We start from the raw sequence: 57,671 nt of genomic DNA, 5'->3' as shown, positions 1-57,671 counted from the left end.
ACGGGTGTTGCCACTGTAGAAACCGTGCTGTTCTTCCAACTGAATCGCCAGCACATCCCCGATGCCGAGTCGGCTGGCCACTGCTTCGACCAGAAACGCTGCCGAAGCGGAGATCACCAGGATGCGGTCACCCGCCTTGCGGTGCTGAGCGACCTGGCGCATGGCATCGCTGTAGATCAGCGGCTCGATCACATCTTCAACGAAGGGCTCGACAACATGAGCCACTTCTTCAGCCGTACGGCCCACCAGCGGCGTCAGGCTGAAGGCCATGTAGTCTTCCATCGCCAGCGTGCCGAAGGCGTATTCGGCCATCAGCTCGGCGTCCTTGCGTAGAAAGGATTCCCCGTCCACCCAGCCAATTTTGGCCATTTCGTGCGCCCATAGGCTGGCGCAATCACCATCGATCAAGGTTTCGTCCAGGTCAAAAATTGCCAGTGCCATCAAGCCACCTCGTGAATTGCCGAAGCGTCGATGGTAAGGCTTACCTGGCGGCCGTGGGGATAGAGATCGGCGGCAGAGCGGTTTAGCACGTCCACCATCAGGTCGACGTCGCGCGCTTCGACGCGGTAGCGGATCACATTGCCCAGCAGGCTGTGGCTCTTGATGACCGCCGCGATCCCCTCGTTGCTTCCTGATGAATTGACCAGCGCAATGGCTTCCGGTCGGATCGCCACTTTCGAATGGACAGGGCGTTGCAACAATCGTGAGGCGACGTCGGCGGCGAGCAGGTTGTAGTTGCCGATAAAGCCAGCGGCGAAGGCACTCACGGGCGCGGTGTACAGGGTCTCGGCATCGGCGCTCTGGACGATGCGTCCGGCGTTCATCAGGAGGATGCGATCAGACAGCGTCAGTGCTTCTTCCTGATCATGGGTTACGAAGATCGTGGTCAGCCCCAACTCCTGCTGGATCGCACGGATCTGTTCACGCAGGTGCTTGCGGATACGCGCATCCAACGCCGACAGGGGTTCGTCCAGCAGCAGCAGGCGAGGGCGGGTGACCAGCGAGCGTGCGAGGGCCACCCGCTGGCATTGCCCGCCGGAGAGCTGGCTCGGGTAGCGGCGGGCGAAGTCGCCTAGCTCGACCATCGCCAGCACCTCGGCCACCCGCCTGGCGCTTTCATCGCTGGCAATCTTCTGCATGCGCAGACCGAAGGAGACGTTCTGTTCCACCGTCATGTTGGGAAACAATGCGTAACTCTGGAAGACCATGCCGATCTGGCGCTTTTGCGGTGAGATGGGCACCAGATCCTCGCCATCCAGCAAGATTTGTCCGCCATCCACCTCGGTGAGCCCGGCGATGCAGCGTAGTAGTGTGGACTTGCCACAGCCTGAGGGGCCGAGCAATGTAATCAGCTCTCCTTTGGCTATCTCGCAGTCGATATCGGTGAAGACCTGGGTGTCGCCATAGGATTTGTGCAGGTTGCGAATGCTGAGGTAGCTCATGAATGTTCCTGTCTCGAATAGCCGCAGCGGTGGTCGTAGTCAGTCTTAAAAGGGTGGGCAATGAGGTGCTCCATTTCAGCCGCCCCGCTGCTATTGCGTAGGGTGGGCTTCAGCCCAACGCTTCTTCGGCGGGGCTCTCTCTGGTGGGCTAAAGCCCACCCTACAAAATCTCGAGCCCACCTCCCGGCACGCCCGGTGAGTCACGTAGGGTGGGCTTCAGCCCACCGAGGAAACGCCGACCTAGCCAGGCCCTCTTGCTAACACGTCCCCTCAGGGCTTGTTCTGGTTCAACCGGGTCGCCGCCCAGGTGAACACCAGCACGAAGAAGAAGTAGGAAATCACCAGCGCACTGTTGAAATGGCCGCTGCTGTTTTTCATGTTGTTGAGGTACACCTGCAAGGTTTCGTAGCGCGTGCCGACCAGCAGGTTGGCAAAGACGAACTCGCCGAACAGAAACGAAAACGACAGGAACAGCGACACCATCAGCCCCTTGCGCAGGTTCGGCAGCACCACCAGAAACGCCGCCTTCCAGGTGCTGGCACCGAGCAGGTGGGCGGCATCCATCAGGTCGCGCAGATTGATCGCCTGCAGGTTGTTGCTGATCGCGCGATACATGAATGGCAGCGCAATGGTGAAGTAGGCGCCAATCAGGATCCATGGCGTGCCAACCATGGCCAGCGGCCCGGAGCCATAGAGCTGCAACAGGCCGACCGAGGACACCACCGGCGGCACGGCAAACGGCAGCAGGATCAGGATGTTCATCAGCCCGTCGAGCTTGGGAAAGTGGTAATGCACGACGAACAACAGCGGCAGGATCAGCACCACCGCCAGGGTCAGCGCCCCGAGGCAGACCAGCAAGGACTGGGCGAATGCGCGCAGGAAGCGCTCTTCACTCCAGAGCTGCACATACCAGTCGAACGTCAGCCCGTCCGGCAGGATGGTCGCTGACCAACTGCTTGAGATCGAGTAGAGAAAGGTCGCTGCCAGGGGTAGCAACAAGATGAGGAACAGCAGCCACACCACCGTGCGGTGGTACAGCGCACCGCGTTTGGCTTCAGCGGCCCGCATGGTAGCTCCTCCTGAGCAGCAGCTGATGCGCCACGGTGATCACGCCCATCAACCCAACCAATACCATCGCCAATGCGCTCGCCATGTTCGGATCGAGGGAAATGTCGCCGGAAATCATCGCCGCGATGCGGATCGGCAACACGTTGAAGTTGCCGGTGGTGAGGTAATAAACCGTGGCATAGGCCCCCAGCGCATTGGCCAGCAGGATGACGAAGGTGCCCAGCAGTGCCGGCGTCAGTACCGGCAGGCCGATATAACGCCAGTAGCCCCAGGTGCCCGCACCCAGCAACGAGGCTGACTCACGCCAGTCCTCGCGCAGTGCATCGAAGGCGGGGTAGAGCAGCAGCACGCCCAGCGGGATCTGAAAGTAGGTGTAGAGCACGATCAGTCCGGTCTTGGAGTAGAGATTGAAGTCCTCGATGATGCCGGCCTGCTTGAGCAGGATCGTCAGCGCCCCGTTGAAGCCGAGCAGAATGACGAAGGCGAACGCGAGCGGTACCCCGGCGAAGTTGCTGGTCATGTTGGAAAAGGCCATGACGAAGTCGCGCAACTTCGAATCGACCTGGCGCAGCGAGTAGCTACCGAGGATGGCGATGACGATGCCGAACAGGCTGGACCAGAAGGCGATCTGCAAGCTGTGCTTGATAGCCTGTAGATAGAACTTGGAGCCGAAGATTTTCTCGAAATTGGCCAGGCTCCAGCCGTCCGCCGTGTTCAGGCTGTTGAGCGTGACCCACAGCAACGGGGCAATCTGAAAGGCGAAAAAGAACACGGCGAACGGCAGCAGGCAGAGCAGCGCCAGCCATTTGCCGCGCGGCGCCTGACGGTTTGCGATTCTAGGGACAGCACCGTCTCGAATGGCTGCAGTCTTGAGATTGTCTTCAAGCGGCGCGCTCATTTCAGCAAGTCCTGGCACAGGGGCTTGTCATGGGCCACGCCGAGCAACTCGCATAATGTTCCGCATAACTCGGTCTGTTTCGGCCGTGCGCCTGGGTCGAGGCTGAAAGCTGAACCCAGCACGAACAGTGGCACCTCGCGCTCCTCGGGCAATAGGCCGTTGTGGGAGCGATCGTTGTTCATGCCGTGATCGGCCGTCACCATGACTTGGTAACCATCGTCCAGCCAGCGCTGCAGGTGGTCGGCGAGGAGGATATCGGCGCGGCGCGCGGCGTTGCGATACTGGGACGAATCCAGGCCGTGCTTGTGGCCGGCGTCGTCGATGTTCATCGGATGTACCAGCAGGAAGTCGGGACTGAACCGCAGCCGCAGGCTTTCCGCGTCAGCAAACAAATGCGAATCGGGGTAGTGATCCTCGTAGTAGAAGTGACCGTGCTGGATCGGCAGTTCGGGCGTTTCGCTATGACGATCGCGTGCCGCCAGGAAAGGCGCGCGGTTATAGAGCTCGCTGACCCAGTGATAGGCCGCGGCCGCTGTGCTCAAACCAGCGTCGCGGGCGTAATGGAAGATGCTGCGCTCGGTGGATAGCCGCACCACGTCGTTATGCACCACGCCACTGTCGATTGGTGTCACGCCGGTCAGGATGCATTCATAAAGGGGGCGAGACAGCGCGGGTAATTCACATTCCAAGCGGTACAGCGCGCCACGGCCGGCCACGCAATAGGCCTGCAGATGGCCGAGTGCGTGCTCTGCGACCTGATAGCTGAGGCCGTCGAGCACAACGAGGATGGCTTTTCCCATTGGACATTTCCTCATCAGGAGTGGGCCGTAGGGTGGGCCGGCCGGCGCTCCGCTTCAGCCCACCATTTCTTCGGCGGGGCTTTCTCTGGTGGGCTAAAGCCCACCCTACAAAAAACCGACCCAACCCGTCGTCCGGCACACTTGGTGCGCGTCGTAGGGTGGGCTTCAGCCCACCGCCTGCGTGCTGGCGGGCTGAAGTGGGGCGCCGCTCGCCACCCTACGATCCTGTCGGTTAGCAGCCGATCACTCCATTTCGATGATCACGTTTTCCTGCCACTGCTGCGGTAGGGCCTTGGAAGTTGCTTCCCAGGCCTCGGCGTTCTCGATCGGCTTGACCTTGACGTACTGCTCGTTCGGCAGCAGCTTGGCCTGCACCTCGGCGGGCAGTGTCAGCTGCTCGGCGCGGATCGGCCGGGCGTTGCCCTTGGCCAGGTTGATCTGCCCGGCATCGGAGAGAATGTATTCGCGGGCGAGCTTGGCGGCGTTGGGGTGTTTGGCCCACTTGTTGATGATGGTCGTGTAGCCGGAAATCACCGAGCCATCGGACGGAATCACGACCTCGAAGCGGCTGGGATCGATCTGGTCGCGGTACGACAGGCCATTGAAGTCCCAGACCACACCCACTTCCACTTCGCCGCGTTCCAGCGTCTGGATCGTCGGGTTCGACAGCGACAAGCGGCCCTGCTTGGCGATGTCGGCGAAATAATCCAGGCCCGGCTGGATATTCGTCTCGTCCCCACCGTTGGCGATGGCCGCGGCCAGTACGCCATTGACCGCTTGTGCAGCAGCGCTGACATCGCCGATGGCGACTTTGTACTGACCATCCTTCAGCTCGGCCCAGGAGGTCGGCACATCCTTGACCAGCTGCTTGTTGACGATAAAGGCGATGGAGCCGGTATAGGCCAGTATCCAGTGCCCGTCCTTGTCCTTGGCCCACTCGGGAATCTGGTCCCATGTAGTGGGCTTATATGGCTGGGTAACACCTTGCTGAACGGCGATCGGCCCGAAGGCCGCGCCGACGTCACCGATGTCGGCCGTGGCGTTGTCTTTTTCGGCTGCGAACTTGGCGATCTCCTGGGCCGAACTCATGTCGGTGTCCATATGCTTGAGACCGTACTTTTGCTCAAGGTCCTGCCAGGTATCCTTCCAGTTGGCCCAGCTGTCCGGCATGCCGACGCTATTGACCTCACCTTCTGCGCGAGCCGCCTCTTCGAGCGCTTTCAGATCCGTTTGTGCAGCGTTCGCCGATGTCGCCAGGGCGATCGCTGATCCCAGTAGTGAAGCCAGCAGCAGTCGTTTCATTCGAAGCTCCTTTCGCAGGTCGGTTGGTCTAGATCAGTTCGATGCAACCAAGCTAGGGGGTGCAAGTGACAGTTTGATGTCGTTACCTCCGCCATCGCCGTAACGGGCGACACTGCGACAGGAGTGCCGTAACAAGCCTAGCGCACCCGCAAAACCCTGCCTGAAAAGGCCTGCACAGTTTTTTGTCCGTAGTGCACCGCGTTATCTATACGGTTAGCTGGCTGTTTTGCCGCTGCATTGTCATGCGACAGTCATCGTTACGCTCTAGCGTTACCCGCCATCAAACGGGAAAAGACGGCAGCCCGTGCCCCGCTTTGGTCCTTGGTATAGTCCAGTGAGAAAAGACGATGCGCGATGAAGTGCCGCGGACGGTGACGGCGATCTGTAGCTCGCTACAGGAACAGATCCGTCATGGCTTGCTGCAGCCGGGCGGGCAGTTGCCGTCCGAGCGAAAGCTCAGTGAGCTGTTCGCCACCACACGCATCACGCTACGCGAAGCCTTGGGGCAGCTGGAATCCCTCGGCATGATCTATCGCGAAGACCGTCGTGGCTGGTTCGTGTCGCCACCTCGGGTGCTCTACAACCCACTGGTGCGGAGCCATTTCCACGCGATGGTGGGCGAACAGGGCCGTTTGCCTGCTACCGAGGTGCTGTCGGCAAGGCTGCAGCCTGCTACTGCGGAGATTTGTTCGCGCCTGGAGCTTGCGGCGTTATCGAGCGTCATCCAGATCCGCCGCGCACGCCGCATCGACGGCCGCCTCGTACTCTACGTCGAGCACTACCTGAACCCAGCCCACTTCCCGGGCATCCTAAAGTACGACCTGACCTGCTCACTTACCGAGCTGTACGCCAGCGAATACGGCATCCATTACGGTCGCGTCCGCTTCGACATGGTCCCCACCGCCCTGCACCCCGAAGCCGCATCAACCCTGCGCACCGCCCCCGGTAGCCCAGCCCTGCGCATCACCCGTCTGAACCGCGATCAGCATGAGCGGATCATTGACTGCGACGTGGAGTACTGGCGGCATGATGCGATTCATGTGTGTGTGGAGGTGCCGGAGTAGGATGATTGAGTTAGAGCTACAGCTGCCGGCCATTCCCAGGCGATCATCCAGTCTGTAGGGATTTGTTCAAGGTACTGCTCACATACAGTCATTCACTCGCATGTGGCACCTGCAGAGGGACCAATCGGGCGCTTTGTGAAGTGAGCAACATAGTGGTATTGGATTCCGAAGCTAGAACTGCAGTACTGAAATGCTCTCTTGTTTGAGGGGCAGTTCGTTTAGTAGTTTGCGGACAAGACTAGCGTGTTTCTCGAAGTTGCGTTTATCTGAGAATATATAAAATGGCCAATCTACATATTCATTTGAGTGCGGGCTGAGCCAAGATGTTTCAAGACAAATTATGTTCTTAGGCCGGTCCAGGGTAATATTTTTGAACTCACTCCATTGATATTCATACGTATGAAGGCTTGTGTGGAATTCTTGAAATTTCTTTGAATTTGCCATTGTCAGATAAATCAACCCGATACTGCCAGGCCCGGCGAGTGCTATCCAAAATGTCGATGGATCAAGTGCGATGATGAATAAGACGGCGATCGCAGCGATAACCGTCAGCCATTTCAAGGCAATTATCCAGCCTTTGCCAGGGGCTTTCCATTCGCAGACCTCTATGCCTGTTTCGGTCAGGCGATAAGCGAATTTTGTTTTTTGATGAGTTGTGCCATATAAAGCTAAGAAAAAAAGAAGAAAACCTGGCGCAGCAATAAAGATGGTTTCAATTAATGAGAATTTCGCATTTTCGTATAGCAAAAAATAGCTAAAAATTAAAGTTGCGCATAGTATGAAGATAAACATGCTATTGGCAACGGTTGTGTTGTAAGGGCGTGCCTTGATCCTCCAGTCTAGCAATGCAGGTTGATTAGCGTACTTCCACTGATGGTTGTCGGGAAGTTTGATGGGCTGATCCCAGGGAAGAGTTTGTAGAAATCTGTTCAATGTGCTGCTCATAAGCTTAATCATTCACTCGTGTGTGGCACCTGCAAGCGGAGTAATCGGGTGTTTTGTGAAGAAAGCACCATATCGGTATCGGGTTCCTTGCTGAAAGCATCGCTCTTCATATCCGCCTCCGAGGATGAGGCGCCTATGCCCACGCGGAACATGTAGCCCCGGCCGTTGGCGCTTTCCAGAATCTGCTCCGGGTAGCGAACTTCCAATTCCAGCACGGGTGGTCGCTGGTAGGCGATCCAGGTTTGCCATAGGCGATGCTGTGTGTCCTTGGGGTAAAGGGTGTCACCGGGCAGCGGCCCATTGGGACGCCGTGCGGGCGGTTGGCCAAATTGTTCGATGGGCGCCCAGTGGCCTTCGAGGAATTGATCGTAGAACCTGTCTGCCATGCCTTGCATCAGGCTGTCGGAAAACCAGCCGCTGTCGACCATGGCTGGCTGCAGCTTCACGGCTGTTCCCGCCAGATCGGACGGCAGTAGGAGCTGTAGCCAGAAGCCGGTATAGATGCGCGGGCCACGGTCGTAGTATGGCAAGGTGGAGGCGCGAGCCGCCAGGCTTGGGCGCAGGCAGATTTCTTTCAGGGTGCGCAGCTCGTCTTTGTGATCCTCGTCGCTGTACGTCCAGGAGGGGGATCTGCCCCAACTGCTGCGATACAGCCAAAGCCGCAGACCCTCACGCTTGTACTGGTTCGCGACCATGCTGGAGATAAGGTAGATCACGCCGAGCAGCGCGATGATGATAGTTACCGGATTGGACATGACCCAGGCAAAACCGAACCAGAAGCCCAGGGCACTGCCGACGAGTTGGACGCCACCTACTGATGACATGAATAGCAGCGCAACCAGTTTCGTGCTTTGAGCATATTTCTCTTCAGAACTGGTCGCATTACTAATGTCTTTGGAAACCTGCCAAGCCTCAACTCCCGCAGCTATAGCGCCGAAAGCGGCCATGCCCATGGTGCGTAACACCAGTTTGCGAGCCAGGCCCGAAAATTCTGTGCTTCCGGCTTTCAGCCAAGTGCTGACCCCTGCTTTGGCCAGTAGTGATGTTCTTGTTCTAAGGGCTCCTTGCATATTCGCCCATTTGTTCCACGCCGGCACCGTCCAGAGTGCCATCAATGCGTTGGCGGTATAGGCGGCGTTGGCCCCTACTGTACGCAGCTCATCCTCACTGAAAATGCCCTCATTCCGTGCTTTATCCAGGCTATTGATGAAGTTCCACACATTCAGACCAGCGACCAGTACGGGCAAGCTGCCGCCGAGCTCCCTGTTCATCCACTGACGGCTGCGGGCTGCGTAGCCCGCCGAACTTTTTGCTTTGAGCTGCAATTGATCTAGAAGCTCTGACTGGCCAAGTGTCGCGAGCCACATGTTCACTTGGCGGGTTTGTACCTTGGTGATCGTGGTTTCGGTGACGACACTACCGATTACCTCGTTAGGCCTTTGCAGGTTCAGCGTCTCGCGCTTTTGTTCCAGCCCGAGCAACTGTATGCGTGCCGAGCGTTTGTCGGGGCCTTCACCGGGTAGAGAAAGAGCGCGTTGCAGGCCCTTGATATTCTTCTCGAGCTGAGCAACCTGCATTTGCCATTGACGGTTCTTCTTCGTGAACTCGGCATTCAGAATCAAACGCGTCTGTGTGGAGATTTCCGTAGAAACCAAGACCTGGGTGACGCTGAAGGCAAAGATTCGAACCTTGGGCGCAAATTTCGTGCTCAAGGCAGGGAGTAGAACAAAGGCCATCAGGTTCCAGCTGTCCTTGGCTTTTTGCCCCACTACGGCGCGCAAGGTCTCGAAGGCACGCTTGCCTGGCTCGGAAAGACTCTTGTACAGGTTACTAGCTTGTACGCTCGGCAGATCTAGTACCGATTGCACCTCGTTGGCCCGACTGACTTCACTGGTGGTGTCGGAGAGCCCGCCGTGGGCCTGTCCGCTACCGTCGCTTTGCCGTCCCAGATTGTCGATGGTGCCGTAGGTGGTGAAGTTGGTGGAAATCTTGTCGATCAGCGCGGAAAGCTCAGCGTTGAAATTGAACAGCGCCAGGCCTGCCAGCGTAGTGGGGTTGCCGTACTGCTCGCAGAGCCATTGCTTGCCCGTGTCGCTCGCGCCCAATTGCTCGTACAGGTTGGCCATGGTGTCCAGCAGATAGGTCGATTGCTGCGGGTGGCAGGGGTCATAGAAAACCTCTTCCGCTTTCGGGCTGAGGCTTTTCAGCCAGGCGAGTAGGTCGCTTTCGCTGCGTTGGATGTGGGCATTGAGGCGCTCCATTTCATCGGAGCGCTCTTGCAGATAACTCAAGGCCTCATCGAAGCGAACGTCCTCGCGCCAGGTTTTTTTCTGCTGCCATTCTTCTACCAGTGCGCGCCATTTTGGCCCCGACGGTGGGTTGCCCCAATTCGTACGAAATTGCTGCTGAGCCCGCTGCACTTGCAGCGACTTGAGCGTCAAGGTCGCGTCACTGCCGCTGTGATTGAGCAGCTGTGTCTCGCTATCGAGCAGGGCGTGAGCATCCTTGATGAATGCCTGCTTGCGGCTTGGGTTGGCTGATACCGATTTGGGAATGAAGGGGTCTAGTTTGACGCCGCAAAGCTCGTGAATAAGGGTGGCGCTATTGGTCTTGTTGGCATGCTGCGTCTCTGCTGCTGCCAGTTCCACCCATCGCCCCTGCAGATTCATGGCTAGGTCGTCGACGATGGCCAATGGATCGTCTAGGGCGACAACGAGAGCGCTGTCCTGATCAGGTACGCTGCCCAGAATAAGGGCTTGGTCGATCGGCTTCTTGCAGGGGCGGGACGTGTCGTCTTGGTTTGTCGCTATTAGACAGCTTTTGAAGGTCGGGGCTTCCCCTCCTGCCAGGATGTCGGCGACAGCACTGCCTATTTCGCGGATAGGTGCGGCATGTGCTGCCTGCATCTTGGTGCAGTATTGCGGCAGGTTTAAGGTGCGCATCCAACGGCTTTGCTCCTGGGGATTGCTGCGTATTTTTTCGCACAAGCGCCAGGTCCACTGCACCGGGGCATAGGCAATGAGCAGGCGGCTGCGCTTTGGGTAAAGCAGGTAGGGTTTGCTGTCACCGGGGTTGTTTCGTTCATCCTTGCCCAGCTGTGCACTGCCCCATTGGTGGCGGATGAGCTGGTGCCCCTTCACCTGATATTCGTGAAGGGTGCGATCAGTTTCATCCCACACATAAAGCCAGCCGTCACGGAGCTGGCGCAGGGTATAACTGCGCGTCTTGAGCGTCGGCAGGTGGTTGCTCGGCCAGCCTTTGGGCAGCGGGTTTGGACCTTGTGCACTGCCGCGTGCCGGTGACTCATCTATCGAATAGCGAACGGGATGGATTGCAATATCAACTGCTTTTAGCGGGCACTGGCCGTTTGCATTGGCGGGCTTGTTCTCGAAGGCCTGATTGCGTTTGGCTTGTTGCAAGGTTGTATCGGAGGTCGTCGTGCTCATGGAAATCCGTTCCTTTAGCCGGCAAGGCAGTCTTCGTCCAGGGCTTGAATACGCCGTTCTGGCGGTAGTTTCTGGGCATCTGGTGTCCTAGCTAACCAGGCCTGGTAAGGGCTATCGGAGCGTGTAGCGAAGTTATCGCCCCAGCAGGCGCAGCGCTCGAGCCAGATCGCAATGCTCCGCTCGTTGACCAGTCCCCAGGCTTCGGCATCGAGCAAGCGTTGTTCCAGCCATTGGCCTCGCTCCTGTTCACCAAGCCCTGATAAGGTTTGGGGGTAATCTTCGATCAACCAACCGTATAGCCGCTCCTTGAAGCTGCGCCGATAGGCCTGTTCGAGCGCCTTAACCTGATCATCAATGAGATGGTTGAGCTTGCCTTCCAATCTGGAGCTGTTGGGCTGTGAGCGATAGGACTGCCATTCGACTGCATGCGAGGGAGCCCAGTTAGGCGGGGGTAGGGGTACGAGCCATTCGATTATGGGGCCCAGAAGAGTTTGATAAGCAGATTGGGGATAGCTGTTCAGCCAGTAAGAAGTCACCAGCGGATCCGCGAAACGGAAGAGGCTGTAGCTACCTAAATTGTCCGTGATGGTGATGAACTGGCTCAGGTGATCGGCGACATCGTTCAGTGATGACGAGCTTTGTATTCTGCTGGTCTGGCGCTGAAGAGAGGGGCTGCTTCGCCATTCACCCAGTAAGGACGAATGGCTGTCCAGACCAACCAGAATTGGGCCGAGCTCTTTGACGCCGTCCCAGCGGGTGCCGCTGTAGAGAGGAATGACCTCGATAGGCTCCCCTACCCCATAAAGCCATTGCAGGGCGTCCTGACGAAGCACACCGTCCACGAGCAGGAAATTGCGGCTCATGCTTCGGCTTCCAGGTTGGCTCGCTCGCATATCTCACACCTTGGTGTCGTTCGCAATAACGCCTGGCGCTGGGCAGGTATCAGCAGCCTACCCGCCATATCCACATCCGCCGGCCTAACTTGCCCAGGCAAAATCGGCGCCGCGCCCGAGCCTTTCCCCGGACTTCCACCCGAGTTCATCCTGATCAAAGGCCCAGCCATCGTGATGCCACCAGCATCAAGCTTGATAAAGCTTCCACCGGCCTTGAAGGTCAGCTCGCTGCCGGCTTCGAGGACGACTTTGAGTCCGCTGGAGAGGTGGATTTCGTCGCCGGCTTCGATGAACTGGCCGGTGCCGATCTTGACGTGCTGGTTATTGCCGATGGTCAAGTGGTCGTCTGCTTTGACTTCGCTGCGGCGGTCGGTGTGCGTGGTGCGGTGTTCTTCGGCGCGGAATTCGCTGTAGCTGTTGGCCTCGACGGTGTCGTGGCGTTCGTGGCCGACGCGGATCTTCTGGTCGTGTTCGATGTTCTCTTCCCAGTCGCGCTGGGCGTGAAGGTAGATTTGCTCGGCGCCCTTACGGTCTTCGATGCGCAGTTCGTTGTAACCGCCACCGCCCGGACTGCTCAGGGACTTGAACACGCTGCGGGTCTTGTTCGCAGGCAGGTCGTAAGGGACGGCGTTTTCCTTGTGGTACAGGCAGCCGGTGATCAGGGGCTGGTCGGGGTCGCCTTCGAGGAAGGTCACCAGCACTTCCATGCCGACGCGTGGGATGGCCACGCCGCCGTAGCGGTCGCCGGCCCAACTGGATGACACGCGCAGCCAGCAGCTCGTGTGCTCATCGGCTTTGCCTTCGCGGTCCCAGAAAAACTGCACCTTCACTCGGCCGTATTCGTCGCAGTGGATCTCTTCGCTGGCCGGGCCGGTTACGATCGCGCTCTGGCTGCCGAGGATGCGTGGTTTGGGGTTGCGAAGTGCGGAGCGGAAGGGAGCGGCCCAAGGTGTCGCGGTGAACTGGTTTCGGTAGCCTTGGGTGAAGTCGTTGTTTGCAAGGGACCTCTCATCACTTAGCCGGGCTTCCCTTTCGCCACTTAGGGGGAAGGGCGTCAGCGCGGCGATGCCTGAAGAATCAGTGACGGACTCTTCCAACACCTGAGGTTGCTTGCCTTCGTGGAAAACTTCAGTCAGCAGCCATAGCTGATTCCAGTCGCTGCGCGGATGATCGCTGAGTGATAGAAAGTGGCCGCTGACCAGCAGCGGCTGGTCGCTTTCACCCTCAGCCAGTTCGAAGTCGTGGCGATGGCGTTCCAGCGCGCGCCGGGATAGGTGCTTGCCTCGCTCGCGGTCGACGAAGCGGCCGGGATAGTCATAATCCTCGAGGTCGGGCTGGGTGTTGCTTCTAACCGCCGCCTCCATGGTTAGACGGGGCTTCTCGAAATCGTAATCGCGGCGGGTGACGCGGCCGGTGCGGGTTTCGACGCGCACGCCAAAGCGCTTGATGACCGGCTCATCGGCAACCAGACCGCTGTCCTGCTGATAGGCAACCGAGGCAAGTGTCGGAAATACCGTCTGGTCATCACCGAAGACCAGCATGTGGCCGGCATCGCTGTGCTGGAAGTGGTAGTGAATGCCTTCTTCCTCGCAGAGGCGCTGGAGGAACTGGAGGTCCGTTTCATCGTATTGAACGCAGTAGTCCCGCTTGGGATAAACCACCGGCCCAAGATCGAAACGGTGGCCGTCGCCGGCGAGAATGCCGTGCTCTTCTAGCACTTTGGCGATGATCTGCGGTACCGAGAGGTGCTGGAAGATGCGCTGGTTGGTGCGGTGAGATAGATAGGCTAGCTGTGGGCGCAAGGTGACGCGATAGCGCGTCAGGCGTTTGCCGGAGTTGCCTTGCGCTGCGCTGTAGATCAAGCCATGGATACCCTTGCCAGCAGGCGACAAGGCTAGAAAGGCGCGCTGATGTAGCAGGCTTTCCAGGTCGATATCGGAGCGCTCGCTGACCAGTTCGAGGTCGAACGCGAAGGGCTGCGAGATGGCCTCTCGACCTTTGAATTCGAGTACCTGCAAATGATATTGAGCGCCTTCAATCGCGAGGCTGAAGTGCGTGTCGTTAGCCGAATTGAACATTCCCTGTTCCTTTGTAACCAGTCCATGGCGGCGAGCCGGTAACGGTTCGCAAGGCGGCATCGCCTGTATTTCTGGCGTGCCGTAGCGCGGATTGGAGAGGCATCCAGTTCCGCAGAAATCTGGCAGCTATTCTCGCCCTTTTGGCGAAATATCCGTGTGAAGCACTACGTTGTTTGCCGAATGCGTCAGCTAGAAACGCATCGGCCAGGTAAACCTGGCCGATGTGGATTAACCGTGGCCGCGAGGCCTGATCAAGGCTTAGGCCGAGATCGGGGTACGCCAGTCATCGGAGCCGGAAGTGCCGGAGACTTCGTGGGTCCAGACGATTTTGCGGTAGGTGAAGTACACATCTTCCAGATGGGTGAAGTGGGACATGTTCGGGTCCTGGCAGTTGGGCATGCGCGACTGCACGTCGACGATCACCGCATCTTCCAGTTCGATGGTGAAGTAGTGCTCCTGAGTACCGGTGGAGGAGGTGCGGTACCACTCCAGGCGGCACTTGTTCAGGCGTTCACCCGAGGTCAGAGCGTTGAAGATTAGCGGCGACGACTTGTCGAACACCTTGGTGATCATCAGGGGTTTGTGCACGCGCTGGCCGGTGGGTTGGCCGGACTGAGGGTCTCGCGGGATGATGACCTGGTGCTGGAAAGCCTGCACCAGAATCTGATCTTCGTGTCCTTCTTGGAAAATGTTGCCGACCGAGTCCTCGGTGAAAGTGCCTGCGGTGATCAGGCCTTGCTTGGTGCCTTCGAGGGACAGATACGCGGGTGTTGGCATGAACGCTCTCCTTGCCTTGTTGAATGCCAGAATGGCAGCAGAATAAGTACAAGGCGCGTGCCAGCTATATTTAATCTTTATTTTTCAATAGGTTAGGATTTCCCGCTGTGGTCCCGGCCGTCTGCTCTGCGCCATCGCTCACATTTAGTTGGGCAACATCCTGCCCGCAGTTGCGCAATATTTGGCGCATGTGTCTCTAGCTCCCGCCATTGCTCGCTTCATAACTACAGGTCGATCGCCCCAAGCCAAAGCCTGCGCAGCATTCTGCGCAGCGCCATGGCTCAGGACGAGCAGCTGATTTCCAGGTGTTTGCCCCATTCCGGCGGGCGCTCGGCGTAGTGCTCCATGCCTGGCTGCTCGTCGAAGGGGCGGCTAAGCACCCCATGCAGCTCGCGCACCGGGCCGTAGTCGCCTGCCTCGGCGGCCTCGATTGCCTTTTGCGCCAGGTAGTTGCGCAAAATGTACTTTGGGTTGGCTGCCTGCATGCGGGTCCGGCGCGCCTCGTGATCGACGCTTTCGCGCTCGGAACGCTGGCGGTAGGTCGCGGCCCATTCATCGAAGGCTTTGATGTCGACGAAATCTTCACGCAGCCGAGCCAGAGCCATCTCTGGATGGCTGTCACTGAGTTCGCGGAAGAAGCGCGTGTAATCGATGGCGCTGCTCTGCATCAGCTGTAGCAAGCGCTGGATCAGCTCTTTGTCGCTCTCCTCAGCGGTCTGCAAGCCGAGCCGTTTGCGCATCAGATCGAGCCACACTGTTTCGTAGATCGGCAGGAACAGGTCCATGGTCGCCCGCAGCTGCTCGATGGCGATGAAGGGCGTCAGCGCCTGCGCCAGCGCGGCGAGGTTCCAGTGCGCAATCGGAACCTGGTTCTCGTAGGAATACCGGCCGGCATGGTCGGAGTGGTTGCAGACGAAGCGCGCATCGAAATCGTCGAGAAAGGCGTAAGGTCCGAAGTCGAAGGTAATGCCTAGGATCGACATGTTGTCGGTGTTCATCACCCCGTGGCAGAAGCCATAGGCCTGCCATCTGGCGACCATTTCCGCGGTGCGCTCCAGCACTTCACGGAAGAAGCAATGGTATGGCTCTGGATGCTCCAGGCATTCTGAAAAGTGGTTTTCGACAACATGATCAAGCAGCTTCTTCAATTCGTCGTGCTGCTTGGTGTAGTAGAAGAATTCAAAGTGGCCGAAGCGGACGTGGCTGGGCGCGAGGCGCATCAACATTGCGCCTAGCTCCTGGCGTTCGCGGTAAACCGGTGTCTCCGACCCGGTCACGCAGAGCGCGCGGGAGCTGGGAATACCCAGCGCGTGCAGGTGCTCGCTGGCAAGAAACTCGCGGATTGATGAACGCAGCACGGCACGGCCGTCACCCATGCGGGAATAGGGCGTCATGCCAGCGCCTTTGAGGTGCAGATCCCAATGATCGCCCGCCTCGTTGACCACCTCACCGAGCAGCAGACCACGGCCATCGCCTAGTTGCGGGTTGTAGCTGCCGAACTGGTGGCCGGAATAGATCATCGCCCGTGGTTCCGCCGTGCTCCAGAGCTTGTGGCCGGCGAACAGTTCGGTGAACAGCGGATCGTCCTTGGTTGCCGGGTCGAGATCGAGCAAGGCCATGGCGGCTTCGCTGGCCACTACCAGGCGCGGATTTTCGAGCGGCTGGGGCGTGACTTCGGTGGAAAAAACCTCGCCCAGCTGGGCGAAGCGGTTGTCGAAATTCAGCTCGGTAAGCGTCTTCACGGGGGCTCCGGCACCTTGCGGTTCGGCGCCCTGTGCGGGCGCGCTTTGTGTTTGGAGGCCGGGAAAGGAGGTGACGTTCCTCAGGCCTGACTGTCGGTGGGCGGCGTAGCGCCCTGGTTATCGGGCTGAGCGAGCCGTGGCGCGGTTCCCAGGTGTAGCTGTTTGCCGTCGAAGTTTTTCAGGAATACATCGACCTGGCGGAAGGCGATCGAGATACCAGCCTTGGCGAATTCGCGGTCGATGGCCCGGTTGATCTCATCAGTGGCGGGGTTGCGGTCGCCGAGGTCGCGTACGTGGACGCGCAGCTCGTGGTCGAGCGTGCTCTCGCCAAAGGTCAGGAAGAATACGAGTGGCTCCGGTTCCTTCAATACCCGCGGGTTTTCATTCGCGGTCTTGTAAAGCAGTTTTTTCACCAGATCCAGATCGGATCCATAGGCGACGCCGACCTTGATCGTCACGCGGGTGATGGTGTCGCTCAGGGACCAGTTCACCAGCTGGCTGGTGATGAAGGTCTTGTTCGGGACGATGATGTCTTTTCGGTCGAAGTCGGTAATGGTGGTGGCACGGATTCGAATCCGGCTGACTGTGCCTGAGAGATTGCCGATGGTCACCACATCGCCAATCCGCACCGGACGCTCGAAGAGGATGATCAGACCGGAAATGAAGTTGGCGAAGATCTCCTGCATGCCGAAACCCAGGCCAACCGAGAGTGCGGCCACCAGCCACTGCAGCTTGTCCCAGCTGACGCCAAGCGTCGACAGGAAGGAGACGAAGCCGATGCCGGCCAGCAGATACGACAGCAGCGTCGTGGTGGCATAGGCGCTGCCCTGCGCCAGGTGCAGTTTTGATAACACCAGCACTTCCAGCAGACCCGGCAGGTTGCGCGCCAGGGCCACCGTGATGGCGACGATCAGCAGAGCCCCAAGCAGGTTGTTAAGGGTGATGGCATTGGTCGTGGCGGTGTCGCCAGCACCACTGACGAATTCGTAGAGCACGACGTTATCGAGGTAGGAGACCACGCTGATCAGATCCGCCCAGACCCAATAGAGCACCGCGAAGAACAGGCCGAACATCGCCAGGCGGGTCAGGCGCAGGGACTGCTGGTTGACCTGCTCGATATCGAGGCCGCCCTCACCGCTTGCCTCGCTGCTGTCTGTGGGCTCGTCGGGCTGAGTTTCACGCTTGGCCAGGGCACGCTGGTAAGCAAGTCGGCGAGCAGCGACGGTCAGCCCGCGAATCAGCGTCGCTTCGATGACGATCCAGGCCAGTAGGAGATACAACGTATCGATCAAGCGCCCCGTCAGTTTCAGCGCCGTGTAGTAGTAGCCAAAACCCACCACCAGGATCAGCGCCAGCGGCAGGAGGCTGAACAGCAGACCGATGAAGCGCTGAAGCGGTGAAGCGTTCTGGCTGGCCGGGCCTTTCAGCAACAGGCGCGTGAGGCGCCAGCTCATCAGGGCGAAGCAGACCAGGACCACGACGATGCCGATCACATCGTCGACTAGATTGCCCGGTTGATGTTCGGCAATCGCCACCACGGCCACCAGGGCCATAACCACCAGCCCCAGCCGTCGGATTTCGTTGCGCAGGAAGGTGACCTGCGGCCGGAACCAGCCGAAGTGCGTTTCGGCGACCCGATTGGGCGAGAGCATCCGATACGCGCTGTAGAACACCAACCAGGCCTGCGCCATCTGATAGAACGCGGCGCCGAGGGCGTCGTTCTGCCCGCGCCCGTCCATCTGCAGCAGGTAACCGCACAGCGCGAGAAACAATGCGCCCGGCAGCGCCAGCAACAGATTCAGCAGCAGCGCCATCGGCGTATGCAGCTGGCTGTCGTCACGGAAGTGCCCGATGTCGCTGCTCAGCGAATCCAGCTTGGTGTTGATCGCCTGACGGCGCCAGAGCAGCACGCCGATCATCAGCAACAGCGGAACGAAGAATAGTGGCCGCTCCAGCAGGCCTGCGCCTAAGGCTTCGAACACCGAGCCCCAGGGCATCGCCCGCAGCTGCCGGTCGAGCAGCGTGGGCACGTTCTTGAACCAGTCCAGATCGAGTGGCCGATTGCTGGGGATCCAGAACATCTGCTCGTCCAGCGTATTGCGCAGGGCTTCGGCCTTGCTCTGCAGTTGGCGCTGGTTCAGCTGCAGCGTAATCGACTCGCTCAGCAGAGCGTTCAACGAGTGGTTGAGTCGATCGAGCAGCTCGCTGCGCGTGCGAACCAGCTCCAGCAACGCACTGCGTAATTCGGGAGTCACCTCGCTGGGAGGCTGACTGGCCAGCTGTTGTTCTACATAGTCTTCGACGTTGCCGGCGGCTTCGCGGCGCTGGTTCAGCTCGAACTGATAGAGCCGAATATCAGCGATCTCATCCGCCAGGTTGCTATCCAGCGAGAGCTGCGGCAGGGCCTGCTTCTGCTGCGAGAGGATCTTCGACAGCAGCAGACTGCCTTCAAGAACGGCGATCTGTTCTTCCAGTGCTTGGTCGGCCTGGTTGAGCGTGTCGAGTTGCTGGCGGGTCTGCAAGTTCTGCTGGGTGAGGTCGTTGAGCCGCTCGGTGGCCCGCAAGAGGTAGCCAGACAAACGCTTGTTCTCGGCGCTTTCGGCCGGCAGCAGCTTGTCGGAGCCGGTCTTCTCGGCCTTTAGCGAGAATTCGGCGACGGTCTGTTCGGATTCTTCCCGGCGCTTGTTGTTGATGGCCGTCTGCAGCGCCATGGTTTCGCGCTCGGCACGGGCGATGCGCTCGGACAGCAGATCGCGGCGGGCAATGCCTAGGTCCTGCAGCAAGCTGTTGCCGGCCAGTTCGTTGCGACGTAGTTCGATCTGCGCGTTGAGGGCAGACTTTTCCGCCGCAAGCAGGGCGCGGCGTTCATCACTCAGTGGCTTGCCGTTTTCGCGGCCGGCCTTGAGCAGGTTGTTGATCTCGTCGATCCGCATCTGCGACTTGCTGATATCGGCCTGAGCGCGCTCGGGACGCGTCTGGGCGCTGATGATCATGCTGTTAGCCGCGGTCAGCGCTGTCTGCCAGGTCGATAACTCCTCGACACGCTCTGCCAGGCGTTGCTCGAGGGCCGGCATCTTCAGTTTGGCCAGCTTTTCGACCAGATCGCTGGTGTCGCTGCTCTTGAGTTTGCTCAGATCTCGCTGGGACTCGGCGATTTCCTTCGGCGCGCTGGCGAGTTCGGCCTTCAGTTCGGTCAGTCGCTGCTGCGCGGTCGCGGCCTGCTCCGCAAGGCGTTGAGCACGTTCGTCAGCGCTTGGCTGTGCAGGTTTCGCCTCTTCGGCGGCCGGTTTGGTGCCGGTCAGGCCTGGAATGGATTGAGCGAATGCGGAAGCGGGAACGAAGGCGAGCAGGGTCGCCAGCAAGAAGATACGCAAGGGTGCCATGAACATTATCGAGTGAAGAAAAGAGTGCGGAGTCTAAGGGCTGCCGAAGGCCGAGGCGAGCCCATAGATCGGAACGCTCTGGCTCGGTGCGTCGCGGCTGTACAGCGCTTCAGAAATGCAGCGATGGACCGGGTTTGTTGCCCTCGGGAAACTTCAGGCCAACCTTGCGCACCTGGCCATGCTCCATGGCGGCGATGGTCCAGGTCAGGCCGTTCCATTCGATCTGATCGCCCGTAACTGGCTTGCCGCCGACGCGTTCGGCCATGAAGTCGCCGATCTGCTGACTGCCGTCGACTTCGCCCAGTTTCAGGCCATACAGGGCCGCAAGGGCGCTCATCTCGGCCTCGGCTTCAAGTATGAAGTCGCCAAAGAAACGCATGTCTCGGCCGCGCTGCGGGGCTTCGCTGAACAGCTTGCCGAGCGCCGGAAGGTCTTCTTCGTGGCCGATGACGCAAAGGATGTCGTCGACTTGCAGGCGCGTGCTGCCCGATGGGTGCAGCAGTGCCTTTCCGCGGAACAGGGCTGCGATGCGTGTGCCAGTGGGCATCTTCAATTCACGCAGCGCGGCGCCGATGCACCACTTCTTGGCGGTCAGGCGATAGATGAACAGTTCCCACTGACTGGTCGTGTGAATCTGCAACCCAGCGCGGGAGATCGGCAGCGGAGAGGGCGGCACCTCGACCTTGGCCTTCTTCGCCGCCCAGGTCAGCGTGGTGCCTTGAAGCAGCAGCGAAACCAGCACGATGAAAAACGCCACGTTGAAGAACAACTGGGCGTTCTCCAGCCCGGCCATCAGCGGAAATACCGCAAGAATCACCGGCACTGCGCCGCGCAGGCCGATCCAGGAAATGAACAGGCGCTCGCGCAGGTGGAAGCTGCGAAACGGTGCTAGCCCGATGAACACTGCCAGCGGACGGGCAAAGAGAATCATCCACAACGACAGTGCCAGCGCCGGCAGGGCGATGGGCAGCAGCTCGCTGGGTGTGAGCAGCAGGCCGAGCACCAGGAACATGCCGATCTGACTGAGCCAGGCGAGGCCGTCGAACATGTGCAGGATGCCGTGGCGGTTGCGGATGGGGCGATTACCCAGCAGCAGACCGCAGACGTAGACCGCGAGGATGCCGCTACCGCCGATGGCGCCGGACAATGCGTAGATCATGATGCCGCCGGCCACTGCCAGCAGCGGGTAGAGGCCATCGGCAACCGATAGCCGGTTGATCAGATACAGCAGCAGCCAGCCGCCGGACAAGCCAAGCAGGGTGCCGATTCCGAACTGTTGCAGCAGGCTGATGAAGAAGCCCCAGCCAAAGCCGGTCTGGCCGGAGGCGAGCATGTCGATCAGTGCGACGGTCAGAAACATCGCCATCGGGTCGTTGCTGCCCGACTCGATTTCCAATGTTGAACCGACCCGTTCGTTGAGGCCGCGGCCATTGAGCAGATTGAACACCACGGCGGCATCCGTCGAGCCGACTATCGCGCCGATCAGCAAGCCCTGCATCATGGGTAGATCAAATAGCCAGGCTGCAGCCAGACCGGTCAGGCCGGACGTGACGACCACTCCGGCTGTTGCCAGCGAAAACGCCGGCCAGAGTGCGACGCGGAAGGTGGCGGCGCGGGTGCGCATGCCGCCATCGAGCAGGATGATCGCGAGGGCCAGGTTGCTGATCAGGAAGGCCAGCGAGTAGTCGTCGAAGACGATGCCGCCGATACCGTCGACGCCCGCGAGCATGCCGACCGCAAGAAAGATGACCAGGATCGGCACGCCGAGACGTGTCGACAGAGAGCTCATCAGGATGCTCGCCGCAACCAACAGAGCACCGACAAAGAACAGTTGGTTGATGTTGCCGATATCCAAACGCGCTCTCCGAAGGTTAGTACTGCTGGCAAGCATGCAGGCTGCATGCCAGCGATTCTAACCCGCGGTTTTGACGTGCTGTCAAAAAAGCCCGGCGGAGCGACGGGCGTTTCGGATAAGGAGGGGGCGCCGATAAACGGCGTCTTGAGTGATTGTGGCCGCCCGACACGTACAGCGTGTCGGGCGCCAGGTCAGAACCAGTCTTCCTGCATGGTCAGGCAGGTGTCGTCACGACCGGCCAGCAGATCCAGTTCGTGATGGCAGCTCGGCACTTCCCACGTCAGGAAGTAGCGTGCAGCTTGCAACTTGCCGCGATAGAAATCGACGTCCGCCTCGTTGCCCTTCGCCAGCCCCTGTTCGGCGCGAATCGCCTGCTCCAGCCAACGCCAGCCGATCACGGCGTGACCGAATACCTTGAGGTACAGCGCTGAATTGGCCAGTGCTTGGTTGATCTTGCCAGCCATCAGGTCGCCGAGCAGCGCTTGGGTGACCTCGGTCAGGCGCGCCAGGAGCTGCTCCAACGGCTGGCGCAGCGCATCCAGCGAGCTGAACTCGCCCGCGCGCTTGCAGGTACCCTGGATCAGACCGAGCAACTGGCGCAGCCCGGCGCCACCGTTCTGCGTCAGCTTGCGTGCCAGCAGGTCGAGTGACTGGATGCCGTGCGTACCTTCATGAATCGGGTTCAGCCGGTTGTCGCGGTAGTACTGCTCAACCGGGTACTCACGGGTGTAGCCATGGCCGCCCAGGATCTGAATGGCCATCTCGTTGGCTTTAAGGCAGTACTCCGAAGGCCAGGATTTAACGATCGGGGTGAGGAGGTCCAGCAGCTCGTGGGCGCTCTTGCGCTCTTCCTCGGTCCCTGCGGTCTGCTCTTCGTCAACGATACGCGCGGCATAGAGGCCGAGATCGAAGGCGCCTTCGACGTAGGCTTTCTGCATCAGCAGCATGCGTTTGACGTCGGTGTGCTGGATGATCGGGACCTGCGACGATGCCGGGTTCTTGCCGTCTGGCAGGCGGCCTTGTGGCCGTTCCCGCGCGTAGTTGAGCGAGTACAGGTAGCCGGCGTAACCGAGCATGATCGCGCCCATGCCAACGCCGATACGCGCGTCGTTCATCATCTGGAACATGTACGACAGGCCCTTGTGCGGCTCACCCACCAGATAGCCAACACAATTGCCATTGTCGCCGAAGTTAAGCGCCGTGGAGGTAGTGCCGCGCCAGCCCATCTTGTGGAACAGCCCAGCCAGGATCACGTCGTTGCGCTTGCCGAGGCTACCGTCATCGTTGACCAGAAACTTGGGCACGATGAACAGGCTGATGCCTTTCACACCGGGCGGGGCGTCGGGCAGCTTGGCCAGGACCATGTGCACGATGTTTTCCGACAGCGGATGATCACCACCGGAGATGAAGATCTTGTTGCCCTTCAGGCGGTAGGAGCCGTCACCGGCAGGCTCGGCACGGGTGCGCAGGTCGGACAGGGAAGAGCCGGCGTGCGGCTCGGTCAGCGCCATGGTGCCGAAGAAGCGGCCTTCAAGCATGGGCTGGAGAAAGCGCTGTTTCTGTTCGTCACTGCCGAACACCTCGATCAGGTGCGACGCGCCCATGGTCAGCATCGGGTATGACGAGGTGCCGATGTTGGCCGACTGGAAGTGCGCGAAACAGGCCCGTGAAAGCAGGTTGGGTAGCTGCATGCCGCCATCGTCGAAGCTGCGCGACGCGTTGTGAAAGCCGGCCTCGATGAACGCATCGACGGCAGGCTTCACTTCCGGAATCAGCACCGCTTCGCCGTCCTTGTAGATCGGCTCGTTCTCGTCTGCCTTGCGGTTGTGCGGGGCGAAGAGGTTCTCGGCAATGCTGCGGGCGGTGTCGATGGCCGCATCGAAGGTTTCGCGGCTGTGGTCGGCAAAGCGTTCGCGCTGGGTCAAGCCTTCGGCGTCGAGTACTTCGTAGAGTTCGAATGCCAGGTTACGCGGGCAGAGCAGAGTCTCGGGCATGGAAAAATCCTCCGTTTACATGCACTCGAGTCTAAGGAGCCGGCGAGACGGCTGCCTAGCACCATACATTCGAGTGATGGGTCGACACAGCAGCGTCTTCTGGGGGTTGCCTGGGCGGGCTTAGTGTGGCTTCGCGCAGAAATATTCGAGCAGCTGTGCCAGGTGACCGTCGCCGATGCCTGCGTCGATCAAATGCTGTTCGGCACGTGCCAGATGTTCTTCGATGTGCTGGCGCGCCGCCTCGGGGCCGAGCAGGGCGACCACGGTGCTTTTGCCGGCGTCTTTGCCGGAATCCTTGCCGATCTGCTGAGGGCTGAGCCCGTCGGCCAGATCGTCGAGGAGCTGGAAGGCAAGCCCGAGTTCGGTGGCAAAACCGTTGAGATGGCGCGTGCAGCTCGCGCTGGCATCGGCCAGCAGCGCAGCGGACTCCACCGCAGCCGTGAAAAGCGGGCAGGTCTTCAGGCGGTTGGTATGGGCGATGGCTTCGAGCGGGCGCGCGCGTTGCCCCTCACGCAGATCGTGAAACTGGCCGCGAACCAGGCCCTGCGCGCCGGTAGCTTGCGACAGCAGGCGTACCAGTTGATTGCGCGTCGACGCGTCGATGCTGGCTGTCGAGGCGGCTATGCTGAATGCTTGGCTGAGCAGGGCGACCGATCCGAGGACCGCGACGTCTTCGCCGAACTCACGGTGAATGGTCGGCCGGCCACGGCGCAGCTCGGCGTTGTCCATGCACGGCATGTCATCAAGAAACAGTGAGGCGGCGTGCACCATCTCCAGGGCGCAAGCCAGGTCGAGGCCGGCATCGAAGGCCGTCGCGTCCTGCTGCAGATCCTTGAGGGTCAATAGCAGCAGCAATGGGCGGACACGCTTGCCCGGCGCGAGGGTGCCTTCGCGCATGGCGGTGGCGATGGCATCTTGCGGGGGCGCTAGCGGTAGCCACTGGCCAAGCCGTTCGTCAACCTGTGCACGCAGCGTACTGACTGTCTGTCCGAAGTCGTGGTGCGTGTCCGGCAAAGCGATGGCCATGACGACCTCCTGTATCGTTTTTCGTTAGATATCGTGACAATACCTGTACAGAGTGTATAAGTCTTGGCACTTTTAATGACCACTACCGTCCACATAAGGTCATCGAACGAGGCGCTGCATGACTAAAGAAACTATTGCGGAACGTAAGAACGACCACCTGGACATCGTTCTCGACCCGCGCCGCGCCTGTTCCGCCGTCGATCCAGGCTACGCTGCCCTGACTTTCGAGCACTGCGCGGTTCCGGAGTTGCGTCTCGACGACATCGATATTCGCGCCGTGCTGTTCGGCCGACCCCTCTCAGCCCCGCTGCTGATCAGCTCGATGACTGGCGGCGCGGCGCGGGCGACCCAGATCAATCGAAACCTGGCCGAGGCCGCCGAGGTGCTGGGGATTGCCCTGGCGGTGGGCTCGCAACGAATCGCGCTGGAGACCGATGCCGATCAGGGGCTGACCCGGCACCTGCGTGAACTTGCGCCGTCGATCCCTCTGCTGGCCAATTTCGGAGCGGCGCAGCTGGTTGCCGGCTACGGGTTGGATGAGGCGCAGCGCGCCGTCGACATGATTCAGGCCGATGCCCTGATCATCCATCTGAACCCGTTGCAGGAAGCAGTGCAGGTTGGCGGTGATCGCAACTGGATAGGCGTGTACGCGGCGCTCGAGGCACTGGCCTTGCGCTTGCCGGTGCCGTTGGTAGCCAAAGAGGTGGGTGCGGGCATTTCTCCAAGCGTGGCGCAGCGATTGCTCGATGCCGGCGTATCGGTAATCGACGTCGCCGGTGCCGGCGGTACCAGCTGGGCGGCGGTAGAGGCCGAACGAACCCTGGATCCGCAGCAGCGCGCCATTGCCAAAGCGTTCACCGGCTGGGGCATTCCCAGCGCGCAGGCGATTTCGGCTGTTCGCCGCGCGTGCCCCGCTGCTCAGCTCATCGCATCCGGCGGCATTCGTGACGGCATCGATGCGGCCAAGGCGATTCGTCTGGGCGCCAATCTGGTGGGGCAGGCTGCCGGCGTGCTGGACGCAGCGCTGATCGGACCAGAAGCCGTGGTCGAGCATTTCCAGGTGCTGATCGAGCAGCTGCGCATTGCCTGCTTCTGTACGGGCTCGGCCAATCTGGCGGAGCTGGCCAAGGCGCCGCTCCTGGCACCCTTCGACCCGTCCAAGCTGTGATGTGTCGTCAGGTTTGCTGCTCTGCCAGCCGGCGAGGTTCGTTTCAATGATTCATTTTGCCGTGATCGCACCGCCTTTTCACAGCCACGTGCGGGCGATGGAAGCGCTCGCCTCTGAGTTGTTGGCTCGCGGGCACCGGGTGACGGTCGTGCAGCAGGCTAATGTGGCCGCAATATTGCGCCACCCTCGACTGGGTTTTGCCCAGGTCGGCGCGGGCTCGCATCCGCCAGGCTCGCTCAGGGCGGTGATTGACCGTGCAGCACGCCCCGGCGGGCCCTGGGGCATACGCCGGGTGATCGCCGATATGGCCTCGGCGACCGATATGTTTTGCCGAGAGGCACCTGCCGTGCTTCGCTCCATCGGCGCAGAGTGCGTCATTGCAGACCAGATGGAGCCGGGTGGTGGGCTTGTCGCCGAGTACCTGGGGCTGCCCTTCGTGTCGGTGGCCTGTGCCTTGCCAGTCAACCGTGAGGCGCTGGTGCCGCTGCCGGTCATGCCTTGGCGCTATCGTGCGACGCCCTGGGGCGAGCAGTTGAATCTGCACAGCAGTGGCGTCTATGACCGGGCGATGCAGGCGCACGCCAAGGTTATCTCGCGCCATGCAGCCGCGTTCGGTCTGCCGCCTCGCCAGCGCCTCGATGAGTGCCTGTCGCCTTTGTTGCAGTTGAGCCAGACCACACCCGGTTTCGATTTTCCACGTACCGCCCTGCCTGGCTATTTCCACGGCATCGGCCCGCTGCGCTCGGCGTTGACCGACGAGCCAGCGATGACTATTCCGGTCGCTACCGGCAGGCCATTCGTGTTCGCCTCGCTGGGCACCCTGCAAGGCGATCGCTTCGGCCTGTTCCAGCGGATAGCCGAGGCGTGCCGCGACCTGGATGTACAACTGTTGATCGCCCATTGCGGCCGGCTTGATCGGCGCCAGGAGCAAAGACTGATCAAGGCCGGCGCCAGTTGGGTTACCGATTTCGCACCCCAGCGTGCGGTGCTGGCGCGAGCCGATGCCGTAGTCACCCATGCCGGGCTCAACACCGTACTCGACGCGCTGGAAGCAGGTGTGCCGAGCCTGGCGTTGCCGATTGCCTTCGATCAGCCCGGCGTAGCCGCTCGGGTGGTGCATGCAGGCGTTGGCTTGAAGCTCGATCCGCGTCTGGCCAGTCGCCGACGTATCGTGCAGGGCCTGCGTCGGTTGTTGCGCGAGCCCGATTTCGCTCAGCGCGCCCGACTTCTGGGCAATGAAGTTCATGCTGCCGGTGGCGCGCCGCGGGCAGCGCAACTGATCGAGGCAGCACTCGGCATCGAATCGCCGGCATTGCAGAGGGCCGAACATGGCTGATGCGGACCTGATCCTCGTCGGCGGCGGCCTGGCCAACGGGCTGCTGGCCCTGCGCCTGCGGCAGGCGCGTCCGGATTTGCGGCTGCTGGTCATCGAGCAGGGTGAAACCCTCGGCGGCAACCATACCTGGTCCTTTCACGAACACGACCTGACGCCAGCCCAACAGACCTGGCTGGAGCCGCTGGTGGGCAATCGCTGGCCTGGCTACGAGGTGATCTTCCCGGATCTTCAACGCCGTTTGGGCAGCGGCTATGCCAGCATCTTTTCCCATCGCTTCCATCAGTTGCTGGTGTCGGAGCTGGCTGACGGCGTACGTCTGAACGCCACTGTCACGCACGTAGAGCCCCGGCAGGTGCGGCTGGCGTGCGGCAAAGTGTTGCGGGCTGGCGCGGTAATCGACGGGCGAGGGGTACGTCGAAGCGGTCAGCTGGCATTGGGCTTCCAGAAATTCCTTGGCCAGGCACTACGCCTGGGTCAGCCGCACGGCTTGCTGGAGCCGATCATCATGGACGCCAGCGTCGCTCAGCAGGATGGCTACCGGTTCGTCTATGTGCTGCCGCTCAGCGCCGACACCCTGTTGATCGAAGACACTTACTACGCCGATGGCGATGCCGTTTCGCTTGGTGCGTTGCGCGACAACATCGCCCGCTATGCCAGCGAGCGTGGCTGGGTCATCGCCGAACTGTTGCGAGAAGAGCAGGGCGTGCTGCCCATCGTGCTCTCCGGTGATTTGCCGGCGTTCTGGGACGAGGCGCGTAGCGTGCCGCAGACGGGGCTGTCTGCCGCTCTGTTTCATCCGACTACAGGCTATTCACTGCCTGATGCGGTACGCCTCGCCGATCACCTGGTCGCGCTGAATCGCTGGGATGCAGACAGCCTGTTCGCCGCGATTCGCGGCTATTCGCTGCAGCAGTGGCGTCAACGTGGGTTCTTCAGATTGCTTAATCGCATGCTGTTCATGGCCGGACCGGCGGATCGCCGCTGGGCGGTCATGCAGCGTTTCTACCGCTTGCGTGAACCGCTGATTCAGCGCTTCTACGCGGCCAACCTGACCACCTGGGACCGCTTGCGCATCGTCTCGGGCAAACCTCCCGTGCCGGTGGGTGAAGCGCTGCGTGCGCTCGCCGCTGGCAACCTGCACCACAAGGACAAATGATGAACGAACAAACAGGCGGTGTGAGGCGGGCCGTGGTGATTGGTGCCGGTTTCGGTGGGCTGGCTCTGGCGATTCGGCTGCAGCGTGCCGGCATTCAGACTACGGTGTTGGAGAAGCGCGATAAGCCGGGCGGCCGCGCCTACGTCTATCACGATCAGGGCTTCACGTTCGACGCCGGCCCGACGGTGATCACCGACCCTCCTGCGCTGGACGAGCTGTTTACCGGTGCGGGCAAGCGCATGGCCGATTACGTCGAGCTGTTGCCGGTCAGCCCGTTTTATCGGCTGTGCTGGGAGGATGGCTACAGCTTCGATTACGTCAACGATCAGGTCGAACTGGACCGGCAGATTCATGCGTTAAATCCAAAGGATGTCGCGGGGTACCAGCGCTTTCTTGCCTATTCCCGCGCCGTGTATGAGGAAGGCTACGTCAAGCTCGGCACCGTGCCCTTCCTGTCGTTTCGCAGCATGATCGGCGTCGCGCCGCAGCTGGCAAAATTGCAGGCCTGGCGCAATGTGTACAGCATGGTTTCGAAGTTCGTGGAGAACGACCGGCTGCGCCAGGCGCTGTCCTTTCATTCGTTGCTGGTCGGTGGCAACCCCTTTGAAACCTCGTCCATCTATGCGCTGATCCACGCGCTGGAGCGCCAGGGCGGTGTCTGGTTTCCGCGCGGCGGCACCGGAGCGCTGGTGCAGGGCATGGTCCGGCTATTCGAAGACCTGGGCGGCAAGCTGGAGCTGAACGCCGAAGTGGCGCGCATCGAACTGGCGGATGGAAGAGCTAAAGCGGTGACTACGGGGGATGGCCGTCGCTTCGATACCGATGCGGTGGCCTCCAACGCCGATGTGGTCAACACCTACAAGCAGCTGCTCGGCCACGAACAGCGTGGTCGTGAAGAGGCCAAGCGGCTCTCCGGCAAGCGTTTCTCCATGTCACTGTTCGTGATTCATTTCGGCCTCAAGCGCCGCCATGAACACCTGCAACATCACACGGTGTGTTTCGGTCCACGTTACCGTGAGCTGATTGACGAGATCTTCAAGCGCGAAACCCTGGCTGATGACTTCTCCCTATACCTGCACGCGCCTTGCGTGACCGATCCATCATTGGCGCCGGAAGGCTGTGCCAGCCATTACGTGTTGGCCCCGGTGCCGCACCTGGGCACGGCGGATATCGACTGGGCGGTGGAAGGGCCGAAGTACCGCGACCGCATCTTTGAATACCTTGAGCGTCACTACATTCCGGGCTTGCGCGACGACCTGGTGACCCACCGGATCTTCACGCCGCACGATTTTCGTGACGAGCTCAATGCCCATCTGGGCTCGGCATTTTCGCTGGAGCCGATCCTCACCCAGAGTGCGTGGTTCCGCCCGCATAACCGTGATGATGTGATTCCAAACCTCTATATCGTCGGTGCCGGCACGCATCCCGGTGCAGGCGTGCCGGGAGTGGTGGGTTCGGCCAAGGCCACGGCCGGCCTGATGCTGGAGGACTTCATGTCGCAGGAGCAGGCCGGATGAACGATAAGGTCATCGATCACTCGACGCAGGCGATCAATGTCGGCTCCAAGAGCTTTGCGGCGGCGGCAAAGCTGTTTGACGAACGCACCCGCCAGAGCGCGGTGATGCTCTATGCCTGGTGCCGGCATTGTGATGACGTGATCGATGGCCAGACGCTGGGGCACGGCCAGGTCGAGGGTGATCGCTCCACCGGTGAAGCGCGGCTGGCCGAGCTGGTGGACCTGACCGAGCGCGCCTATGCCGGGGAGCCAATGAGCGATCCGGCCTTTGCTGCGTTTCAGCAAGTGGTTCAGCGCCACCAGATACCACGAGAATACCCATTGGAACATCTCGCGGGCTTCCGCATGGATGTGCAGGAGTATCACTACCAGACTCTCGAGGACACGCTGCTGTACTGCTACCGCGTCGCCGGGGTGGTGGGCCTGATGATGGCGAAAGTGATGGGCGCCGAAGCGGAGGCGACGCTGGACCGGGCCTGCGACCTGGGGCTGGCGTTTCAGCTGACCAATATCGCTCGCGATATCGTCGAGGACGCGGAGATCGGCCGCGTCTATCTGCCGGCCGACTGGCTCGAGAAAGCAGGCATTCCGGCCGATGAGATCGGCCTGCCGCACAACCGGCCCGCGCTGGCGCTGCTGGCGGCCCGTCTGGTCGATCTAGCTGAGCCTTACTACCTGTCGGCCTCGCAGGGGTTGCGCGACCTGCCTCTGCGTTCGGCCTGGTCCATTGCAACGGCGCATGGGGTCTATCGGCAGATAGGTGTGGAGGTGAAAGCGCGCGGCACGGCGGCCTGGGACACGCGCGTGTCGACGACGAGCGCGCAGAAATTGCAGTTTCTGCTGGGCGGGGGACTGCTGGCGCTGGCTTCGCGTCGGATGCAGCTCACGCCGCGTCCTGATTCCCTCTGGAAACGTCCCCGTCGGGCTTAGCGTTTGTCTTGTGCAACGGACCATCATGCAGCTCGCGCAGCTGCTGCTTGAGCACCGGCAGCGGCGGCGCGTAGAGGAAGCCGAATGACACGCAGCGCTCCTTGCCTTCTACCGCATGGTGCAGGCGGTGGGCCTGATAGAGACGCTTGAGGTAGCCCTTGCGCGGTACGTAGCGCAGCGGCCAGCGGTGGTGGACCAGGCCGTCATGGGCGACGAAATATAGAAAGCCATAGGCCGTCATGCCGGCGCCGATCCATTCCAGCGGGCCGTAGCCCGCCGTACCCAGCGCGATCAGCAGGATCGCGACCCCGGCAAATACCACTGCATACAGATCATTCTTCTCGAACCAGCCGGTGCGCGGCTCATGGTGCGACTTGTGCCAGCCCCAACCCCAGCCATGCATCACATGCTTGTGCGCCCACCAAGCGAACAGCTCCATACCGGCCAGGGTGGCGAGAAATACCAGTGTGTTTGTCAGCACGGTCATATCCGATCCGCTCATCTGCAGGTCGGGCCAGTTTACGCGCTACGCCGCGACAATGGACCCAGTCCGACGCCTGGCGCAGCCCTGATTGTCGCTTAATTCTTCCAGCCGGCCGCCAGCGCCTCGGTCAATCGCGCCGCCGGAATCGGCTGGCAACCGCTGACGTTCTGCCCCGCCCATAGGGGTGAGAAATGATCGATGCCCAGAGGCTCGGCTGCGGCGCGCAGGCTGCCGATGGCGTTGCCTGCCAGCGGAAACGCCGGCACGGCTTCTGGCCGAGCGCCCACTTCGCGGATGAGGCGATTGACGATGCCGCGCGCTGGCCGCCCGGAGAACAAGGTGGTCAAAACAGTGTGCTCGGCAAAGGGGCTCTGCAAGGCTTGGCGGTGCAGCTGACTGGCGCGGCTTTCGTCGCATAGCAGATAAGCGGTGCCGACCTGCACTCCCGCTGCGCCCAGCGCCTGCGCGGCGGTTACGCAGCGGGCATCGGCAATCCCGCCGGCGGCGATCACAGGCACGTCCAGTGCGGCAACCAGCTGCGGCAGCAAGGCAAAGGTGCCGACCTGACCATTGATGTCATCGCTTAGAAACATGCCGCGATGGCCCCCGGCTTCGACGCCCTGGGCAATCACCGCGTCGACACCGTGCGCCTGCAACCAGCGGCCTTCTTCCAGCGTCGTGGCGCTGGAGAGGATCTTTGCACCGGTTGCTTTGACTCGCTCTAGCAGGTCCCGCGTAGGCAGGCCGAAATGAAAGCTGACCACCAGTGGACGGTGCCGCTCGACCACTTCGGCCATCGCGGCGTCGAAAGGCTGACGGGTTGCGCCGCCCGGAATGCTCGCCGGGTCGATCGCGAATTCGTTCAGGAAAGGCGCCAGCAATGCCAGCCAGGCTTCAGTACGTGCGGCGTCCTCGGCGGGTGTCTGATGGCAGAAGAAATTGACGTTGTAGGGCTTGCGCGTCAGCGCGGCCATGGCGGTCAGCTCGGCATCCAGGGTCTCGGGGTTGAGCATCCCAGCAGGGATCGAGCCCAGCCCTCCGGCCTCGGAAACTGCGGCGGCGAGTTGATGGTTCTGCGAGCCGGCCATCGGCGCCTGGATGATGGGTAGGGTGATCTGCAAGAGGTCGCGAATGTCCATCGGAGCGTCCTGGTTGGATAGCGGTGGGTCACTGTAGCAGCCGTCTGTCGAGATTTCGTACCCTTGGTCAACGGGTGTTTCGTCCAGGCTCTGCGAATCGCGGCTCGGCGCAGTTAGACTGTGCGCTCTTCAGGAGTGCCCGATGAATTACCGCCACGCTTTTCACGCCGGCAATCACGCCGACGTCTTCAAACACCTCGTCTTGTCCCGTCTGTTCGCCATGCTGGCGCGCAAGGAGGCGCCGTTCGCCTATCTCGACAGCCATGCCGGCGTCGGCCTGTATGACTTGGCCGGTGACCAGGCCAGCCGCACCGGTGAGTGGCTGCAGGGCATCGCCCGGCTGTGGCAGGCAGAGGATGTCCCGGCAATGGCGCAGGGGTATCTGGATGTGATCCGTGCGCTCAATCCAGGCGGTCAGCTGCGTTACTACCCCGGCTCGCCGGAGCTGGCGCGCCAGCTGACGCGCCCGCAGGATCGCCTGCAACTCAACGAAAAGCACCCTGAGGACGGCCGCCTGCTCAAGGACAATATGTCCGGTGACCACCGTGTTGCGGTGCACCTGGGCGAGGGCTGGCACGTGCCGCGCGCCTTGATGCCGACCGCCGAAAAACGCGTTGTCCTGCTGATTGATCCGCCTTTCGAGCAGGCCGACGAGCTGAGCCGCTGCGTGACGGCGCTGAAGGAAGCGCTGGGGCGCATGCGCCAGACCATCGGCGTGATTTGGTATCCCATCAAGGATGAGCGGCAGCTCAAGCGCTTCTATCAAGACCTGTCACGTAGCGGTGCGCCAAAGCTGCTGCGGGCCGAGCTGTTCGTCCATCCGACTGATGACGCCCTGCGACTCAACGGCTCAGGCCTAGCCATCAGCAATCCGCCATGGGGGCTGGAAGAGGAACTGCGTGAGCTGCTGCCTTGGCTGGCCAAGCTGCTGGGTCAAAGCGAAGGCGGATGGCGACTGGACTGGTTGATCGAGGAGGCCTGACCGAGACGTAGATGCGTGTGCACAGGTGGGCTAAAGCCCACCCTACGGTTAGTCAGTCTTGAGGTCGTAGGGTAGGGGCGAGCGCGCTCCGGGGAACAAGTTGGCAGCGAGTAGGTTTGGCCGGCAACGCTCCGCTTGATTTGTAGGGTGGGCTTCAGCCCACCGAGCAGGCCAGTGCTAGACCGTCGGGGCTCCGATTGCCCCCGTTCACTTCCGAACTTCCAGCTAAAAAAGCTTCAGCGGCTCTTCCTGCAGCGCGGACATCTGCTCACGCAAGATCAGCACCTGATCGCCCCAGTAGCGTTCGGTGCCGAACCACGGGAAGCTCATGGGGAAAGCCGGGTCATCCCAACGGCGCGCCAGCCAGGCGCTGTAGTGCATCAGGCGTAGAGCGCGAAGCGCTTCGATCAGCGGGAGTTCTCGCGGGGCGAAGTCATGGAATTCGTTGTAGCCATCGACCAGTTCGGACAGCTGCCCGAGGCGCTCGTGGCGTTCGCCAGCCAGCATCATCCAGATGTCCTGCACCGACGGCCCCATCCGGCAATCGTCCAGGTCGACCAGGTGGAACGCATCGTCACGGGCGAGGATGTTGCCGGGATGGCAGTCGCCATGCAGGCGGATCGGCTGGAAATCGGTGCGGGCGAAGACATCATCGACACGCTTCAGCAGGTCGCGCGCCACCGACTCGTAAGCAGGCAGCAGGCTCTTGGGCACGAAATTACCTTCGAGCAGCGTCGCCAGCGACTCATGGCCGAAATGCTCGGCATTGAGTGTTTCCCGATGCTCGAAGGGCCGGCTGGCGCTGACCGCATGCATGCGGCCCAGCAACTGGCCGAGTCGGTAGAGCTGATCCAGATTGCCCGGCTCCGGCGCGCGACCGCCGCGGCGAGGAAAGAGCGCGAAGCGAAAACCGGCGTGTTCGAACAGGGTTTTGCCGTCGCGCTCGAATGGCGCCACGACCGGGATTTCGCGATCGGCCAGCTCCTTGGAGAACTGATGCTCTTCGAGAATGGACTCGTTGCTCCAGCGGCCAGGGCGATAGAACTTCGCAATGATCGGCGTTTCGTCCTCGATGCCCACCTGGTAGACGCGGTTTTCGTAGCTGTTCAATGCCAGCACGCGAGCGTCGCTGATGAAGCCGGTGCTTTCCACCGCATCGAGCACAAGGTCAGGCGTAAGCGTGTCGAAGGGGTGGCTCATGGTCGGCTCCGTGGACGGGTACCCAGTGTATTGCACTGGCGTGTTTACACAACTGCGCCTGGCGACTCGCCGGGTTTCGGTGTCCGCGCCAGGCAATAGACGTCAACGCGTGCCGCGCCGGCTCGCTTAAGCAGACGGGCCAACGCCTCCGCGGTTGCGCCCGTTGTCAGCACATCGTCGATGATTGCCAGGTGACGTCCGCTCAGGCTCCGATCATCGATAAGGGCGAACGCCTGGCGCAGATTTCGTCGCCGACTGGCCGCATCAAGCTTCTGCTGCGACTGGGTGTCCTGAACCCGCGTTATGAGCTTCGTATCGACGGGGATCGACAGTGTTGTGCTCAGCCAATCAGCGAGCATCTGCGCCTGATTGAAGCCGCGCTGACGCAGCCGTTTGCGGGCCAGGGGCACCGGCAATAGCGCATCGGGGCGTGGCAAACCTTCATCGAACGCATGCTGCAAATGGCGCGACAGCTGCTCCGCCAGCAGCCTGCCGAGCGGCCATTGAGATTGGTGTTTGAAACGGCTGATCAGGGTGTCTACCGGAAAGGCGAAGCGCCACGGCACGGTAACCTGCTCGAACGCGGGCGGCCGCTTGAGACATTCGCCGCAGATCAGGCCGGACGCCGGCAACGGCAGGGCGCATACAGAACAGTGCTCGCGCAGCCAGGGCAGTTCTGCTTCGCAGGCGCCGCAGACCGATTGCCGTGTTTCGCAGCGCTCATCACAAAGCGAACAGTAGTGTTCAATATTTAGCCAGTTGTAAACCATGATTCCTTTCCTGGTTGACAGCGCCTCGGCCTTGGCTAACCATTTCGCATCCGTGCCTGGCCGCCGAGCCGCTATTAATTACAAGGATTGCCCATGAGCGCCACCGCCGCTTCCGTTACCCGTCACGACTGGAGCCTCGCCGAAGTCAAGGCGCTCTTCGAACAACCCTTCAATGACCTGATCTTCCAGGCTCAAGGCGTGCACCGCCAGCACTTCGATGCCAACCGCGTCCAGGTTTCGACGTTGCTGTCGATCAAAACGGGCGCCTGCCCGGAAGACTGCAAGTACTGCCCCCAGTCAGGCCACTACAACACCGGCCTCGATAAAGAAAAATTGATGGAAGTGCAGAAGGTGCTGGAGGCTGCGGCCGACGCCAAGGCCATTGGTTCGACGCGCTTCTGCATGGGCGCCGCCTGGAAGCACCCGTCCGCCAAGGACATGCCTTACGTGCTGAAAATGGTCGAAGGCGTGAAAGCCCTGGGACTGGAAACCTGCATGACCCTCGGCAAGCTCGATCAGGAGCAGACCAAAGCGTTGGCAGCCGCGGGACTGGACTACTACAACCACAACCTCGATACCTCGCCGGAGTTCTACGGAAATATCATCACCACCCGCACCTATGCCGACCGTCTGGAGACGCTGAGCTATGTGCGCGAGTCGGGCATGAAGATCTGCTCCGGTGGCATTCTTGGCATGGGTGAGTCGCTGAATGACCGCGCCGGTCTGCTGATTCAACTGGCCAACCTGCCCGAGCATCCGGAGTCGGTGCCGATCAACATGCTGGTCAAGGTCAAGGGCACTCCACTGGCCGAAGAGCAGGACGTCGATCCTTTCGATTTCATCCGCATGCTCGCTGTCGCGCGGATCATGATGTCGAAATCTCATGTGCGCCTGTCGGCCGGTCGCGAGCAGATGAACGAGCAGATGCAGGCGCTGGCCTTCCTCGCGGGGGCCAACTCGATCTTCTACGGCGAAAAATTGCTGACCACCGGCAACCCGCAGGCCGACAAGGACATGTTGCTGTTCAAGCGCCTGGGGATCCAGCCGGAAGCCCGCGAAGAGCACGACGACGAAGTGCACCAGGCGGCCATCGAGCAGGCCCTGGTCGAGCAGCGTGACAGCAAACTGTTTTACGACGCCACTGCCTAAGCAACCTCAGTAGGAGCGAGGGGGACGCCTAGTCCTTGCTCGCGAAGCTTTCGCGTTCTTCCGTTCGCGAGCAAGCTCGCTCCTAGGGTATTGAACTATGCCTTTCGATCTTGCGTCTCGTCTCGCTGAGCGCCGCGCCGCCCACCTCTATCGCCATCGCCCGTTGCTGGAAACACCGCAGCAGCCGGAGGTGGCAGTTGATGGCGAACAGTTGTTGGCGTTCTGCTCCAACGACTATCTGGGGCTGGCTAGCCACCCCGACGTCGTCCGCGCCATGCGGCAGGGTGCTGCGCGCTGGGGTGTCGGCGGCGGTGCATCGCATCTGGTAATGGGGCACAGCACACCGCATCACCAGCTCGAGGAGGCCCTGGCTGAGTTCACCGGCCGGCCGCGAGCGTTGTTGTTCTCAACCGGTTACATGGCCAACCTCGCAGCCGTTACAGCGCTGGTAGGGCAGGGCGATACGGTGCTGGAAGACCGTATCAATCACGCTTCGCTGCTCGATGCCGGCCTGCTCAGTGGCGCGCGCTTCTCGCGTTACCTGCACAACGACGTCGACAGCCTGGCCAAGCGCCTGGACAAGGCCGCCGGCGATACGCTGGTGGTTACCGATGGCGTATTCAGCATGGATGGCGATCTGGCCAACCTGCCAGCGCTTTGCGCCACTGCGAAAGCCAAAAATGCCTGGGTCATGGTCGATGACGCACACGGCTTCGGCCCGTTGGGCAAAACCGGCGGCGGCATCGTCGAGCATTTCGGCTTGGGGATAGATGACGTGCCGGTCCTGGTCGGCACGCTCGGCAAAGCCTTCGGCACCGCTGGGGCCTTTGTGGCTGGCAGCGAGGAACTGATCGAGACGCTGATCCAGTTCGCTCGGCCTTACATCTATACGACCAGCCAGCCACCGGCTGTCGCCTGCGCCACCCTCAAAAGCCTGGAACTACTCCGCAGTGAGAGCTGGCGCCGAGATCACCTGAACAGTCTGATCGCACGTTTCCGCCAGGGTGCAAGCGAGATCGGTTTAACCTTGATGGATAGCCCGACGCCGATCCAGCCGATTCTGGTCGGCAGCAGCGAGCGCGCCTTGAATCTCTCTGCGACGCTGCGTGAGCGCGGAATTCTGGTCGGTGCCATCCGCCCGCCGACAGTGCCTACCGGCAGCGCGCGGTTGCGAGTGACCTTCAGCGCGTCGCATAGCGAAGCGCAGGTGGAACGACTGCTGGATATCCTGGCCGAATGCTGGAATCGAATGGCCAAGGAGCCTGAAGCGGATGCGTGATCAGCTGATTTTGCTACCCGGTTGGGCGTATGGCCCGGCTGCTTTGCAGCCTTTGTGCGAGGCTTTGACAGAACTCGATCCGGATCTTGACGTCGTCATCGAGCCCTTGCCCGAGCTTGCCGAGCCCGAAGCCTGGTTAGACGAACTCGATCGCCGTTTACCCGATGACAGCTGGCTGGCCGGTTGGTCGCTGGGCGGTATGCTGGCCGCCCAGCTCGCCGCGCGGCGCCTGGATTCCTGCCGTGGACTGGTCACGATCGCCAGCAACCCCTGCTTCCGTGCCCGCCCACAGTGGCCCGAAGCGATGGCGGCGGAGATCTTCGATGCCTTTCAAGAGGCGTTCAGGCTTGATCCCGAGGAAACGCTCAAGCGTTTCCGCCTGCTCTGTAGCCGCGGTGGCTACGATCCGCGAACGCTGGCTCGCCAGCTGGAGGTTAGCCAGTCCGCTTCGGCTCCGGCGGTGCTCGATGCCGGCTTGCAGTTACTCGCTGAGCTGGACGGGCGTGGCGCGCTGCATGGCTATTTCGGGCCGCAATTGCACCTGTTTGCCGGTGGCGACGCGCTGGTGCCTTCAACTGCCTGTGATGCGCTTCGGCGCTGGATGCCTGGAGTCGAAGCCGAGCTGGTCGCCTCGACAAGCCACGCGCTCCCTTTGGAGCGGCCGGACGACGTGGCCGCAACCATCACGGCTTTCATTAAGAGCAAGGCGGAATGACGGACGCGGCCACGGCACTAGCACCGGATACGAAAAGCGGTCTGCCTGACAAGCGTCAGGTTGCTGCGTCGTTTTCCCGTGCGGCATCCAGTTACGACGCTGTGGCCGAGCTGCAGCGCACCGTCGGCAACGCGCTGATCTCGCGTCTGCCTCTAGGGTTGACGTCGGCGCGCTGGCTGGATCTGGGTTGCGGCACCGGCTATTTCTCGCGAGTCCTGGCGAACCGCTTTCCGGCTGGCGAAGGCGTCGCGCTGGATATCGCCGAAGGCATGCTACGCCATGCCCGGCCCCAGGGCGGCGCGGGCAGTTTCATCGCTGGCGATGCTGAGTGCTTGCCGCTGCGTGATGCGTCGGTGGATCTGATTTTTTCCAGTCTGGCGCTGCAGTGGTGTGAGGATTTCCCCGCCGTGCTGAGCGAGGCGAAGCGGGTGCTCCGTCCTGGTGGTCTGTTCGCCTTCAGCAGCCTCTGCAGCGGGACTCTGCAGGAGCTGCGCGACAGCTGGCAGGCGGTGGACGGTTTTGCCCATGTGAATCGCTTTCGTCCGTTCAGCACCTATCAGCAGTACTGCGCCGCCGGTGGTTTGCGGCTGGAGCGGTTAGAGGTCGAGCCCGAGGTGCTGCATTTCGCCGAGCTGCGTCAGCTCACCTGCGAACTCAAGGCGCTCGGCGCGCATAACCTGAACCCCGGCCGTCCGGGCGGGCTTACCGGCCGTGCTCGGATCCGTGCGCTGATCGATGCCTACGAGCAGTTCCGCACGCCGAGCGGGCTTCCAGCGACCTATCAGGTGGTGTATGGCGTGTTGTGCAAGGAGTTGGCATGACCGCGGCTTATTTCGTCACCGGTACAGACACCGAAGTCGGCAAGACCACTATCGCTGCCGGACTCCTGCACGCCGCGCGGCTGGCCGGGCTCAGCACGGCAGCAGCGAAGCCGGTCGCATCTGGTTGCGAAATCACCGCCGAAGGCCTGCGCAACAGCGATGCACTGGCGTTGCTCGGCGAGTGCACGTTGCCGCTACGCTACGAGCAGGTCAACCCGTTGGCCTTCGAGCCGGCAATCGCCCCACACCTGGCCGCCCGCGAGGCGGGTGTCGAGCTGACTGTAACGTCGCTGGCCGAGCCGGTTCGGCAAGTGCTGGCACTGCAGGCTCAGTTCTCTCTGGTGGAGGGCGCGGGTGGCTGGCGCGTGCCGCTGGCTGGAGACGAAACGCTTTCCGATCTCGCCATAGAGCTCGGCCTGCCGGTGATTCTGGTAGTCGGCGTGCGCCTTGGCTGTATCAACCATGCGCTGCTCAGCGCCGAGGCCATCGAGCGCGACGGATTGAGGCTGGCCGGCTGGGTCGCCAACATCGTTGATCCTGCCACCTCACGATTGCAGGAAAATCTCGCGACGTTGAATGAGCGGCTTGAGGCCCCATGCCTTGGTCGGGTGCCGCGCTTGCCGACCGCAAGCCCGGCAGCGGTAGCACGCTACCTCGACCTGGCGCCGCTCAAGATTTTGCCGCTCAGGACTTGAAGACGGCGCGCAGGCAACATTCAATCAGGTGCTTGAATGCTGCTTATAGTGACGTGGCGCTGGCGTCAGCGGAACGGCTCTGCTATCAATGATAGCGAAGCGACTTCAGTGGGGTTTGAATCATGCAAATCAACAGTCTTCTTTCTGCCGGCCTTGGAGCCTACCAAGCCGGCCAGCAGCGGGTTGACCAAGCCAGCGCTGTCGTGGCTGATCGCACTCTGCCTGCTGCTGAAACCTCTCAGGCAATGGCCGACACGGTCGAGCTGACCGAGCAACTGGTTCAGATGAAAGTAGGTGAGCATCAGGCTAACGCTGGCGTGCGCCTCCTGCAGACTGCCGACGAAGTGCTCGGTACATTGGTCAATACCAAAGCCTGACCTGCGCCGGCCTTTCTGGCCGGCCGCCTCGCCCGATTCCGGGCACTCCTGATCCCTGCCCATGATTGTTCAGATGTCGACGAACGGCGTCATGGTCGCTGCTTGACATCGAACAGGCCTAAACGTATGTTTCAAACGCCTGTTTGACCTGCCGGGGCTATGCCGGATGGTCCATTCAAAATCAAGCGTGGCTGACCCGTCAGTCACCTGAATCAAGAACCCACTGCTGAGGTTTACGATATGCCTGACTACAAGGCCCCCTTGCGCGATATCCGCTTTGTACGTGACGAATTGCTCGGCTACGAAGCGCACTATCAAAACCTTCCGGGCTGTGAAGACGCCACTCCGGACATGGTCAATGCCATCCTCGACGAAGGCGCCAAATTCTGTGAGCAGGTCATCGCGCCTCTGAACCGTGTGGGCGACATCGAGGGTTGCACCTGGAGCGAAAGCGGCGTGAAGACGCCGACCGGCTTTAAAGAGGCTTACCAGCAGTTTGTAGAAGGTGGCTGGCCGAGCCTGGCCCATGACGTCGAGCACGGCGGTCAGGGCCTGCCGGAATCGTTGGGCCTGGCCATCAGCGAAATGATCGGTGAAGCTAACTGGTCCTGGGGCATGTATCCCGGCCTGTCTCACGGCGCTATGAATACTCTGCACGAGCACGGCACTGCTGAGCAGCAGCAGGCTTATCTGACCAAGCTTGTTTCCGGCGAGTGGACCGGCACCATGTGCCTGACTGAGCCGCATTGCGGCACTGACCTGGGCATGCTGCGCACCAAGGCCGAGCCTCAGGCCGACGGCAGCTACAAAGTCTCCGGCACCAAGATCTTCATCTCCGCGGGTGAACACGACATGGCCGATAACATCGTCCATATCGTTCTGGCTCGTCTGCCCGATGCGCCGGCTGGCACCAAGGGCATCTCGCTGTTCATCGTGCCTAAGTTTCTGCCAAGCGCCGAAGGCGGTGTGGGCGAGCGCAACGGTGTGTCCTGTGGCTCGCTTGAGCACAAGATGGGCATCCACGGCAACGCCACCTGCGTGATGAACTTCGATGGCGCTACTGGCTTCCTGATCGGCCCGCCGAACAAGGGCCTGAACTGCATGTTCACCTTCATGAACACGGCGCGTCTGGGTACTGCGCTGCAGGGCCTGGCACACGCCGAAATCGGCTTCCAGGGCGGTATCAAGTACGCGCGTGAGCGTCTGCAGATGCGTTCGCTGACCGGTCCCAAGGCGCCCGAAAAGGCTGCTGACCCGATCATCGTGCATCCTGACGTACGCCGCATGCTGCTGACCATGAAGGCCTTTGCCGAAGGCAACCGGGCGATGATGTATTTCGCAGCCAAGCAGGTCGACATCGTCCAGCGCAGCAAGGACGAAGCCGAGCGCAAAGCCGCCGACGCGATGCTGGCGTTCCTGACTCCGATCGCCAAGGCGTTCATGACCGAAGTCGGTTTCGAGGCGGCCAACCATGGCGTGCAGATCTACGGCGGCCACGGTTTCATCGCTGAATGGGGCATGGAGCAGAACGTTCGCGACAGCCGCATCTCGATGCTGTACGAAGGCACCACCGGCATCCAGGCGCTCGACCTGTTGGGCCGTAAGGTACTGATGACTCAAGGCGAGGCGCTGAAAGGCTTCACCAAGGTGGTGCACAAGTTCTGCCAGGCCAACGAGGGCAACGAGGCGGTCAAGCAGTTCGTCGAGCCTCTGACCAAGCTGAACAAGGAGTGGGGCGATCTGACCATGAAGGTCGGTATGGCTGCGATGAAGAACCGCGAAGAAGTCGGCGCCGCTTCGGTGGATTACCTGATGTACTGCGGCTACGCCTGCCTGGCCTACTTCTGGGCGGACATGGCACGCCTGGCGTCGGAGAAGATCGCTGCCGGCGAAGATGCGGACGGCTTCTACACCGCCAAGGTGCAGACCGCACGCTTTTACTTCCAGCGCATCCTGCCGCGTACGCGTACCCACGTTGAAGCCATGCTGTCCGGTGCTGACAACCTGATGGACATGGATGAGGCGCACTTCGAGCTGGCCTACTAAGGCCTCTGGGAAGAAAAGAAACCGCTGCTACGGCAGCGGTTTTTTTTGCCTGTTTTTCGCCATGCCAGTCATTGTTTTGCACCTCTATAGGTGAACCTGTCACCAAGTGCAGGCAGAATGCCTGCTTTCCTCACGGCCGTTATCGGAGCCGCCGTGCCCCGCCTGAGTCCTGCTCGCTTCAGTCATTTCTATGCTCCCCTGGCGTTATTGATCGGAGGGCTTGTGGCTGCGCGTCAACCTACCCTGAACGAGTTCTTCACTTCGCTGTTCAATGTGCTGCCTACCGTGCTGCTGTTGCTCGGGGGAGCCTTCTGCATCGCCTATGGCCGGGTCCGTGAGACCTTTTTGCTGCTGACGGTTTATATCGTCTATTTCCTGCTCGATACCCAGATCGATCACTACCGGCTCACTGGCTCGCTACTGCCTGAGGCCGCGCTGACCTTCCACCTGTGTAGCCTGCTTTTGCCGGCACTCTATGGGCTCTATGCCCTTTGGCAAGAGCGTGCACATCTGTTGCAGGACGGTCTGGCACGGCTTGCTGTGGTGTTTGTCGTGTCGGTCTTGGCGCTGGCTCTGGCGCGGCGCTTCCCCGTGGGTGTGCTCGACTGGCTGACTGAGATTCGCTGGCCGTCATTGCAGGCCGACTGGCTGCAATTGATCCAGCTGGCCTATCCAGTGTTTCTAATCGCAATACTCGGGGTGCTGGCGCAATACCTGCGGCGGCCTCGACCAGTGCATGCGGCGCAGTTGGTTGCGCTGGTAGGGCTGTTCTTGATGCTGCCGCAGGTATTCAGTCGTCCGGGCGCACTCAACGTCTTGAGCAGCTTGATGATGCTGGTGCTGGTGGTTTCGATTGCACAGGAGGCCTATCAGATGGCTTTTCGTGATGAGCTGACCGGCCTGCCTGGCCGTCGTGCTCTTAACGAGCGGTTACAGCGTCTTGGCCGTCAATACGTTATCGCGATGGCCGACGTGGATCGGTTCAAGGCTTTTAACGATACCCATGGGCACGACGTGGGTGACGAGGTACTGCGACTCGTCGCCAGCCGGCTACGCAAAGTCGGTGGCGGTGGGCGTGCCTATCGTTACGGTGGTGAAGAATTTGCGTTGGTATTTCCCGGGCGTGATCTGACGCATTGCCTGCCGCACCTGGAAGCCGTACGGCAGGCTGTCGAGAGTTATCCGTTGCAATTGCGTGACAAGTCCAGCCGGCCAAAGGATGCGGAGCAGGGGCGGCAGCGCCGCGGTGTTGCTTCGGCAGCCGCGGTCTCGGTGACCATCAGTATCGGCGTCGCCGAACGACTTATAACGCAGCGCAGCCCCGAGGAGGTCATCAAGAAGGCCGACCAGGCGCTCTATAGCGCCAAGGGAGCGGGGCGTAACTGCATCCGCGCGCATGGGGAGAACCGCCGCGGTGCAATGCGTACGTTGAAAGAGGTGTCCACCGACGCTTAGCGCGCGGCTGAAAACCTGCCGGCGTTGGCCGTGCGAACCGGTCGGGCAGCCGGTGGTTATGGTGGCGCATTCAGCGCCTGCAATGTGATGGCGAGCGGGTCGATCTGCCGGTAGCGTGGCGGGCATAACAATGCACAGTGCCGTCCTGGAGATCGATATGCCCGCTTACAAAGCTCCCCTGCGCGATATGCGCTTCCTGATCGACGAAGTGTTCGACTTTCATGGCAGCTATGCGGCCAATGGTGCCGAAGACGCCACGCCAGACACGGTCAGCGCGATTCTCGAGGAGGGCGCCAAGTTCTGCGAACAGGTTCTGGCGCCGCTCAACCGCAGCGGTGACGAGGAAGGGTGCCATTTCGATGACGGCGTGGTCGTCACCCCAAAAGGCTTCAAGGAGGCCTTCGCGCAGTACGCAGAAGGTGGCTGGATGGGCCTGGCCTCGGATCCTGCCTATGGCGGACAAGGCCTGCCGCACTCGCTGGGGCTGGTCGTTGGCGAGATGGTCGGCTCGGCGAATACCTCCTTTGGTATGTATCCCGGACTGACCCACGGTGCCATGGCGGCAATCGGGGCTCACGGCACCGATGAGCAGAAACAGGCCTACCTGACCCGGATGACCGAGGGCCGCTGGACCGGCACCATGTGCCTCACCGAATCCCACTGCGGCACGGATCTGGGCATCATCAAGACTCGCGCGGTACCGCAGGCTGACGGCAGCTATGCGATCAGCGGCACGAAGATCTTCATCTCGGCCGGCGAGCACGACATGAGCGAGAACATCGTGCATCTGGTTCTGGCCAAACTCCCCGATGCCCCGGCTGGCACCAAGGGGATTTCGCTGTTCATCGTACCCAAGTTCCTGCCTGATGCCGCCGGCGAAGCAGGCGACCGCAATGCTGTTGCCTGCGGCTCCATCGAGCACAAGATGGGGATCAAGGCCTCGGCGACCTGCGTCATCAACTTCGACGGCGCCACGGGTTTCCTCATCGGTGAGCCCAACAAAGGTCTCAACTGCATGTTCACGATGATGAACCATGCCCGGCTGGGGACTGGTATGCAGGGGTTATGCAGTGGAGAGGCGAGCTTTCAGGGCGCGATCCAGTACGCCAACGAGCGTTTGCAAATGCGCGCGCTGACCGGCGCGAAGTTTCCTGAGAAACCGGCCGACCCGATCATCGTGCATCCTGATGTGCGGCGCATGCTATTGACGATGAAGGCTTTCAACGAGGGTAACCGTGCCCTGGCGTACTTCACCGCACAATTGCTCGATCAGATACACAGCCCCAACGCCGACAAGCGCAAGGAAGCCGAGGACCTGCTCGCCTTCCTCACTCCGATCTGCAAGGCCTTCATGACCGACACCGGGCTTGAGGTCACTAACCTCGGCATGCAGGTGTTTGGCGGCCACGGCTATATCCGGGAGTGGGGTATGGAGCAGCTCGTGCGTGATTGCCGTATCGCCCCGATCTACGAGGGCACCAACGGCATCCAGGCGCTTGATTTGCTGGGGCGCAAGGTGCTGGGGAGCCAGGGCAAGCTGATGCTCGGTTTCACCAAGCAGGTGCACAAGTTCTGCGAGGCCAACGGGCAGCATCCTCAGCTGCAGCAATACGTGACACAACTGGCTGGCCTCAATCGCGAGCTGGGCGAGATCACCACACGAATCGGCATGGCAGCGATGAAGAATCCTGACGAAGTCGGCGCAGCCTCGGTGGACTATCTGATGTACTGCGGGTACCTGATCCTGGGCTATTTCTGGCTGCGCATGGCTGTGGTGGCTCAGAGCAAGCTGGACGAGGCGGGCAGCGACACGGCTTTCTACCAGTCTAAGCTGACCACCGCCGAATTTTACTTTGCTCGCCTGCTTCCGCGCACCGCAGCCCACAAAGCGGCCATCGAGGCCGGAAGTGCAAGCCTGATGAAGCTGGCCGCTGACCAATTCGCTTTCTGACCCACCGGTAATTTACAGCCCGCCTCGTGCGGGCTTTTTTTTGGGCGATCTCAGTCGGGGCTTGTGGATTCCGGGCGAGCAAGCGTGGCTGCCTGTAGCGTCGGAGTGAGAACCGATCAGTCATTTAAAGACGCTTCGGGCGCCGATTGGTCTTCAGTTAGACTCGCGAAACTGCTGCGGCCAATCGGCCGGGTGAGATGTTTTCTGCGAGGTCTTTTTCATGGCTGACTACAAAGCACCCCTGCGCGATATGCGTTTCGTCCTAAATGAAGTCTTCGACGCCCCGAAGCTCTGGCAGACGATGCCAGCGTTGGCGGAAGTCGTCGATGCGGAAACCGCCGAAGCCATCCTCGAGGAGGCCGGCAAGATCACTGCGAATTCCATCGCACCGCTCAACCGCAGCGGTGACGAGGAAGGCTGTCGCTGGGTCGACGGCGCGGTAACCACTCCGGCTGGATACCCAGAGGCCTACCGCCTTTACGCCGAAGGCGGCTGGGTCGGTGTAGGCGGCGACCCAGCCTACGGCGGCATGGGCATGCCGAAAGCGATCTCGGCGCAGGTCGAGGAAATGATGAACTCTGCCAGTTTGGCGTTCGGTCTCTACCCAATGCTGACTTCCGGAGCCTGCCTGTCAATCTACGCCCATGCCAGCGAAGAGCTGAAGCAGAAGTACCTGCCAAACATGTATGCCGGTGTCTGGTCCGGCTCCATGTGCCTGACCGAGCCCCACGCCGGGACCGATTTGGGCATCATCCGAACCAAGGCAGAGCCTCAGGCGGACGGCTCCTACAAGGTCAGCGGCACCAAGATATTCATCACCGGCGGCGAGCACGATCTCACCGACAACATCATCCATCTGGTATTGGCCAAGCTCCCCGACGCACCGGCCGGCTCGCGCGGTATCTCGCTGTTCCTGGTGCCCAAGGTGATGGTCCATGAAGACGGCAGCCTGGGTGAGCGCAACAGCCTGAGCTGCGGCTCCATCGAGCACAAGATGGGTATCCAGGCCTCTGCGACTTGCGTCATGAACTTCGACGGCGCCACGGGCTGGATGGTTGGCGAGCCCAACAAGGGACTGGCCGCCATGTTCACCATGATGAACTACGAGCGTCTGGGCGTTGGCATCCAGGGGCTCTCCACCGGCGAGCGTTCTTACCAGAGTGCCATCGAGTACGCCCGTGAGCGCATTCAGAGCCGCGCTCCGACGGGGCCGGTATCGCAAGACAAGGCCGCCGATCCGATCATCGTGCATCCAGACGTGCGCCGCATGCTGCTGACCATGAAAGCGCTGAACGAAGGCGGGCGCGCCTTCTCCAGCTATGTCGCCCTGCAGCTGGACATCGCCAAGTTCGGTGATGATGCCGAAGCACGTCAGCGCGCCGAGGCGCAGGTGGCTCTGCTGACGCCCGTGGCTAAAGCGTTCCTCACCGATATGGGTTTGGAAACCACCGTCCATGGTCAGCAGATCTTCGGTGGCCACGGTTTTATCCGGGAATGGGGGCAGGAGCAACTGGTCCGCGACTGTCGGATCACCCAGATCTACGAAGGTACCAACGGCATCCAGGCGCTGGACCTGCTCGGGCGCAAGGTGGTGGGCAGTGGCGGCGAGCTGTACAACGCGTTTGCGGAGGAAATCCGAAGCTACTGTGCGGCTGCGAGCAGTGAACTCGGCGAGTTCACTGTTCCACTGAAGGCAGCACTGGAGAACCTTGACGGACTCACGGCCTTCGTCATCGATAGCGCAAAGCGCAACCCCAACGAGATCGGCGCAGCCTCGGTCGAATACCTGCATGTATTCGGTTACACGGCCTACGCCTATATGTGGGCGAGAATGGCAGAAGCCGCGCTGGGCAAGGAAAAGCAAGACGATTTCTACGCCAGCAAGCTCGGCACAGCGCGGTTTTATTTCGCACGTCTGTTGCCTCGCATTCACTCGTTGAGCGCCTCGGTCCGAGCCGGCAGCGATTCGCTGTATCTGCTCGATGCTGCGCAGTTCTAAGAGAGATCCATCCGTGAAGGCATAATGAAATTAATTAGCCATCTTTAGGGAACAATGCGCCACCAGTTCAGTCATAGATCTGCATCGCTTGTAGTCAATTGCTTACACGCGGGACCAAGGCAGGTTTCGTGCGTAAGTGAATGCTTACAAGCCGTGGTGCGAACTGCTACTACAGGTTTTCCAGGCCGATCGGTAGTCTTTGCCGCCATGGACGCCGCGTAGGGAAGCGCTTTAGACACAAAACGGACGCGTAGCGGAACGACGCCAGGAAGGCGTAAGTCACGGATGTCAGTTTCAGTCTGCAAAGGCCCCGCTTCGGCGGGGTTTTCTTTTTTAAAGGGCAGAGAAGCCAGGCGTCACGGGCCGGTAGATGGATGTCTGTGTGCCGCGGCGGCTTGGCGGCTCGATCCAGATGAAGTTGGCGGAGCGCGGACAAGCTGGGGAAGCTGTCCGGGCGCAACGCCACCGCAAAAGACATTGGCAGGAGGCTGCGCTTGCCTCCCCTAGCGTCTGATTAGCCCCAGCATCGACGCAGTGCAGTTTTCAGGCTGGCATGCAGACGCCTGTGCCTCCAAGGCCACAGTATCCGCCAGGGTTCTTCGCCAAATATTGCTGGTGATAGGCCTCTGCGTAGTAGAAAGCCGGTAGGTCGGCGATTTCCGTGGTGATGCCTCCAAGCCCGTGCTTGTTCAGCTCTGTCTGGAAGCACGCTTCGCTGTCGCGCGCCATTTCGAGTTGCGTGGCGCTGAAGCAGTAGATTGCCGAGCGATACTGGGTGCCGATGTCGTTGCCTTGGCGCATGCCTTGGGTCGGGTTGTGCGCCTCCCAGAACAGCCTGAGCAGGTTGTCGTAAGAAATCTGTTGTGGGTCAAACACCACCAGCACGGCTTCGGTGTGCCCTGTAAGACCGGAACAGACTTCTTCGTAGGTGGGGTTTGGCGTGTGCCCTCCGGCATAGACCACCGCGGTAGTCCATACCCCGGGCTGCTCCCAAAAGCGCCGTTCGGCCCCCCAGAAACAACCCATTGCAAACATCGCCTGCTGCAGGTGCGCCGGGAATGGGGGCTGCAGCGGGTTACCGCTGACGAAGTGAGCTGCGGGTACCGGAACTGGGGTGGCGCGTCCGGGCAGGGCTTGTCCTGCATCGGGTAGCGCTTGTTTATGAACGAGAATTTGCGAGCGCAGGGTCATTGTGGTCCTCGAGCCTGGGGCGTGTTTTCAGCTAGCCTAGGCTACCAAGCTGACAAATCCAACGCGCATGTGCCCGGACGGTAGGCGCAGACCGTTAGAGCCAGTGCGGGTATCGGCGTAGCGAGGTCAGTAGCTGGTCGCCGGGGATGGGCTTGTCGAACAGGTAACCCTGCCCGATATCGCAGCGCTGATGGCGCAGGAAGGTCAGTTGTTCTACTGTCTCGATACCTTCCGCAACCACCTTGAGATTGAGGTTGCGGGCCATGGCGATAACGGCTGAGGTGATCTCGATATCGTCCTGGTTGTCCGGGATGTCCTTGATAAAGCTGCGGTCGATCTTGATCACATCGATGGGGAATTTCTTCAGATAGCTCAACGACGAATAGCCGGTACCGAAATCATCCATTGCCAGCGTGACCCCGAGTGCCTTAAGCCCTATCAGTTGCTGGCGGGTCTCTTCGGTCGCTTCGAGCAGTAGGCTCTCAGTCAGCTCCAGCTCAAGACGGTCGGGTGGTAGCTGTTCTTCGGAAAGAATGGCGGCGATTGAGCCGACCAGGTCGGGATCCGAAAATTGCTTGGGCGACAGGTTGATCGCGACCTGTGGATTGCCGATGCCCAGCGCTGCGAGCTGTAGCCCCATTCGACAGGCCTCCCGTGCTACCCACTTGCCTATCGGGATGATCAACCCGGTTTCTTCGGCAACGCCGATGAATTGATCAGGGCGGATCATGCCTTTTTCCGGGTGGTTCCAGCGCAGCAGCGCTTCCAGTCCCTGGAGCCGACCGCTGCGCAGGCAGAGCTTGGGTTGATAGAAGACTTCTAGCTCATTCTGCACCAGCGCACGGCGCAGATTGTTTTCGACGAATAGCTTGTAGTTGGCCTCGGCGTGCAAGGCTTCGGTAAACACCTGGACCTGATTCTTGCCGTTGGCCTTGGCTTTATGCAGGGCTTGGCCGGCGTGTTTCATCAGCGTCTCGGGATCGCGGCCATGCAGCGGCGAACAGGCCAGGCCCAGGGAGGCGCTGACGCTGATCAGCTGTTTGTCGACAAACAGGGGTTTGTCGAGGATGCGCAGCACTTGATGCGCCAGGAGCCGGCCTTCTTCAAGGTCCATGTTGTCGAGCAGGAGCGCGAACTCGTTGCTGGCGAAGCGTGCAAGCACACTGTCCCGGTTGAGGCTGTTGCGTAGACGGCGAGCCAGGCTGGCCAGCAATTTATCCCCGGTTTGGTGTCCGAGGCTGTCATTGATGCGCTTGAAATTGTCGATATCCACCAGCAACAGACACAGCTGCGGTTCTTTGTTGGTGGCGAAGCGCTCTTCTATGCTGCGAATGAAAAACGGCCGATTTCCGAGGCTGGTCAGGTTATCCGTATAGGCCAGGCGCTCGATGTGCTGCTGCGCCAACTTGCTCTGCGTGATGTCTTCGTAAATGCCGATGTAATGCGTGAGTTCACCGCTCTCACCGAACACCTTGGAAATCGACAGCTGCCCCCAATAGGGCTCAAGATTCTTTCGGCGGCTGCGAAATTCACCCTGCCAGCTGTTGCTTTGCGACAAGGCCGACGAGGTATCGAACAGCAATTCGCTGAGGTTTTCCAAGGCGGTAAGCTCGGCTAGGCGGCGGCCCCGAACCTCATCGGCTGAAAACTGGGTGATAGAGGTGAAGCTCGGATTCACGTACTCGACGATGCCATCACGATCGACCAGAATGAACGCGCTGGCACTCTGTTCGACCGCGCGCTGGAAGAGGTGCAATGTGTAAGTCGCACTGACGCGCTGCTGATTGGCCAGCACCTGCGCATACTGATCGGCCAGTTCACCAGCGAACGCCACCTCGTCGGCATGCCAGGTTCTGACGCAACCGGAGTGTTCTAGACAGAGCACGCCAAACACCTCACCACCGACCCGTATCGTTGCGTCAAGGATCGACGTGATACCCCGTGGTTTGAAAAAAGCTTGCGCAAGTTCCACGGTCCGGGCGTCTTCGGCGATGTTTTGCACATCGATCACTCGCCCCCTGTGCAGCGCCTCCATATAACGCGGACAGCCCGACACTTCCAACGATGAAGGGTATTCGAGGCTGCCACTGTCGCGACAGTAGGCGGCGATGGCTTCTAGATGATTACCCTTCAAATGCCATATCGACGCGCGGGCTATCCCGTAGGCTTCGCTGGCGGCTTGGGTGATCAGCTGGGCGGCCTCGAGCTGCGGGTCGGCTGCGCTGTACCGGTGCCGGGCCAGGCGCACAATCAGACTCTGCTGCGCACGGGAGCGGATCAGGTGTTCGAGGTGCTCATCCTGGGCCTGCTGATAAAACTCCAGGGTCGACCGCAGCTTCGCATTTTCGGCTTCCAGCGCAGGGGAGGCTTCCGCTGCATGGGGTTCGACAATCAGGTAGCCGCGGACCAGATCTCGACCATACTGCTGGCAGAGTTCACCGATTTCCAACATATCCAGCGGCCCACCGCAGGTGTGCAGGCAATACCGGATGGAATAGTGGCCCAGCGTTGCGAGCTGGGCTTGGACAACGTCATGAAGCTTAAGGCGAACCTGCGGTTCCATGAGGCTGGCGTAAGGCGAGTCGATCAGGGAACAGAGATCCTGCGCGGGCTGGCCTAGATAACGTTCGCAGGCAGGGTCTAGAAACAGCAGCGCCCAGCTGGATTCATTCAAACGCTCGAAGCGCAGCATGCCCAGCCTCGAAGGCACTGGCAACTGCGTCACAACCTCGGTCGCCAAACGGCTGGCGGCATCGGTATGTATTTTCATCGAGCGGTTTGCTTCCAGTATGCTGCGGTAGTCGCTTCGTTAGCCGCAGCTTAGACGCTTTTTACGGCGCGGCGATGGCTAAATAATATTAATCACCGCAAGGGTGCATCATGCAGCAGGGACTGACAAGTCGGCTATCAAAGTTACTGTTGATCTCGATCTTCCTGATCGCCACCGGACAGCTCAAAGCTGCCGAATCAAATACCTTGGGCTCGGATGAACCGTCGCGATATCTGGCCGAGCTCAAGACGCTTTACCTGACCACGGACGAACGAAAAGCGCTGCTTGCTCATAGCAATGCACTGCTCAAAACCTATGGATTGCGGGCGGCCTATCAAGTGGGGCAGGCCAACCCAGAGGACCTCGAATACCAGATCAGCGTTGGTGCTCCGGGTGAGTTGCGCATTCGTGAGGAGCGCCGGGATGCGTCCGGCAATGTCGCCGTGCGTAATAGAGGTTTCTCGGTGTTCGGCATGGACCCCTACATCCAGTACCAATGCCCGCCGCAGGGTGTCGTGTGCACCTTCGCCGGCAAGACGGGTGGCGATCCTTGGTTAACCATCCTGCGCGATCCCAAGGGTGCCGAGGAGCTGGCGAAGGCTCTGTCATTTCTGTTCCGCAATTTGCAGAAAGGCTGATGGCGCCTCACGGTGTTAGGTGACACAAAAAAACCCGCCAGATGGCGGGTTTTTTGTTGCTCATCCGATCACAACAGCATGGTGCGGATGTCAGCCAGCAGCTCGGACAGACGCTTGGTGAAGCGTGCGGCCGCGGCGCCGTTGATGACGCGGTGATCATAGGACAGCGATAGCGGCAACATCAGGCGAGGCTGGAAGGCCTTGCCATCCCAAACCGGCTGCATTGCCGCCTTGGATACACCGAGGATTGCCACTTCCGGCGCGTTGACGATCGGCGTAAAGCCGGTGCCGCCAATGTGGCCGAGGCTGGAGATGGTGAAGCAGGCCCCTTGCATGGCATCGGGCGATAGCTTCTTGGTGCGGGCTTTCTCGGCCAACTCTGCCGCTTCGGCTGCCAACTGCAACAAGCTCTTCTGGTCAACGTTGCGTATCACAGGGACCATCAAGCCGTCCGGAGTGTCGACCGCGAAGCCGACATGCACGTACTTCTTGCGGATCACTGACTTGCCGCTTGGTGACAGTGAAGCGTTGAACTCCGGCAACTCCTTGAGCAGATGCGCGCACGCCTTGAGCAGCAACGGCAGCACGGTCAGCTTGACGCCGGCTTTTTCCGCGATCGCCTTCTGCGCGACACGGAAAGCTTCCAATTCGGTGATGTCAGCCGACTCGAACTGGGTCACGTGCGGCACGTTGAGCCAGCTGCGATGCAAGTTGGCGGCACCGACCTGCATCAGGCGGCTCATGGGCACTTCTTCGATTTCACCGAAGCGGCTGAAATCGATGGTCGGGATCGGCGGAATACCCGCGCCACCCGCAGCGCCTTCGGCTGGAGCCTGCTTGACCGTGGTCATCATGCTCTTGACGTAGGCCTGGACGTCTTCCTTGAGAATCCGCCCCTTGGGCCCCGTGCCCGTGACGTCAGCCAGTTCCACCCCGAATTCCCGGGCGGTCATGCGTACTGCCGGACCGGCGTGCACTTTGGTACCGGCCTTGCTCGGTCCGCTCACGGCCGGGGCTGGCGTCGAGGCTGCCTTGGCCTCCGGTACGCCTTGCTTATTCGGTGCAACGGCCTGCTGCTGGGGCGCTGCTTCCTGCTGCGGCTTTGGCTCGGCCTTCTTCGCCGGAGCTGCGCCAGCCACCTTCAAGGTCAGGATCAGGTCGCCGGTCTTGGCATCGTCACCGACCTTGATCGACAGCGATTCCACCACACCAGCCTTGGGCGCTGGGATCTCCATGCTGGCTTTGTCCGACTCCAGCGTGATCAGTGATTGATCCGCCTCGACGCTGTCGCCGGCCTTGATCATGACTTCGATGACCTTGGCGCTGCCGCTGGACCCGATGTCCGGAATACGAACCTCCTCCACGGACTCGCCTGCAGCTTCGGCAGGTGCTTCTGCGGCCTGCTCGGTCAGTTTCTCCTTGGCCGTGCTTTGCGCCTGGCTGTCCGGCGCACTGGCCGCTGCCGACTTGCTCGAAGCGGCGCCCTTGAGGATCAGGATTAGATCACCGGTACCAACTTCGTCGCCGACCTTCACCGAAATGCTCTCGACCACGCCGGCAGCCGGGGAGGGTATCTCCATGCTGGCCTTGTCGGACTCAAGGGTGATCAGCGCTTGCTCGGCGGCGATGGTGTCGCCGACCTTGACCGAGATTTCAATGACGCTGGCCTTGCCGTCCGATCCGATGTCCGGGACCTTGATCTCCTGCGATTCGCCTTCCTCGGCTGATGCCGACGGAGCTTCATCGCCCGGAGGGGTAGGCGCCTCGGTTTCATCTGCCGGGCCGCCGGTAGCGGCACCGGCCGGCTCGGCGGCGTCTTCTGCCGGTGTCTCGCTGTCCGGCTCTTCCTCGCTCTCAAGCTCCAGCAGCTCGTCGCCTTCCTTCAACGTATCGCCCAGCTTGACCTTCAAGGCTTTCACCACCCCCGCCTTAGGCGCCGGGATTTCCATGCTGGCCTTGTCGGATTCGAGCGTCAGGATGCTCTGGTCGGCTTCGATACGGTCGCCGACCTTGACGAACAACTCGATTACTTCACCCTCACCGCTGCCGATGTCGGGTACGCGTATGGTTTCACTCACAATAGGTTCTCCTGTGCGCACGCAGCATCAGCAATCCAGAGGATTGCGCTTCTCGGGGTCGATACCGAACTCGGTGATGGCATTGGCCACGACCGTGCGTTCGATGGCGCCGCGATCGGCGAGTGCCTGCAGTGCCGCGACGGCAACCCAGCGACGGTCGACTTCAAAGAAGTCACGCAGCTTGGCGCGCGAGTCGCTGCGGCCGAAGCCGTCGGTACCCAGCACCTGGTATTCGCGTGATGGGATCCACTGACGAATCTGATCGGCGAACAGCTTCATGTAGTCGGTAGACGCCACGACTGGACCTTCGCGACCTTCCAGACACTGCTCTACATAGCTCTTGCGCGGCTCTTCGGTCGGGTGCAGACGGTTCCAGCGATCCACGGCCAGGCCATCACGGCGCAGCTCGTTGAAGCTGGTGACACTCCAGACGTCGGCGCCCACGCCCATCTTGGCGAGAATGTCCACCGCAGCGCGCACTTCACGCAGGATGGTGCCGGAACCCAGCAGCTGCACACGGTGCTTGAAGTCGCCCTTGGCTTCCTCGAGCAAGTACATGCCCTTTAGGATGCCGTCTTCGACGCCCTGCGGCATGGCCGGCTGCTGGTAGTTTTCGTTCATCACGGTGATGTAGTAGTAGACGCTCTTCTGCTGCTCCATCATCTCGTGCATGCCGTGGTGCATGATCACCGCTAGCTCGTAGCCGTAAGTGGGGTCATAGCTGCGGCAGTTGGGGATGGTGCTGGCCAGGATGTGGCTGTGGCCGTCCTCGTGCTGCAGGCCTTCGCCATTGAGCGTCGTGCGCCCGGCGGTACCGCCCAACAGGAAGCCGCGGGTCTGGGCATCGCCCGCCGCCCAGGCCAGATCGCCGATCCGCTGGAAGCCGAACATCGAGTAGAAGATGTAGACCGGCAGCATCGGCTGGTTGTAGTTGCTATAGGCAGTACCCGCCGCGATGAACGAGGAGAACGCCCCGGCCTCGTTGAGGCCTTCCTGCAGGATCTGGCCATCCTTTTCTTCGCGGTAGTACATCACCTGATCACGGTCGACCGGCTCGTACAGCTGTCCGACCGGTGAGTAGATGCCCAGCTGGCGGAACATGCCTTCCATACCGAAAGTGCGCGCCTCGTCGGCGAGGATCGGCACGATGCGCTTGCCCAAATCCTTGTCCTTCACCAGCTGCGACAGGATCCGGCCGAAAGCCATGGTGGTGGAAATCTCGCGATCGCCGGAACCGTCAAGCACCGCCTTGAGGGTTTCCAATGGCGGCGTCGGGATGCTGAAGCTCTTCGGTCGGCGCTGCGGCAAGGAACCACCGAGTTTCTCGCGGCACTTGCGCAGGTAGCGCATCTCGGCGCTGTCTTCGGCTGGACGGTAGAACGGCAGTTCTTCGAGCTGCGAGTCATTGACCGGGATGTCGAAGCGATCGCGGAACAACTTCAGGCTGTCGATATCGACCTTTTTGGTGTTGTGGGCGATGTTCTTCGCCTCACCGGCACCGGTGCCGTAGCCTTTGATGGTCTTAGCCAGAATGACTGTCGGCTGGCCTTTGTGATTGACCGCCTGGTGATAGGCCGCATAGACCTTGTAGGGGTCATGGCCGCCGCGGTTGAGCTTCCAGACTTCCTCGTCGGACATGCTCTCGACACGCTTGAGCAGCTCAGGGTCAGCGCCGAAGAAATGCTTGCGCACATAGGCGCCGTCTTTGGCCTTGTAGTTCTGGTATTCCCCGTCGATTGCCTCGTCCATGCGGCGCTGCATGCGGCCGTCTTCGTCGGCAGCGAACAGCGGGTCCCACAGGCGGCCCCAGACGACCTTGTTGACGTTCCAGTTTGCGCCTTTGAACACGCCTTCCAGCTCTTGGATGATCTTGCTGTTACCGCGGACCGGGCCATCCAGACGCTGCAGGTTGCAGTTGATGACGAACACCAGGTTGTCGAGATTTTCACGGCCAGCCAGGGAGATGGCCCCCAAGGTTTCCGGTTCGTCGCACTCGCCGTCGCCGATGAAGCACCAGACGCGCTGCTTGCCCTTCGGGATGAAGCCACGATTTTCCAGGTACTTCATGAAGCGCGCCTGGTAGATCGCGGTGATCGGGCCCAGGCCCATGGATACGGTCGGGAACTGCCAGAAGTCCGGCATCAGGTGCGGGTGCGGGTAGCTCGACAGACCTTGCCCATCCACTTCCTGTCGGAAGTTGAGCATCTGGTCTTCGCTCAGGCGGCCTTCGAGGAAAGCGCGCGAATAGATGCCCGGAGAGGCGTGGCCCTGATAGTAGATCAGGTCGCCGCCATGCTCTTCAGTAGGCGCCTGGAAGAAGTAGTTGAAGCCGATGTCGTAGAGCGTCGCACTGGAGGCGAAGGTGGAAATATGTCCACCCAGGTCCGGGTCCTTCATGTTTGCGCGCATCACCATTGCCAGCGCGTTCCAGCGGACCAAAGAGCGGATGCGGCGTTCCATGAACAGGTCGCCGGGCATCTTGGCTTCGCGGGTAACGGGGATGGTGTTGCGGTACGGCGTGGTGATGCCGTAGGGCAGCGGTGTGCCGCTACGGGTGGCCAGCTCCCCCATCCGGGTCATTAAATAGTGGGCGCGGTCTTCGCCTTCGCGGTCGAGAACTGACTCGAGGGCGTCCAGCCATTCCTGGGTTTCGACGGGATCGAGATCTTGCATGGCTTGCTCCAGGGCGGAAAGGCTTCCAGAATCGGTTGCCTGCTTCGCGGCCGGCTTTGTGGGCCGGCGCGTATATGTTCTTGGATGTTTGCCGGGGGTAGAGCCGGGCTCTGTAGTTTTACTACAAAACCGCGGCTGATTCAGCCCCCTGTCACATTCTTTCGTAGTAAAACTACATCGCGGCGAGCTGGCCTAGCTGGCTGGCTCCGGCGTCAGGGGCTCTAGTCCGGACGTTTTCGCTATCCCTCTAGCCATTCTTGCGCTAAGGAAACATTCATGAGTTTGCCATCGCTGGTTGCACTGCCGCCGTCGCTTGAATCTTTGGTCACCCGTGCCGAGGAGACGTTCCTCGGCGCTCTGCGCGACTCATCGGAGCAGGCTGAACAGCGGTTCTTGGCATGGCCGACGATGCGTCGTGAGGCTTTCGGTCGGGTTTGCGC

At 60.9% G+C, this 57,671-nt stretch carries 43 protein-coding genes (2 of these 43 only partly in view); 19 read left to right on the top strand and 24 right to left on the bottom strand.

Features of this window, described 5'->3' with window-relative positions; translation table 11 throughout:
- The 6 genes from ACQKEK_RS07605 to ACQKEK_RS07580 all read right to left on the bottom strand — a co-directional run.
- A protein-coding gene (locus ACQKEK_RS07605; RefSeq protein ID WP_463285424.1) for an HAD family hydrolase crosses the window boundary here: on the bottom strand, positions 1-441 show its 5' portion. Its footprint begins 213 nt before the window's first position; 441 of the gene's 654 nt are visible here — the first part of the coding sequence; it begins with the start codon at positions 439-441; its stop codon lies off the left edge, out of view.
- On the bottom strand, positions 441-1,442 hold the full coding sequence (locus tag ACQKEK_RS07600; protein ID WP_499141867.1) for an ABC transporter ATP-binding protein: 1,002 nt from the start codon (positions 1,440-1,442) through the stop codon (positions 441-443). Before ACQKEK_RS07600 ends, ACQKEK_RS07605 begins: the two co-directional genes overlap by 1 nt.
- Positions 1,443-1,712: 270 nt before the next feature.
- On the bottom strand, positions 1,713-2,510 hold the full coding sequence (locus ACQKEK_RS07595; RefSeq protein ID WP_128121634.1) for an ABC transporter permease: 798 nt from the start codon (positions 2,508-2,510) through the stop codon (positions 1,713-1,715).
- On the bottom strand, positions 2,497-3,408 hold the full coding sequence (locus ACQKEK_RS07590) for an ABC transporter permease (RefSeq protein ID WP_499141866.1): 912 nt from the start codon (positions 3,406-3,408) through the stop codon (positions 2,497-2,499). Before ACQKEK_RS07590 ends, ACQKEK_RS07595 begins: the two co-directional genes overlap by 14 nt.
- Positions 3,405-4,208: an alkaline phosphatase family protein gene (locus ACQKEK_RS07585; RefSeq protein ID WP_499141865.1), complete on the bottom strand. Its 804-nt coding sequence runs from the start codon at positions 4,206-4,208 to the stop codon at positions 3,405-3,407. Before ACQKEK_RS07585 ends, ACQKEK_RS07590 begins: the two co-directional genes overlap by 4 nt.
- A gap of 243 nt (positions 4,209-4,451) precedes the next feature.
- On the bottom strand, positions 4,452-5,510 hold the full coding sequence (locus tag ACQKEK_RS07580; RefSeq protein ID WP_499141864.1) for an ABC transporter substrate-binding protein: 1,059 nt from the start codon (positions 5,508-5,510) through the stop codon (positions 4,452-4,454).
- 347 nt (positions 5,511-5,857) lie between these two features.
- Here ACQKEK_RS07580 and ACQKEK_RS07575 point away from each other — a divergent pair, with 347 nt between their 5' ends.
- The gene (locus ACQKEK_RS07575) at positions 5,858-6,574 is read left to right on the top strand and encodes a UTRA domain-containing protein (protein ID WP_499141863.1); all 717 of its coding nucleotides are present in this window, start codon (positions 5,858-5,860) and stop codon (positions 6,572-6,574) included.
- Positions 6,575-6,745: 171 nt separating this feature from the next.
- On the opposite strand, the gene ACQKEK_RS07570 is transcribed toward ACQKEK_RS07575, so the two are convergent.
- From ACQKEK_RS07570 to ACQKEK_RS07525, 10 genes are all read right to left on the bottom strand, one after another.
- Complete coding sequence (locus ACQKEK_RS07570; protein ID WP_499141862.1) at positions 6,746-7,519, bottom strand: hypothetical protein; 774 nt, start codon at positions 7,517-7,519, stop codon at positions 6,746-6,748.
- An 8-nt stretch (positions 7,520-7,527) separates the two neighbouring features.
- Complete coding sequence (locus tag ACQKEK_RS07565; RefSeq protein WP_499141861.1) at positions 7,528-10,965, bottom strand: T6SS effector BTH_I2691 family protein; 3,438 nt, start codon at positions 10,963-10,965, stop codon at positions 7,528-7,530.
- A gap of 14 nt (positions 10,966-10,979) precedes the next feature.
- Complete coding sequence (locus ACQKEK_RS07560) at positions 10,980-11,828, bottom strand: DUF4123 domain-containing protein (protein ID WP_499141859.1); 849 nt, start codon at positions 11,826-11,828, stop codon at positions 10,980-10,982.
- Entirely contained in the window at positions 11,825-13,936 is a 2,112-nt protein-coding gene (locus ACQKEK_RS07555) for a type VI secretion system Vgr family protein (protein ID WP_499141858.1), read from the bottom strand. Before ACQKEK_RS07555 ends, ACQKEK_RS07560 begins: the two co-directional genes overlap by 4 nt.
- A gap of 258 nt (positions 13,937-14,194) precedes the next feature.
- Entirely contained in the window at positions 14,195-14,713 is a 519-nt protein-coding gene (locus tag ACQKEK_RS07550) for an Hcp family type VI secretion system effector (protein WP_019339876.1), read from the bottom strand.
- 281 nt (positions 14,714-14,994) lie between these two features.
- Complete coding sequence (gene selO, locus ACQKEK_RS07545; protein WP_499141857.1) at positions 14,995-16,455, bottom strand: protein adenylyltransferase SelO; 1,461 nt, start codon at positions 16,453-16,455, stop codon at positions 14,995-14,997.
- An 80-nt stretch (positions 16,456-16,535) separates the two neighbouring features.
- Entirely contained in the window at positions 16,536-19,838 is a 3,303-nt protein-coding gene (gene mscK, locus ACQKEK_RS07540) for a mechanosensitive channel MscK (protein WP_499141856.1), read from the bottom strand.
- 109 nt (positions 19,839-19,947) lie between these two features.
- Positions 19,948-21,693 (bottom strand): potassium/proton antiporter, encoded by a 1,746-nt coding sequence (locus ACQKEK_RS07535; protein ID WP_216707058.1) that lies wholly within the window; start codon positions 21,691-21,693, stop codon positions 19,948-19,950.
- A gap of 191 nt (positions 21,694-21,884) precedes the next feature.
- A complete protein-coding gene (locus tag ACQKEK_RS07530) occupies positions 21,885-23,687 on the bottom strand; it encodes an acyl-CoA dehydrogenase (RefSeq protein ID WP_128121643.1) in 1,803 nt (600 codons plus the stop codon).
- Positions 23,688-23,807: 120 nt separating this feature from the next.
- Positions 23,808-24,713: a polyprenyl synthetase family protein gene (locus tag ACQKEK_RS07525; RefSeq protein WP_128121644.1), complete on the bottom strand. Its 906-nt coding sequence runs from the start codon at positions 24,711-24,713 to the stop codon at positions 23,808-23,810.
- A 118-nt stretch (positions 24,714-24,831) separates the two neighbouring features.
- Here ACQKEK_RS07525 and fni point away from each other — a divergent pair, with 118 nt between their 5' ends.
- The 5 genes from fni to ACQKEK_RS07500 are packed head-to-tail and all read left to right on the top strand — an operon-like array spanning position 24,832 to position 30,819.
- Positions 24,832-25,881 carry a type 2 isopentenyl-diphosphate Delta-isomerase gene (gene fni, locus ACQKEK_RS07520; RefSeq protein WP_499141853.1) on the top strand — a complete coding sequence of 350 codons (1,050 nt, stop codon included), beginning with the start codon at positions 24,832-24,834 and terminating at the stop codon, positions 25,879-25,881.
- Positions 25,882-25,927: 46 nt separating this feature from the next.
- Positions 25,928-27,217: a glycosyltransferase gene (locus ACQKEK_RS07515; protein ID WP_499141852.1), complete on the top strand. Its 1,290-nt coding sequence runs from the start codon at positions 25,928-25,930 to the stop codon at positions 27,215-27,217.
- A complete protein-coding gene (gene crtY, locus ACQKEK_RS07510; RefSeq protein ID WP_499141851.1) occupies positions 27,210-28,373 on the top strand; it encodes a lycopene beta-cyclase CrtY in 1,164 nt (387 codons plus the stop codon). The genes ACQKEK_RS07515 and crtY overlap by 8 nt, the downstream gene beginning before the upstream one ends.
- Positions 28,373-29,890: a phytoene desaturase gene (locus ACQKEK_RS07505; protein ID WP_499141849.1), complete on the top strand. Its 1,518-nt coding sequence runs from the start codon at positions 28,373-28,375 to the stop codon at positions 29,888-29,890. Before crtY ends, ACQKEK_RS07505 begins: the two co-directional genes overlap by 1 nt.
- Positions 29,887-30,819, top strand: a complete 933-nt coding sequence (locus ACQKEK_RS07500; RefSeq protein ID WP_499141848.1) for a phytoene/squalene synthase family protein — start codon at positions 29,887-29,889, stop codon at positions 30,817-30,819. The genes ACQKEK_RS07505 and ACQKEK_RS07500 overlap by 4 nt, the downstream gene beginning before the upstream one ends.
- Here the strand turns inward: ACQKEK_RS07500 and ACQKEK_RS07495 are convergent.
- Positions 30,773-31,306, bottom strand: coding sequence for a sterol desaturase family protein (locus ACQKEK_RS07495; RefSeq protein ID WP_064480745.1), 534 nt, complete (start codon positions 31,304-31,306; stop codon positions 30,773-30,775). The two genes, ACQKEK_RS07500 and ACQKEK_RS07495, sit on opposite strands and share 47 nt — an antisense overlap.
- Before the next feature lie 92 nt (positions 31,307-31,398).
- Positions 31,399-32,442, bottom strand: coding sequence for an NAD(P)H-dependent flavin oxidoreductase (locus ACQKEK_RS07490; protein ID WP_499141846.1), 1,044 nt, complete (start codon positions 32,440-32,442; stop codon positions 31,399-31,401).
- Between the two features lie 142 nt (positions 32,443-32,584).
- Between ACQKEK_RS07490 and ACQKEK_RS07485 the strand changes: the two genes are divergently transcribed.
- Complete coding sequence (locus tag ACQKEK_RS07485) at positions 32,585-33,424, top strand: 23S rRNA (adenine(2030)-N(6))-methyltransferase RlmJ (protein ID WP_045423901.1); 840 nt, start codon at positions 32,585-32,587, stop codon at positions 33,422-33,424.
- Between the two features lie 225 nt (positions 33,425-33,649).
- Here the strand turns inward: ACQKEK_RS07485 and ACQKEK_RS07480 are convergent, their stop codons facing one another.
- Positions 33,650-34,624, bottom strand: coding sequence for a serine/threonine protein kinase (locus tag ACQKEK_RS07480; RefSeq protein WP_499141845.1), 975 nt, complete (start codon positions 34,622-34,624; stop codon positions 33,650-33,652).
- Between the two features lie 44 nt (positions 34,625-34,668).
- Complete coding sequence (locus ACQKEK_RS07475; protein WP_499141844.1) at positions 34,669-35,394, bottom strand: ComFC family protein; 726 nt, start codon at positions 35,392-35,394, stop codon at positions 34,669-34,671.
- Between the two features lie 93 nt (positions 35,395-35,487).
- Between ACQKEK_RS07475 and bioB the strand changes: the two genes are divergently transcribed.
- From bioB to ACQKEK_RS07425, 10 genes are all read left to right on the top strand, one after another.
- Positions 35,488-36,543 (top strand): biotin synthase BioB, encoded by a 1,056-nt coding sequence (gene bioB, locus ACQKEK_RS07470; protein ID WP_499141843.1) that lies wholly within the window; start codon positions 35,488-35,490, stop codon positions 36,541-36,543.
- A gap of 97 nt (positions 36,544-36,640) precedes the next feature.
- Entirely contained in the window at positions 36,641-37,822 is a 1,182-nt protein-coding gene (bioF, locus tag ACQKEK_RS07465; protein ID WP_499141842.1) for an 8-amino-7-oxononanoate synthase, read from the top strand.
- Positions 37,815-38,537 carry an alpha/beta fold hydrolase gene (locus ACQKEK_RS07460; RefSeq protein WP_499141841.1) on the top strand — a complete coding sequence of 241 codons (723 nt, stop codon included), beginning with the start codon at positions 37,815-37,817 and terminating at the stop codon, positions 38,535-38,537. The genes bioF and ACQKEK_RS07460 overlap by 8 nt, the downstream gene beginning before the upstream one ends.
- Positions 38,534-39,358, top strand: a complete 825-nt coding sequence (gene bioC, locus ACQKEK_RS07455; RefSeq protein WP_499141839.1) for a malonyl-ACP O-methyltransferase BioC — start codon at positions 38,534-38,536, stop codon at positions 39,356-39,358. Before ACQKEK_RS07460 ends, bioC begins: the two co-directional genes overlap by 4 nt.
- Positions 39,355-40,053: a dethiobiotin synthase gene (gene bioD / locus ACQKEK_RS07450; protein ID WP_216707064.1), complete on the top strand. Its 699-nt coding sequence runs from the start codon at positions 39,355-39,357 to the stop codon at positions 40,051-40,053. The genes bioC and bioD overlap by 4 nt, the downstream gene beginning before the upstream one ends.
- A 122-nt stretch (positions 40,054-40,175) precedes the next feature.
- Positions 40,176-40,430, top strand: coding sequence for a hypothetical protein (locus tag ACQKEK_RS07445; RefSeq protein WP_045423915.1), 255 nt, complete (start codon positions 40,176-40,178; stop codon positions 40,428-40,430).
- A gap of 240 nt (positions 40,431-40,670) precedes the next feature.
- A complete protein-coding gene (locus tag ACQKEK_RS07440) occupies positions 40,671-42,476 on the top strand; it encodes a phenylacyl-CoA dehydrogenase (protein ID WP_499141838.1) in 1,806 nt (601 codons plus the stop codon).
- Positions 42,477-42,593: 117 nt separating this feature from the next.
- On the top strand, positions 42,594-43,931 hold the full coding sequence (locus tag ACQKEK_RS07435) for a GGDEF domain-containing protein (protein WP_499141837.1): 1,338 nt from the start codon (positions 42,594-42,596) through the stop codon (positions 43,929-43,931).
- A gap of 157 nt (positions 43,932-44,088) precedes the next feature.
- Entirely contained in the window at positions 44,089-45,882 is a 1,794-nt protein-coding gene (locus ACQKEK_RS07430) for an acyl-CoA dehydrogenase C-terminal domain-containing protein (RefSeq protein ID WP_128121661.1), read from the top strand.
- A 220-nt stretch (positions 45,883-46,102) separates the two neighbouring features.
- Positions 46,103-47,881 (top strand): acyl-CoA dehydrogenase C-terminal domain-containing protein, encoded by a 1,779-nt coding sequence (locus ACQKEK_RS07425; RefSeq protein WP_128121666.1) that lies wholly within the window; start codon positions 46,103-46,105, stop codon positions 47,879-47,881.
- A gap of 543 nt (positions 47,882-48,424) precedes the next feature.
- Here ACQKEK_RS07425 and msrA read toward each other — a convergent pair.
- Complete coding sequence (msrA, locus tag ACQKEK_RS07420; RefSeq protein WP_128121667.1) at positions 48,425-49,072, bottom strand: peptide-methionine (S)-S-oxide reductase MsrA; 648 nt, start codon at positions 49,070-49,072, stop codon at positions 48,425-48,427.
- A gap of 94 nt (positions 49,073-49,166) precedes the next feature.
- Positions 49,167-51,842, bottom strand: a complete 2,676-nt coding sequence (locus ACQKEK_RS07415; RefSeq protein WP_499135588.1) for a sensor domain-containing protein — start codon at positions 51,840-51,842, stop codon at positions 49,167-49,169.
- A gap of 110 nt (positions 51,843-51,952) precedes the next feature.
- Between ACQKEK_RS07415 and ACQKEK_RS07410 the strand changes: the two genes are divergently transcribed.
- Complete coding sequence (locus tag ACQKEK_RS07410) at positions 51,953-52,480, top strand: hypothetical protein (RefSeq protein ID WP_181690048.1); 528 nt, start codon at positions 51,953-51,955, stop codon at positions 52,478-52,480.
- 68 nt (positions 52,481-52,548) lie between these two features.
- Here the strand turns inward: ACQKEK_RS07410 and aceF are convergent, their stop codons facing one another.
- Entirely contained in the window at positions 52,549-54,558 is a 2,010-nt protein-coding gene (gene aceF, locus ACQKEK_RS07405) for a dihydrolipoyllysine-residue acetyltransferase (RefSeq protein WP_499141834.1), read from the bottom strand.
- 27 nt (positions 54,559-54,585) lie between these two features.
- The gene (gene aceE, locus ACQKEK_RS07400) at positions 54,586-57,231 is read right to left on the bottom strand and encodes a pyruvate dehydrogenase (acetyl-transferring), homodimeric type (protein WP_499141832.1); all 2,646 of its coding nucleotides are present in this window, start codon (positions 57,229-57,231) and stop codon (positions 54,586-54,588) included.
- A gap of 276 nt (positions 57,232-57,507) precedes the next feature.
- On the opposite strand from aceE, the gene glnE reads away from it, so the two are divergent.
- Positions 57,508-57,671 carry the beginning of a bifunctional [glutamate--ammonia ligase]-adenylyl-L-tyrosine phosphorylase/[glutamate--ammonia-ligase] adenylyltransferase gene (gene glnE / locus ACQKEK_RS07395; RefSeq protein WP_128121671.1) on the top strand. It continues 2,782 nt past the right edge of the window, so 164 of the gene's 2,946 nt are visible here — the first part of the coding sequence; the start codon lies at positions 57,508-57,510; the stop codon falls past the right edge of the window.

Origin of the sequence: Pseudomonas sp. NPDC077408 (assembly GCF_050269105.1) — a bacterium.
GTDB lineage: Bacteria > Pseudomonadota > Gammaproteobacteria > Pseudomonadales > Pseudomonadaceae > Stutzerimonas.
This window is presented reverse-complemented; position numbering and strand designations above follow the sequence as displayed.

Bases quoted from the DNA above. Each gene is read 5' to 3' on its own strand.
- ACQKEK_RS07505 (WP_499141849.1), top strand. From the start codon at position 28,373: ATGAACGAACAAACAGGCGGTGTGAGGCGGGCCGTGGTGATTGGTGCC.
- ACQKEK_RS07445 (WP_045423915.1), top strand. From the start codon at position 40,176: ATGCAAATCAACAGTCTTCTTTCTGCCGGCCTTGGAGCCTACCAAGCC.
- ACQKEK_RS07495 (WP_064480745.1), bottom strand. From the start codon at position 31,306: ATGACCGTGCTGACAAACACACTGGTATTTCTCGCCACCCTGGCCGGT.
- fni (WP_499141853.1), top strand. From the start codon at position 24,832: ATGACTAAAGAAACTATTGCGGAACGTAAGAACGACCACCTGGACATC.
- ACQKEK_RS07550 (WP_019339876.1), bottom strand. From the start codon at position 14,713: ATGCCAACACCCGCGTATCTGTCCCTCGAAGGCACCAAGCAAGGCCTG.
- ACQKEK_RS07575 (WP_499141863.1), top strand. From the start codon at position 5,858: ATGCGCGATGAAGTGCCGCGGACGGTGACGGCGATCTGTAGCTCGCTA.
- ACQKEK_RS07460 (WP_499141841.1), top strand. From the start codon at position 37,815: ATGCGTGATCAGCTGATTTTGCTACCCGGTTGGGCGTATGGCCCGGCT.
- ACQKEK_RS07440 (WP_499141838.1), top strand. From the start codon at position 40,671: ATGCCTGACTACAAGGCCCCCTTGCGCGATATCCGCTTTGTACGTGAC.
- mscK (WP_499141856.1), bottom strand. From the start codon at position 19,838: ATGGCACCCTTGCGTATCTTCTTGCTGGCGACCCTGCTCGCCTTCGTT.
- ACQKEK_RS07435 (WP_499141837.1), top strand. From the start codon at position 42,594: ATGCCTGCTTTCCTCACGGCCGTTATCGGAGCCGCCGTGCCCCGCCTG.
- bioD (WP_216707064.1), top strand. From the start codon at position 39,355: ATGACCGCGGCTTATTTCGTCACCGGTACAGACACCGAAGTCGGCAAG.
- ACQKEK_RS07525 (WP_128121644.1), bottom strand. From the start codon at position 24,713: ATGGCCATCGCTTTGCCGGACACGCACCACGACTTCGGACAGACAGTC.
- msrA (WP_128121667.1), bottom strand. From the start codon at position 49,072: ATGACCCTGCGCTCGCAAATTCTCGTTCATAAACAAGCGCTACCCGAT.
- ACQKEK_RS07590 (WP_499141866.1), bottom strand. From the start codon at position 3,408: ATGAGCGCGCCGCTTGAAGACAATCTCAAGACTGCAGCCATTCGAGAC.
- ACQKEK_RS07570 (WP_499141862.1), bottom strand. From the start codon at position 7,519: ATGAGCAGCACATTGAACAGATTTCTACAAACTCTTCCCTGGGATCAG.
- bioF (WP_499141842.1), top strand. From the start codon at position 36,641: ATGCCTTTCGATCTTGCGTCTCGTCTCGCTGAGCGCCGCGCCGCCCAC.
- ACQKEK_RS07475 (WP_499141844.1), bottom strand. From the start codon at position 35,394: ATGGTTTACAACTGGCTAAATATTGAACACTACTGTTCGCTTTGTGAT.
- ACQKEK_RS07410 (WP_181690048.1), top strand. From the start codon at position 51,953: ATGCAGCAGGGACTGACAAGTCGGCTATCAAAGTTACTGTTGATCTCG.
- ACQKEK_RS07530 (WP_128121643.1), bottom strand. From the start codon at position 23,687: ATGCCCGAGACTCTGCTCTGCCCGCGTAACCTGGCATTCGAACTCTAC.
- ACQKEK_RS07585 (WP_499141865.1), bottom strand. From the start codon at position 4,208: ATGGGAAAAGCCATCCTCGTTGTGCTCGACGGCCTCAGCTATCAGGTC.
- crtY (WP_499141851.1), top strand. From the start codon at position 27,210: ATGGCTGATGCGGACCTGATCCTCGTCGGCGGCGGCCTGGCCAACGGG.
- ACQKEK_RS07485 (WP_045423901.1), top strand. From the start codon at position 32,585: ATGAATTACCGCCACGCTTTTCACGCCGGCAATCACGCCGACGTCTTC.
- ACQKEK_RS07600 (WP_499141867.1), bottom strand. From the start codon at position 1,442: ATGAGCTACCTCAGCATTCGCAACCTGCACAAATCCTATGGCGACACC.
- ACQKEK_RS07480 (WP_499141845.1), bottom strand. From the start codon at position 34,624: ATGAGCCACCCCTTCGACACGCTTACGCCTGACCTTGTGCTCGATGCG.
- bioC (WP_499141839.1), top strand. From the start codon at position 38,534: ATGACGGACGCGGCCACGGCACTAGCACCGGATACGAAAAGCGGTCTG.
- bioB (WP_499141843.1), top strand. From the start codon at position 35,488: ATGAGCGCCACCGCCGCTTCCGTTACCCGTCACGACTGGAGCCTCGCC.
- ACQKEK_RS07490 (WP_499141846.1), bottom strand. From the start codon at position 32,442: ATGGACATTCGCGACCTCTTGCAGATCACCCTACCCATCATCCAGGCG.
- aceE (WP_499141832.1), bottom strand. From the start codon at position 57,231: ATGCAAGATCTCGATCCCGTCGAAACCCAGGAATGGCTGGACGCCCTC.
- ACQKEK_RS07500 (WP_499141848.1), top strand. From the start codon at position 29,887: ATGAACGATAAGGTCATCGATCACTCGACGCAGGCGATCAATGTCGGC.
- ACQKEK_RS07565 (WP_499141861.1), bottom strand. From the start codon at position 10,965: ATGAGCACGACGACCTCCGATACAACCTTGCAACAAGCCAAACGCAAT.
- ACQKEK_RS07425 (WP_128121666.1), top strand. From the start codon at position 46,103: ATGGCTGACTACAAAGCACCCCTGCGCGATATGCGTTTCGTCCTAAAT.
- ACQKEK_RS07580 (WP_499141864.1), bottom strand. From the start codon at position 5,510: ATGAAACGACTGCTGCTGGCTTCACTACTGGGATCAGCGATCGCCCTG.
- ACQKEK_RS07595 (WP_128121634.1), bottom strand. From the start codon at position 2,510: ATGCGGGCCGCTGAAGCCAAACGCGGTGCGCTGTACCACCGCACGGTG.
- ACQKEK_RS07560 (WP_499141859.1), bottom strand. From the start codon at position 11,828: ATGAGCCGCAATTTCCTGCTCGTGGACGGTGTGCTTCGTCAGGACGCC.
- ACQKEK_RS07555 (WP_499141858.1), bottom strand. From the start codon at position 13,936: ATGTTCAATTCGGCTAACGACACGCACTTCAGCCTCGCGATTGAAGGC.
- ACQKEK_RS07515 (WP_499141852.1), top strand. From the start codon at position 25,928: ATGATTCATTTTGCCGTGATCGCACCGCCTTTTCACAGCCACGTGCGG.
- ACQKEK_RS07430 (WP_128121661.1), top strand. From the start codon at position 44,089: ATGCCCGCTTACAAAGCTCCCCTGCGCGATATGCGCTTCCTGATCGAC.
- ACQKEK_RS07415 (WP_499135588.1), bottom strand. From the start codon at position 51,842: ATGAAAATACATACCGATGCCGCCAGCCGTTTGGCGACCGAGGTTGTG.